The organism is Priestia sp. Y58 (assembly GCF_029522095.1).
Lineage (GTDB): Bacteria > Bacillota > Bacilli > Bacillales > Bacillaceae_H > Priestia > Priestia megaterium_E.
Genome location: NZ_JAKWFL010000002.1, coordinates 457057 through 512303 on the forward strand (window position 1 = coordinate 457057; position 55247 = coordinate 512303).

At 39.0% G+C, this 55247-nt stretch carries 68 protein-coding genes and 3 pseudogenes (2 of these 71 only partly in view); 21 read left to right on the forward strand and 50 right to left on the reverse strand.

Features of this window, described 5'->3' with window-relative positions; all coding sequences use genetic code 11:
* From MMB68_RS08220 to MMB68_RS08230, 3 genes are all read right to left on the reverse strand, one after another.
* Nucleotides 1-101 carry the 5' portion of an NAD(P)H-dependent oxidoreductase gene (locus MMB68_RS08220; RefSeq protein ID WP_264407969.1) on the reverse strand. It extends 463 nt beyond the left edge of the window, so the window shows 101 of its 564 coding nt (coding positions 1-101); its start codon is at nt 99-101; its stop codon lies beyond the left edge, outside the window.
* A 234-nt stretch (nt 102-335) separates the two neighbouring features.
* Complete coding sequence (gene lepB, locus MMB68_RS08225) at nt 336-896, reverse strand: signal peptidase I (protein WP_025751067.1); 561 nt, start codon at nt 894-896, stop codon at nt 336-338.
* An 83-nt stretch (nt 897-979) separates the two neighbouring features.
* Nucleotides 980-1336, reverse strand: a complete 357-nt coding sequence (locus MMB68_RS08230; RefSeq protein WP_221784166.1) for a nuclear transport factor 2 family protein — start codon at nt 1334-1336, stop codon at nt 980-982.
* A gap of 274 nt (nt 1337-1610) precedes the next feature.
* Here MMB68_RS08230 and MMB68_RS08235 point away from each other — a divergent pair, with 274 nt between their 5' ends.
* On the forward strand, nt 1611-2267 hold the full coding sequence (locus tag MMB68_RS08235; RefSeq protein WP_013057906.1) for a DUF975 family protein: 657 nt from the start codon (nt 1611-1613) through the stop codon (nt 2265-2267).
* 113 nt (nt 2268-2380) lie between these two features.
* Nucleotides 2381-2794 carry a DUF1259 domain-containing protein gene (locus MMB68_RS08240; RefSeq protein WP_060745329.1) on the forward strand — a complete coding sequence of 138 codons (414 nt, stop codon included), beginning with the start codon at nt 2381-2383 and terminating at the stop codon, nt 2792-2794.
* A gap of 107 nt (nt 2795-2901) precedes the next feature.
* On the opposite strand, the gene MMB68_RS08245 is transcribed toward MMB68_RS08240, so the two are convergent.
* From MMB68_RS08245 to MMB68_RS08255, 3 genes are all read right to left on the reverse strand, one after another.
* Nucleotides 2902-4800, reverse strand: coding sequence for an endonuclease MutS2 (locus MMB68_RS08245; RefSeq protein WP_277548530.1), 1899 nt, complete (start codon nt 4798-4800; stop codon nt 2902-2904).
* Nucleotides 4801-5253: 453 nt separating this feature from the next.
* Nucleotides 5254-5583, reverse strand: a complete 330-nt coding sequence (locus MMB68_RS08250) for an AzlD domain-containing protein (protein ID WP_057235064.1) — start codon at nt 5581-5583, stop codon at nt 5254-5256.
* Complete coding sequence (locus tag MMB68_RS08255; protein ID WP_277548531.1) at nt 5580-6305, reverse strand: AzlC family ABC transporter permease; 726 nt, start codon at nt 6303-6305, stop codon at nt 5580-5582. Before MMB68_RS08255 ends, MMB68_RS08250 begins: the two co-directional genes overlap by 4 nt.
* 95 nt (nt 6306-6400) lie before the next feature.
* Between MMB68_RS08255 and MMB68_RS08260 the strand changes: the two genes are divergently transcribed.
* The gene (locus MMB68_RS08260; RefSeq protein ID WP_264407973.1) at nt 6401-6952 is read left to right on the forward strand and encodes a helix-turn-helix domain-containing protein; all 552 of its coding nucleotides are present in this window, start codon (nt 6401-6403) and stop codon (nt 6950-6952) included.
* A 34-nt stretch (nt 6953-6986) separates the two neighbouring features.
* Here the strand turns inward: MMB68_RS08260 and MMB68_RS08265 are convergent, their stop codons facing one another.
* Both MMB68_RS08265 and MMB68_RS08270 read right to left on the reverse strand, forming a co-directional pair.
* Entirely contained in the window at nt 6987-7670 is a 684-nt protein-coding gene (locus MMB68_RS08265) for a TerC family protein (RefSeq protein WP_014459272.1), read from the reverse strand.
* A gap of 272 nt (nt 7671-7942) precedes the next feature.
* Complete coding sequence (locus tag MMB68_RS08270; RefSeq protein ID WP_221784156.1) at nt 7943-8926, reverse strand: LacI family DNA-binding transcriptional regulator; 984 nt, start codon at nt 8924-8926, stop codon at nt 7943-7945.
* A 160-nt stretch (nt 8927-9086) separates the two neighbouring features.
* Here MMB68_RS08270 and MMB68_RS08275 point away from each other — a divergent pair, with 160 nt between their 5' ends.
* Both MMB68_RS08275 and MMB68_RS08280 read left to right on the forward strand, forming a co-directional pair.
* On the forward strand, nt 9087-9566 hold the full coding sequence (locus MMB68_RS08275) for an RrF2 family transcriptional regulator (RefSeq protein WP_277548532.1): 480 nt from the start codon (nt 9087-9089) through the stop codon (nt 9564-9566).
* Between the two features lie 18 nt (nt 9567-9584).
* Complete coding sequence (locus tag MMB68_RS08280; protein WP_116738827.1) at nt 9585-9968, forward strand: nuclear transport factor 2 family protein; 384 nt, start codon at nt 9585-9587, stop codon at nt 9966-9968.
* Nucleotides 9969-10004: 36 nt separating this feature from the next.
* On the opposite strand, the gene MMB68_RS08285 is transcribed toward MMB68_RS08280, so the two are convergent.
* Nucleotides 10005-10829 carry an SPL family radical SAM protein gene (locus MMB68_RS08285; protein WP_264407976.1) on the reverse strand — a complete coding sequence of 275 codons (825 nt, stop codon included), beginning with the start codon at nt 10827-10829 and terminating at the stop codon, nt 10005-10007.
* Nucleotides 10830-11271: 442 nt separating this feature from the next.
* On the opposite strand from MMB68_RS08285, the gene MMB68_RS08290 reads away from it, so the two are divergent.
* A complete protein-coding gene (locus MMB68_RS08290) occupies nt 11272-11400 on the forward strand; it encodes a hypothetical protein (protein WP_255219776.1) in 129 nt (42 codons plus the stop codon).
* A 144-nt stretch (nt 11401-11544) separates the two neighbouring features.
* Nucleotides 11545-12069: a hypothetical protein gene (locus MMB68_RS08295; protein WP_257041321.1), complete on the forward strand. Its 525-nt coding sequence runs from the start codon at nt 11545-11547 to the stop codon at nt 12067-12069.
* Between the two features lie 141 nt (nt 12070-12210).
* Here the strand turns inward: MMB68_RS08295 and MMB68_RS08300 are convergent, their stop codons facing one another.
* Both MMB68_RS08300 and MMB68_RS08305 read right to left on the reverse strand, forming a co-directional pair.
* A complete protein-coding gene (locus tag MMB68_RS08300) occupies nt 12211-12651 on the reverse strand; it encodes a cell wall hydrolase (RefSeq protein WP_013057931.1) in 441 nt (146 codons plus the stop codon).
* Nucleotides 12652-12783: 132 nt separating this feature from the next.
* A complete protein-coding gene (locus MMB68_RS08305) occupies nt 12784-13302 on the reverse strand; it encodes a dihydrofolate reductase family protein (protein WP_221784149.1) in 519 nt (172 codons plus the stop codon).
* A 90-nt stretch (nt 13303-13392) separates the two neighbouring features.
* Between MMB68_RS08305 and MMB68_RS08310 the strand changes: the two genes are divergently transcribed.
* Nucleotides 13393-14328, forward strand: coding sequence for a helix-turn-helix transcriptional regulator (locus MMB68_RS08310; RefSeq protein ID WP_221784147.1), 936 nt, complete (start codon nt 13393-13395; stop codon nt 14326-14328).
* A gap of 247 nt (nt 14329-14575) precedes the next feature.
* On the opposite strand, the gene MMB68_RS08315 is transcribed toward MMB68_RS08310, so the two are convergent.
* Together MMB68_RS08315 and MMB68_RS08320 are read right to left on the reverse strand one after the other, a co-directional pair.
* Nucleotides 14576-17725, reverse strand: a complete 3150-nt coding sequence (locus MMB68_RS08315) for a bifunctional cytochrome P450/NADPH--P450 reductase (RefSeq protein ID WP_277548533.1) — start codon at nt 17723-17725, stop codon at nt 14576-14578.
* Between the two features lie 26 nt (nt 17726-17751).
* Nucleotides 17752-18330, reverse strand: coding sequence for a TetR/AcrR family transcriptional regulator (locus MMB68_RS08320; protein ID WP_277548534.1), 579 nt, complete (start codon nt 18328-18330; stop codon nt 17752-17754).
* Between the two features lie 303 nt (nt 18331-18633).
* Between MMB68_RS08320 and MMB68_RS08325 the strand changes: the two genes are divergently transcribed.
* The gene (locus MMB68_RS08325; RefSeq protein ID WP_277548535.1) at nt 18634-19002 is read left to right on the forward strand and encodes a nuclear transport factor 2 family protein; all 369 of its coding nucleotides are present in this window, start codon (nt 18634-18636) and stop codon (nt 19000-19002) included.
* A gap of 60 nt (nt 19003-19062) precedes the next feature.
* Here MMB68_RS08325 and cotJC read toward each other — a convergent pair.
* From cotJC to MMB68_RS08340, 3 genes and pseudogenes are all read right to left on the reverse strand, one after another.
* Nucleotides 19063-19626, reverse strand: a pseudogene (cotJC, locus tag MMB68_RS08330) (spore coat protein CotJC).
* Between the two features lie 27 nt (nt 19627-19653).
* Entirely contained in the window at nt 19654-19914 is a 261-nt protein-coding gene (locus tag MMB68_RS08335; RefSeq protein ID WP_277548536.1) for a spore coat protein CotJB, read from the reverse strand.
* Nucleotides 19911-20137: pseudogene (locus MMB68_RS08340) on the reverse strand (spore coat associated protein CotJA). The gene MMB68_RS08335 and the pseudogene MMB68_RS08340 overlap by 4 nt, the downstream one beginning before the upstream one ends.
* A 219-nt stretch (nt 20138-20356) precedes the next feature.
* Here MMB68_RS08340 and MMB68_RS08345 point away from each other — a divergent pair.
* On the forward strand, nt 20357-20719 hold the full coding sequence (locus MMB68_RS08345; protein ID WP_277548537.1) for a transporter: 363 nt from the start codon (nt 20357-20359) through the stop codon (nt 20717-20719).
* A gap of 337 nt (nt 20720-21056) precedes the next feature.
* Here the strand turns inward: MMB68_RS08345 and MMB68_RS08350 are convergent, their stop codons facing one another.
* Together MMB68_RS08350 and MMB68_RS08355 are read right to left on the reverse strand one after the other, a co-directional pair.
* Entirely contained in the window at nt 21057-21686 is a 630-nt protein-coding gene (locus tag MMB68_RS08350; RefSeq protein WP_277548538.1) for a LysE family translocator, read from the reverse strand.
* 27 nt (nt 21687-21713) lie between these two features.
* Nucleotides 21714-22547, reverse strand: coding sequence for an AraC family transcriptional regulator (locus MMB68_RS08355; RefSeq protein WP_277548539.1), 834 nt, complete (start codon nt 22545-22547; stop codon nt 21714-21716).
* A 222-nt stretch (nt 22548-22769) separates the two neighbouring features.
* On the opposite strand from MMB68_RS08355, the gene MMB68_RS08360 reads away from it, so the two are divergent.
* From MMB68_RS08360 to MMB68_RS08385, 6 genes are all read left to right on the forward strand, one after another.
* Nucleotides 22770-23591 (forward strand): sensor histidine kinase, encoded by an 822-nt coding sequence (locus MMB68_RS08360; RefSeq protein WP_277447567.1) that lies wholly within the window; start codon nt 22770-22772, stop codon nt 23589-23591.
* On the forward strand, nt 23592-24233 hold the full coding sequence (locus MMB68_RS08365) for a response regulator (protein WP_277447566.1): 642 nt from the start codon (nt 23592-23594) through the stop codon (nt 24231-24233).
* 137 nt (nt 24234-24370) lie between these two features.
* Nucleotides 24371-25753, forward strand: a complete 1383-nt coding sequence (locus tag MMB68_RS08370) for a PepSY-associated TM helix domain-containing protein (RefSeq protein ID WP_277548540.1) — start codon at nt 24371-24373, stop codon at nt 25751-25753.
* A 29-nt stretch (nt 25754-25782) separates the two neighbouring features.
* The gene (locus tag MMB68_RS08375; protein ID WP_277548541.1) at nt 25783-26247 is read left to right on the forward strand and encodes a FixH family protein; all 465 of its coding nucleotides are present in this window, start codon (nt 25783-25785) and stop codon (nt 26245-26247) included.
* A 140-nt stretch (nt 26248-26387) separates the two neighbouring features.
* On the forward strand, nt 26388-26810 hold the full coding sequence (locus MMB68_RS08380) for a NucA/NucB deoxyribonuclease domain-containing protein (RefSeq protein WP_013057949.1): 423 nt from the start codon (nt 26388-26390) through the stop codon (nt 26808-26810).
* A gap of 140 nt (nt 26811-26950) precedes the next feature.
* Nucleotides 26951-27304: a DUF1516 family protein gene (locus tag MMB68_RS08385; RefSeq protein ID WP_223272376.1), complete on the forward strand. Its 354-nt coding sequence runs from the start codon at nt 26951-26953 to the stop codon at nt 27302-27304.
* Between the two features lie 40 nt (nt 27305-27344).
* Here the strand turns inward: MMB68_RS08385 and MMB68_RS08390 are convergent, their stop codons facing one another.
* The 3 genes from MMB68_RS08390 to MMB68_RS08400 form a co-directional block, all read right to left on the reverse strand.
* Nucleotides 27345-27938 (reverse strand): hypothetical protein, encoded by a 594-nt coding sequence (locus MMB68_RS08390; RefSeq protein ID WP_013057951.1) that lies wholly within the window; start codon nt 27936-27938, stop codon nt 27345-27347.
* 153 nt (nt 27939-28091) lie between these two features.
* Nucleotides 28092-28748 (reverse strand): TetR/AcrR family transcriptional regulator, encoded by a 657-nt coding sequence (locus MMB68_RS08395; RefSeq protein ID WP_269871160.1) that lies wholly within the window; start codon nt 28746-28748, stop codon nt 28092-28094.
* Between the two features lie 23 nt (nt 28749-28771).
* The gene (locus MMB68_RS08400) at nt 28772-30049 is read right to left on the reverse strand and encodes a glycosyltransferase (RefSeq protein ID WP_269871161.1); all 1278 of its coding nucleotides are present in this window, start codon (nt 30047-30049) and stop codon (nt 28772-28774) included.
* A gap of 298 nt (nt 30050-30347) precedes the next feature.
* Between MMB68_RS08400 and MMB68_RS08405 the strand changes: the two genes are divergently transcribed.
* Nucleotides 30348-30893 carry a GNAT family N-acetyltransferase gene (locus MMB68_RS08405; RefSeq protein ID WP_269871162.1) on the forward strand — a complete coding sequence of 182 codons (546 nt, stop codon included), beginning with the start codon at nt 30348-30350 and terminating at the stop codon, nt 30891-30893.
* 287 nt (nt 30894-31180) lie between these two features.
* Here the strand turns inward: MMB68_RS08405 and MMB68_RS08410 are convergent, their stop codons facing one another.
* The 4 genes from MMB68_RS08410 to MMB68_RS08425 all read right to left on the reverse strand — a co-directional run bounded on the left by MMB68_RS08410 (nt 31181) and on the right by MMB68_RS08425 (nt 34979).
* Entirely contained in the window at nt 31181-31537 is a 357-nt protein-coding gene (locus MMB68_RS08410) for a hypothetical protein (protein ID WP_269871163.1), read from the reverse strand.
* Nucleotides 31538-31811: 274 nt separating this feature from the next.
* Nucleotides 31812-33485, reverse strand: coding sequence for an IS200/IS605 family accessory protein TnpB-related protein (locus tag MMB68_RS08415; RefSeq protein ID WP_269871164.1), 1674 nt, complete (start codon nt 33483-33485; stop codon nt 31812-31814).
* A gap of 381 nt (nt 33486-33866) precedes the next feature.
* Entirely contained in the window at nt 33867-34226 is a 360-nt protein-coding gene (locus tag MMB68_RS08420) for a hypothetical protein (protein ID WP_277447564.1), read from the reverse strand.
* Between the two features lie 168 nt (nt 34227-34394).
* Nucleotides 34395-34979: a GNAT family N-acetyltransferase gene (locus MMB68_RS08425; RefSeq protein WP_277548544.1), complete on the reverse strand. Its 585-nt coding sequence runs from the start codon at nt 34977-34979 to the stop codon at nt 34395-34397.
* 116 nt (nt 34980-35095) lie between these two features.
* On the opposite strand from MMB68_RS08425, the gene MMB68_RS08430 reads away from it, so the two are divergent.
* Nucleotides 35096-35413: a hypothetical protein gene (locus MMB68_RS08430; protein WP_277548545.1), complete on the forward strand. Its 318-nt coding sequence runs from the start codon at nt 35096-35098 to the stop codon at nt 35411-35413.
* Between the two features lie 66 nt (nt 35414-35479).
* Here MMB68_RS08430 and MMB68_RS08435 read toward each other — a convergent pair whose 3' ends face one another.
* From MMB68_RS08435 to MMB68_RS08475, 9 genes are all read right to left on the reverse strand, one after another.
* Nucleotides 35480-35869, reverse strand: coding sequence for a VOC family protein (locus MMB68_RS08435; protein WP_277447561.1), 390 nt, complete (start codon nt 35867-35869; stop codon nt 35480-35482).
* A gap of 5 nt (nt 35870-35874) precedes the next feature.
* The gene (locus tag MMB68_RS08440; RefSeq protein WP_277447560.1) at nt 35875-36435 is read right to left on the reverse strand and encodes a shikimate kinase; all 561 of its coding nucleotides are present in this window, start codon (nt 36433-36435) and stop codon (nt 35875-35877) included.
* A gap of 11 nt (nt 36436-36446) precedes the next feature.
* A complete protein-coding gene (locus tag MMB68_RS08445) occupies nt 36447-36902 on the reverse strand; it encodes a hypothetical protein (RefSeq protein WP_277447559.1) in 456 nt (151 codons plus the stop codon).
* Nucleotides 36903-37129: 227 nt separating this feature from the next.
* Entirely contained in the window at nt 37130-37825 is a 696-nt protein-coding gene (locus MMB68_RS08450) for an ABC transporter ATP-binding protein (protein WP_277447558.1), read from the reverse strand.
* A complete protein-coding gene (locus MMB68_RS08455; protein WP_277447557.1) occupies nt 37825-38910 on the reverse strand; it encodes an ABC transporter permease in 1086 nt (361 codons plus the stop codon). The genes MMB68_RS08450 and MMB68_RS08455 overlap by 1 nt, the downstream gene beginning before the upstream one ends.
* Nucleotides 38911-38982: 72 nt before the next feature.
* Nucleotides 38983-40365 carry a sensor histidine kinase gene (locus MMB68_RS08460; protein ID WP_277447556.1) on the reverse strand — a complete coding sequence of 461 codons (1383 nt, stop codon included), beginning with the start codon at nt 40363-40365 and terminating at the stop codon, nt 38983-38985.
* A complete protein-coding gene (locus MMB68_RS08465) occupies nt 40362-41036 on the reverse strand; it encodes a response regulator transcription factor (RefSeq protein ID WP_028414515.1) in 675 nt (224 codons plus the stop codon). The genes MMB68_RS08460 and MMB68_RS08465 overlap by 4 nt, the downstream gene beginning before the upstream one ends.
* Nucleotides 41037-41199: 163 nt before the next feature.
* Nucleotides 41200-42081 carry a PhzF family phenazine biosynthesis protein gene (locus MMB68_RS08470; RefSeq protein ID WP_277447555.1) on the reverse strand — a complete coding sequence of 294 codons (882 nt, stop codon included), beginning with the start codon at nt 42079-42081 and terminating at the stop codon, nt 41200-41202.
* Nucleotides 42082-42108: 27 nt separating this feature from the next.
* On the reverse strand, nt 42109-42438 hold the full coding sequence (locus tag MMB68_RS08475; protein WP_277447554.1) for a YunG family protein: 330 nt from the start codon (nt 42436-42438) through the stop codon (nt 42109-42111).
* Nucleotides 42439-42628: 190 nt separating this feature from the next.
* Between MMB68_RS08475 and MMB68_RS08480 the strand changes: the two genes are divergently transcribed.
* Nucleotides 42629-43402: a DUF2628 domain-containing protein gene (locus MMB68_RS08480; protein WP_269871176.1), complete on the forward strand. Its 774-nt coding sequence runs from the start codon at nt 42629-42631 to the stop codon at nt 43400-43402.
* A gap of 58 nt (nt 43403-43460) precedes the next feature.
* On the opposite strand, the gene MMB68_RS08485 is transcribed toward MMB68_RS08480, so the two are convergent.
* From MMB68_RS08485 to MMB68_RS08500, 4 genes are all read right to left on the reverse strand, one after another.
* Nucleotides 43461-44597, reverse strand: a complete 1137-nt coding sequence (locus MMB68_RS08485) for a GAF domain-containing sensor histidine kinase (protein WP_221784096.1) — start codon at nt 44595-44597, stop codon at nt 43461-43463.
* 80 nt (nt 44598-44677) lie between these two features.
* Nucleotides 44678-45250, reverse strand: coding sequence for a GNAT family N-acetyltransferase (locus MMB68_RS08490; protein ID WP_221784094.1), 573 nt, complete (start codon nt 45248-45250; stop codon nt 44678-44680).
* 77 nt (nt 45251-45327) lie between these two features.
* Nucleotides 45328-46536 (reverse strand): NAD(P)/FAD-dependent oxidoreductase, encoded by a 1209-nt coding sequence (locus MMB68_RS08495; protein ID WP_221784092.1) that lies wholly within the window; start codon nt 46534-46536, stop codon nt 45328-45330.
* 475 nt (nt 46537-47011) lie between these two features.
* Complete coding sequence (locus MMB68_RS08500; RefSeq protein ID WP_221784090.1) at nt 47012-47332, reverse strand: hypothetical protein; 321 nt, start codon at nt 47330-47332, stop codon at nt 47012-47014.
* 518 nt (nt 47333-47850) lie between these two features.
* On the opposite strand from MMB68_RS08500, the gene MMB68_RS08505 reads away from it, so the two are divergent.
* Complete coding sequence (locus tag MMB68_RS08505) at nt 47851-47997, forward strand: YjcZ family sporulation protein (protein ID WP_013057978.1); 147 nt, start codon at nt 47851-47853, stop codon at nt 47995-47997.
* A 314-nt stretch (nt 47998-48311) separates the two neighbouring features.
* Here the strand turns inward: MMB68_RS08505 and MMB68_RS08510 are convergent, their stop codons facing one another.
* The 3 genes from MMB68_RS08510 to MMB68_RS08520 form a co-directional block, all read right to left on the reverse strand.
* Nucleotides 48312-48758 (reverse strand): GNAT family N-acetyltransferase, encoded by a 447-nt coding sequence (locus tag MMB68_RS08510; protein ID WP_221784089.1) that lies wholly within the window; start codon nt 48756-48758, stop codon nt 48312-48314.
* A 20-nt stretch (nt 48759-48778) separates the two neighbouring features.
* Nucleotides 48779-49162: a MerR family transcriptional regulator gene (locus MMB68_RS08515; RefSeq protein WP_025751010.1), complete on the reverse strand. Its 384-nt coding sequence runs from the start codon at nt 49160-49162 to the stop codon at nt 48779-48781.
* A 369-nt stretch (nt 49163-49531) separates the two neighbouring features.
* Complete coding sequence (locus MMB68_RS08520) at nt 49532-50467, reverse strand: aldo/keto reductase (protein WP_028414523.1); 936 nt, start codon at nt 50465-50467, stop codon at nt 49532-49534.
* A gap of 269 nt (nt 50468-50736) precedes the next feature.
* On the opposite strand from MMB68_RS08520, the gene MMB68_RS08525 reads away from it, so the two are divergent.
* Nucleotides 50737-50952 carry a hypothetical protein gene (locus tag MMB68_RS08525; protein WP_014459209.1) on the forward strand — a complete coding sequence of 72 codons (216 nt, stop codon included), beginning with the start codon at nt 50737-50739 and terminating at the stop codon, nt 50950-50952.
* 34 nt (nt 50953-50986) lie between these two features.
* Here MMB68_RS08525 and MMB68_RS08530 read toward each other — a convergent pair.
* From MMB68_RS08530 to MMB68_RS08570, 9 genes and pseudogenes are all read right to left on the reverse strand, one after another.
* A pseudogene (locus MMB68_RS08530) lies at nt 50987-51463 on the reverse strand (EamA family transporter); the annotation flags it as partial.
* 49 nt (nt 51464-51512) lie between these two features.
* On the reverse strand, nt 51513-51929 hold the full coding sequence (gene gvpU, locus MMB68_RS08535; protein WP_013057987.1) for a gas vesicle accessory protein GvpU: 417 nt from the start codon (nt 51927-51929) through the stop codon (nt 51513-51515).
* 23 nt (nt 51930-51952) lie between these two features.
* Nucleotides 51953-52831 carry a GvpT/GvpP family gas vesicle accessory protein gene (gene gvpT, locus MMB68_RS08540; protein WP_277447553.1) on the reverse strand — a complete coding sequence of 293 codons (879 nt, stop codon included), beginning with the start codon at nt 52829-52831 and terminating at the stop codon, nt 51953-51955.
* Between the two features lie 36 nt (nt 52832-52867).
* Nucleotides 52868-53170 carry a gas vesicle protein gene (locus MMB68_RS08545; protein WP_028414528.1) on the reverse strand — a complete coding sequence of 101 codons (303 nt, stop codon included), beginning with the start codon at nt 53168-53170 and terminating at the stop codon, nt 52868-52870.
* 21 nt (nt 53171-53191) lie between these two features.
* Nucleotides 53192-53476, reverse strand: a complete 285-nt coding sequence (locus MMB68_RS08550) for a gas vesicle protein K (protein ID WP_013057990.1) — start codon at nt 53474-53476, stop codon at nt 53192-53194.
* On the reverse strand, nt 53430-53717 hold the full coding sequence (locus MMB68_RS08555) for a gas vesicle protein (RefSeq protein ID WP_013057991.1): 288 nt from the start codon (nt 53715-53717) through the stop codon (nt 53430-53432). The genes MMB68_RS08550 and MMB68_RS08555 overlap by 47 nt, the downstream gene beginning before the upstream one ends.
* A gap of 17 nt (nt 53718-53734) precedes the next feature.
* The gene (locus tag MMB68_RS08560; protein ID WP_277447550.1) at nt 53735-54544 is read right to left on the reverse strand and encodes a GvpL/GvpF family gas vesicle protein; all 810 of its coding nucleotides are present in this window, start codon (nt 54542-54544) and stop codon (nt 53735-53737) included.
* The gene (locus MMB68_RS08565) at nt 54545-54811 is read right to left on the reverse strand and encodes a gas vesicle protein GvpG (protein ID WP_013084016.1); all 267 of its coding nucleotides are present in this window, start codon (nt 54809-54811) and stop codon (nt 54545-54547) included. It lies immediately after the preceding gene.
* A 1-nt stretch (nt 54812) separates the two neighbouring features.
* Nucleotides 54813-55247 carry the 3' portion of a GvpL/GvpF family gas vesicle protein gene (locus tag MMB68_RS08570; RefSeq protein ID WP_277447549.1) on the reverse strand. 333 nt of this gene lie beyond the right edge of the window, so 435 of the gene's 768 nt are visible here — the last part of the coding sequence; the start codon falls outside the window, past its right edge — the gene reads right to left on this strand; its stop codon occupies nt 54813-54815.

Here is a 55247-nt window from a genome sequence, read left to right on the forward strand (position 1 = left end):
TTAGTGAGTAAATGCTGCATTTCGTTAAAAATCGTCTGATTTAACTCTCCTTTTGACTTTTTATAATACTCGTGTCCATTAATCATTAATACGTTTTTCATGCTGACCTGCTCCTTTCCCAAATCCTTGCTTCTTTATCTTCATATATCTGTATACCCATAAAAATCACTTACCTATCAGTACTACCTCTTACTTTGAAGTAACATAAGGTCTAATTTACTAATTCTTTAGAAGATGTTTAACTTGCATAAAGCAAATCGTTTTTTAAAAATCAGTCCTTTTAATCCAATAAAAAAGGCCGGCGAATTAAATTTCGCCAGCCTTTTTCCCTTTTTTTATTTCGGTTCGCCTACTTCATTTAACGGATAGTAGCGAAACTGCACTTTTCCGATAACTGATTTTTGTGGAATGAAGCCAAAAGCTCGTCCATCATGACTTACAGGACGGTTGTCCCCCATTACAAACAGTGAATTTTTCGGTACCTTCACTTTGCCATCAGTTGCAGGCAGCGTTTGAAGCGTAAAATCTTCCGTGAATTTTTCATTAGGTGCAAGAGATTTTTTAGATTCTTTTAAATACGGCTCTTTATAAGCTTTGCCGTTAATATATAGAACGTCGTTTTTCATTTCTACCGTATCTCCTGGCAGTCCGATTACACGTTTAATATAATTTTCATCTGCATCCGGTGCATGAAATACAATCATATCAAAGCGATCAACATCACTGATTTTATTTAAAATAACGCGGTTTGAATCTTCAAACGTTGGATACATCGATTCACCGTGAACCGTAGTTGGTGCAAATAAAAAATGGCGAACTCCCACTACAATAACCAATGCAATAACAATGGACTTAATCCATGAAAACACTTCTTTTTTTACGTTATTTTTGCTCATCTCAAAACATCCCTTACGTCAAAATATACTTTCATCATAGCATCAAATAGAGGGAAAGTATAATAATAACCGAATAATCTTATTTATTGATCACCATTTGTCACTGTGCCTTGATGGAAAAACAAACGCCACTTTTCTTCTCTTTTTCGCCAAATAGAACTGCGAAGCGTCTTTTTTTCTGCCGTATGGTTCACAAGATGATAGGTAGTTAATACGCAGTCAGGAGACAATACGTCTATATGAAAATGAGAGATTTCGAATACATCTGGCGAAAGTACATGATTGGTATTGTAATCTTTTCGTTTCCATACCGTGCCCGAGCTGCCAAACTCCACGTAATCATCTGCTAGAATGTTTGAAAGCTCTTTAGCAGAGGTTCGTATGTCTGATTTTAAGTGCATGCATTCTAGCTCATAAAATGTTTGGATAGCATTCTCCATTTTTTATTCATCTCCTCTTACGCCTATTATAAAGAAATAACGCGTTATTTTCACTACAACCTCCATAATGAATACTGTCAGAAATGAATAAAACACTTTGTATCTATTTATTGTTTTCTATCTGTCTAGTAAAAATTTTCTGCAGGAGCTTTGCTTTTCATCTCAGAACCTATTGACTATTATTTTCATTTCATACAAAATTAACAATTGTGCATGGTTTACATGTTAATACAAGCAAAAAGATACTATTTTGCAATATTAAAGGAGGAACAACATGAACATCGGTACGATTAAAAGAGAAGCTAAAGCTTCTTTAAAAAATCGCTGGGGACTTGCGATTCTACTGACGGTGGTGACGTACGGAGTATATACGCTTCTGCCTATTCCATTTGAAATTGTGGCAAGCGGCGGCTATGACAATTGGATGAAAGATGAATCTGATTCGGCATCATGGATTTCAACTGCCTTTGCCATTGTCTTTTCGCCTCTTCTCATGGCGAACTACTGGGCATTTTTAGGTTTGGCGCGAGGTGAATCTGTCCAATTGGGACACTTGTTTAAAACATTCCAAGACTTCGGTCTCTATGTAAAGTCATTAGGAATATATGTACTCATGACTCTTTATGTGATGCTGTGGTCACTACTTTTACTAATTCCTGGAATTATCAAAGCACTGGCATATTCACAAACGTACTATATTTGTAAAGACAATCCTACTTACTCGATGAATCAAGCGATTACAGAAAGCCGCAGGTTGATGAATGGTTATAAAGGACAGTACTTCCTGCTGCTGCTAAGCTTCCTTGGCTGGTTTTTATTAAGTATTATTACACTAGGAATCGGCTTTTTATGGTCTATTCCATACCTTTCTGCTTCACTTGCTCGTTTTTATGAAAATTTGTTAAACGAACGCTCATCGCATGCTGAATAATAAAAAATCCTCTTCATCGTGAAGGGGGTTTTTTTATAAGAACACGGTTTGCATAAGTGAAGCTCTTATGTCATAAAGCTTACTAAGAGTATAGAAGAAAGGCAGGAGCTTATATGTATACTACAAGTGAAATTTGTCAGCAGTTTGGCCAGATTTTAAACGCTAAAAGCAAAGTTAGTCCAACAGGATGCTCAGTGTCGCTTAAAAGAAGCTTTCAAGCTCATGTTCAAGGGCGGAAAAGCAGCTCTGTCGTTCCTGTTGGTGTATCATTTGAGGCGATAGACGCACAGGGAAACGCGTTAAACTTGGCTGAGATTGCTATTTTACAAGAAGAAATCCCTCGTTTTACAGAAGCTGCTGCGCGGCAAGGTCTTATCGTAAGCGCTTTGCATAACCATTGGCTTTTTACAGAACCGGTCCTTATGTATCTTCATATTCAATCTGTAGAGCCTCCTTTACATTTTGCGAAAAAAATGGCTTTTTGTTTTACAACGCTCAAGAGTCTTCCCGTTCCCACAAATGAATAATTTATTGAATGCATCTCTCAAATACACTAGGGCGGTAAAAGATGTTTTTTGAAAAGCTACATAAAAACAAAAGCCCAGCACTTTCCTACAAGTGTTGGGCTTTTGTTTTACCTATTTTTCCGTATATCTTTTTCAATTTTCCGCAATGCTTTTTTTGATCCTCGCTGCAGATCATGCTGCTCTTTTCGATCTTTATAGCTAATAAATAATGAATCGAGATCATAGCCTTCGGGATATAATTCAGCAGCTTTGATTTCAAGAGCTACTCGCTTAACGTTTACTTCAATTAACTCATTCTGATAGAGTACGACTATATTGTTTGTGTTGTCTTTAGACTTATACACAATCGCATGATTTTCATAATCTAACAGCTTGACTCGATCTCCCATTTGGTATTCAACACGGTCTTTTTTCTTTTCCTTCAAAATAGTTGGTTTTTTTATTTTATTTTCTCTGACAACTTCTGTATCATAGGATTTGCTTTCCATATAGAACTTTGCTTTTTGTAAAATCTCTTCTTCTACCTTCATTTTCTTTGAAATCCAAAGCGCATTGCTTTCACCAGATGTGCCAATTAACAGTTGATACAGCGGTTCTAATGTTTTACTGTTGAACTGCATCGCGGCATTCATAAAGTCAGGATGAATTTCTGAGAAACGCTTAATTTCTCCGTAATGCGTAGTCGCGACCGTTATGCAGCCCATATGATAAAACTTCTCTAAAATTGCAATCGCAAGTGCAGCTCCTTCATTCGGTTCGGTGCCGCTGCCAATTTCATCGAATAGAAGCAGCGTATTGTTCGTTGCTTTTTGCAAAATAGCCGATATATTTTTCATGTGTGAGGAAAAGGTGCTCAGCGCATTTTCAATACTTTGGTTGTCGCCGATATCGACAAAAATATGCTCAAACAATGCAATTTCTGTTCCTTCATCAGCTGTAATATGAAATCCTAACATTGTAGCGAGCGTTAGTAGCCCAATCGTTTTTAAGACAACGGTTTTTCCTCCTGCGTTAGGTCCCGTAATAATTAAGCTTCGATAATTCTTGCCAATTTCGAAGTGAAGCGGAACAATTTTACCAGTTAACAGCGGGTGATATGCGCCTTTTAAATGAATATATCCATAATCATTAATTTTAGGTTCAACTCCATCTGCCTTTTTACTGTATTTTGCTTTGGCAAACACCATGTCGTATTGGCTAATTAGCTCTAAATTAATATGAATATCAGCTAGCTTCTCTAACACTAAACCTGTTAAAGACGCTAAAATTTGATATTCTTCTACCTCTTCTTCTGCTTTCAAAATCGCTAGTTCCGCATTCAGCTTTGTAATAGACGCCGGCTCTATGAACACTGTTGACCCTTTAGAAGATGTTTCAACAATCGTTCCTCCAACATGATTTTTATAGGATGCCTTGATCGGAATCGTATAGCGGTCTCCTTTTTTACTGATGAAGAAGTCTTGAATATACTCTTTGTTTTTACCGTTTCGTAAAAATTTCGCAAGCTGTTCTGAAATCTTAGCTTCCGTTCCTTCTATATGTCTTCTGATACGCTTAAGCTCTTTGCTTGCCGCAGCGTCTACTTTTCCGGCTTTGATCGCAAAATTAATTTCCTCTTCTATACCTGTCAGTTCTTTCATCGAATGGGCATAGGAACTTAAGAGCGAAGCAAAAAATTCTTTATCCACCATATATTGTTTTACTTTTCTACAGCCTTTTAAAAAATCGGATACGCGCATTAGCTCTTCGGGCTCTAAAATCATGCCTTTTTCAAGCTTTTCGATGACTCTTCCTATACCTGAGACACCTGATAGCGGAAGTGATTTCTCAGCATCTAGAAGTCTTCGTGCTTCCGTTGTTTCTTTAAGTCGGTTTTTTACTGTTTTAAGAGATGTGCTCGGCTGAAGTTTATCCATTAATTGTTTTCCCAGCTCACTTACGCAGTGAGATTTTACGATTTCTTTTAATTCCTGATACTGCAATTTTTCAAATGTCATCGTATTCATGGTTTTTCTCCTCACTATGATTTGTCATCACATATGAAGATACCTATTTATTAGAAGGCAATGAAAAAGGTAAATAAAAAAAAGCTGTGGTGATCCCACAGCTTTTTGCGTTCATAAGGTGTCTAAACACATATCACAAAAGAAAGCTCTGTAAAAACAAACGCCTCTTTCGGGACAAATGCCGAACCCTTTATAAAGCATTGTAGGTATCTTCATAGGCAGTGAAATAAATCCATAAGCAAATAAAGGGTACCTTCACTCTCCAAAAAATACCCGTCGTGCTTATTTAATTTATTTCATTCAATTGTTCCTATTTAGATACTACTCCGCTCATAAAAGCACCTCATCTATATTTTAGTTTTCATTGGCTTCTAATTTACACTCTTATCATACTATATGAAAAAGCGTGCGTAAAGGAGACAGTAAAAAAGCTCAAGAGCATAACTTGAGCTTTCATGACCAAAGAAAAAAACGAAGCAGCGCCATCATTCCAACTCCGCTAATAACGGTGATGGATAAGCTTTTGGTTTTCAGGGCAATCAGTAAGGTTGGAATGACTACGATAATGACGGGCCAGTTAATCTTTACACTGTCATTTGCTTGAATGATAAAATTTTCTACAACAAGTGCGGTTAAAATACAAATAGGAATATAGGATAGCCATTTTAATACGGGTTCTGGCAGCGCGATGTTACGTACAACTAAAAACGGAACAATGCGCGGAACTACGGTAACAAGGGCACACCCTAAAATAACGATGAGTGTTGGGTAGTGGATGCTCATTTATCCGTCACCACCCCAATTGTCGCTACAATAATTGTTGAAATCAATACAGCCACATGTGAAGGTACGAAAAAAGACAGCACAATCATAAGAATCGCCATATAAAGAATCAAACGTAAGTAATGATTAAGCTTTGAAGGTAACACGCTTTCGATTTGTAAAACAAGCAGAGCTAAAAACATAGCTGTTAAGGCAAAATCAAACCCAAAGGCTTCTGGATTTGATAGCAAATGGCCAAAAATAGCTCCTGTCGTACAGGCGATAATCCAGCTGACGTAAGCCGTTATATTTAATCCGTTCATCCAGCGGTCATTAATTGGCTCACCTTTTGCGATTTTACTTGAAGACACCCCAAATGATTCGTCCGTTAGAAGGGCTCCAATTCCGACGTTTTTTAATAACGAATATTTTGTAAATTTAGGCGCGATCGTAGCGCTCAAAAGAAAGTGTCGTAAGTTTATAATAAATGTTGTGAGAATAATAGCTGAAATCGAACTGTTTGCAACCATCAGTGCACAAATAATAAACTGTGCTGCCCCGGCATACACGAGCGCTGATAATAAAGTAACTTCCATAACGGAAAGATGCGAGGATACTCCAACAATTCCAGCCGCAAGCCCTATACTTATGTAACCGAGTAGCGTAGGGATACAATCCTTAGCCCCTTGTCTGAACGTTAAGTCCACCTTTTCTCTTTGCTGTACTGCTTTTTCTGCAATCACCGTACCCCCTCCTTTTCTGCTATATTATACATCTATACGTTATATTAAACAACGGTATGTTATACTATCTTTATAATCATTAAAGGAGTACAACAATGGACGCGATTCAAGATATTATTGCTAAAAATCTTGTTAAATTACGAAAAAATCGAAATATGACGCTTGATCAAGTTTCCGAATTAACCGGTGTTAGTAAAGCAATGCTTGCACAAATTGAAAAAGGTAAATCCAGTCCCACGGTTACCACGCTTTGGAAAATCGCCAACGGCCTTCAAGTCTCTTTTTCTGTATTTATGAAAGAAGACACCCCGGATGTGCAGAAAGTAAGCATAAAACAGTTAGATCCCATCACGGACAACAAAGGTGATTACTTGGTCTATTCTTTTTTTCCTTATCATCCGGAAAAAAAGTTTGAAATTTACATCGTCACATTAAAGCCTGGATGCGTGCACGAAGCCAAAACTCATTTAGGAGATGAATACTTACTTATTAAAGAAGGCGAATTAACGGTTCGTTTTGAAAATGAAGAACATGAATTAGTCTCAGGAGACGCTCTGCATTTTTCAGGAAACACCTCTCACAGCTATATCAATTCTTCTGAAGAAGAAGCAAGCTTTTTTTTGCTTATGCACTACCCCGAATCATAAAAAAAGAGCGTACGGATCATCCGTACGCTCTTTTTTATGCTGCGTGGGCTTGTTCTTTTTTCATTTTTTTGTTTTTCATGTACCCAATTCCTACAACTGCAACGGTTAAGATGATTTGAACAGCGAGATGTAAAGCTGTGCTTGGAACAAATCCGCCGATAATTTTATCTTCAACAATCATTTTTCCAGCAGACCATGCGAGCATCGCCGCTCCAGCGTAAATGATAATCGGAAATTTTTCCATTGCTTTCATAATAAAGCTGCTTCCCCAAATAATAATCGGAATTGAAATTAATACACCAATCATAATCGGGACAAATTCGTGAGCTACACCTGCTAGAGCTAATACGTTATCTAATGACATGACCGCATCTGCGATAATGATCGTTTTAACCGCGCTCCATACCGTTGCTCCACCTTGAGGATTGTCGCCGTGATCGTGATTGTCCGCTAATAATTTATATGCAATCCACACTAGCATCAAACCGCCGACCGCTCCGATTAATGGTATTTTCAATAAAGGGACAATAATAGCCGCAAATAATAATCGAAGACCAATCGCGCCGCCTGTTCCAATTAAAATCGCTCTTTTTTGTAAATCTTTTGGTACATTACGAGCCGCCATTGCAATCACAATCGCGTTATCCCCGCTTAAAATTAAATCAAGAAAAATAATTTGCAGCAAACCTTGCACTGATACGCCAATTAGTTCCTCCATAGTTACCTCCACCTTCTCTTTTTATGTAACGTTTCTCCTCTAAATGTCCGAGCCTTTTCCTCCTTTTTTATAATTGAATACAAAAAAGACCCTTACCAAATAAGCGGTAAAGGTCTTGCTAACAACATAATGTCGCCAACAAAGCCGAGAGATAATCTCTGTAATGACGACTTTGCTGTTAAAGCTACTCCCCTTTAGGAGATACGTTCAATTATTTGTTTGTATTTACACCACTTATACTATAGCATCTCCTACATTATGTCAATCGTTTTTTATGTAAAACGATTGTCAACGCTTTCTCTTTCAATCAATTCATAGTTAGAAAGTGTAAGCTTTTCGACTTCCTCTCCGTTGACTAGCTTAATGATTCGCTGTGCCCCCATTTGTCCCGCTTCTTTATAGTAATATTTTACGGTTGTTAAGCTGGGATGAATCACACCTGTAATTTCGTAGCCTCCAAAGCCGGTAATGGATACATCTTCTGGAACGCGCAGTCCGTTTAAATAAGCTGCCTTTAATGTGCCAAGCGCAATGTTATCGGTCGCACATACAATAATAGACGGATTAAATTCTTTCATCACAGCCGTAGCGGCCCCGATTGCATCGCTCATGTTAAAGCTTGTTTGATAACAGCGGATCTCGCAGTCTCTGTCTTTAAGACCTTCCTTTACGCCTTCTTTTCGCTTTACACCTACAGCTATGTCTTTTTCGGTTACGCCTAAAAAAGCAATTTTTTTATGTCCTTTTTCTCCTATGTACCTTCCAATGTCGCATGCAGCCTCGTAGTCTTGGTGAATTAAACTGTGGACTTCTTCATGCTGCTGTCCAATTAGCAAAACGGGAATTGAAATTGCGCGGAACGCTTCTAAATGAGCTTTAGTGATTTGAACGGCAAGCAGGATAATACCAGCTACCTTCTGCTTAGCCAGCGTATAAATATTTTCGATTTCTCTTTCTAAATCTTGATTAGAATTCGAAATAATCATTTGATAGTGGTGGTCTCTAAGTTCTTGGTCAATACCATCTAATGTGCGGGAAGTCGCAAAAGAACCCATGCGCGGAACAATTACACCGATGATATTTGTTTTTTTTGCTTTTAAGCTTTGAGCAAAAGCATTTGGGCTATAGTTTGTTTCTTTAATAATTCCTTCAATTTTTCGTTTCGTCGCATCGCTCACAGACCCTCCGTTAAGGTAGCGGGATACAGTGCTTTTTGCTACTCCTGCGAGCCGAGCGATATCTGCAATAGTTGTCATTCTCTCATCTCCGTATTTTGTTGCTGCTTCTTTCACAGTATACACGAATATCACGTGCATATTAAGTAACTGCTTTACTTTTTGATTCCTAAGCGGTATGATAACCTAAAAGTGGACAATCATTATCCACTTTGTACACATATAGAAGGAGATGATGTTTTTGCATATGAAAACAGGCGTTGAGCAATCGGTGTATGCTATTTTGCTGCTGACGTTTTTACCTGAAAAAGCGGTGCTGCCAGGAGATGTCATCAGCACTCAGCTTGGGGGTTCGTCTACGTATTTTCAAAAGCTTCTTCGCAAGCTGGTTAGCGCTGATTTACTTGCTTCCGTTCCTGGTAGCAAAGGTGGATTTCGCTTAAAGAAAACGCCGGAAGACATTCGTATTTATGACGTATACGTAGCCATTGAAGGTAAACAGTCTCTTTACTCATCAAGCGGTATTTTTCACGACATGCTTAACTTAAAAGACAAAGATATTTGCTTATTATCCGATTTAATGAAAGAAGCCGAATCTTCGTGGCAGTCTATCTTAAAACGGCAAACCATTGCTACGCTCACAAATGAAATTAACAAAAAATGTCCAAAAGAAAACCTGGACATGTTAAAAGCAACAGTAGAAGAAAAAATGGTGCTGTAGCACCCAAGGGAGATTATCATGGAAAACTTAAATAGATATTTTGATTTATTCGATCAATCACGTACAAGCGAACAAGCATTTGAAGAATTGGTGAGCCTTTTTTCAGACGATATCGTATTTGTCTTAAACGGCCACGAAAAGCAAGGCATTGAAAACTGGAAGCTGTTTGTGAAAATGGTGTTTAAAGAAAATGCTGATATTAAGCATATGTTCGAAGGCTGGAAAGCAGTTGAAGGTACTGATACGTTTGAAACGCCTTGGGCAGTATGCGGAAAACGTGCATCTGGCAGCGTCTTTACTCAAACGGGAAAAGATATTGCTAAGCTAGATGACAGCGGAAAAATCAGCTACTTAGAAAACGTACCTGATGATACGAACATGTTTGATACGTATAAGAACTAATATGTAAAAAGAAGGGCTCTTCTAGCCCTTCTTTTTTTACGGGGCAAATCCCTCTTGAGAAAGATAAATCATCGAAGAAGGATAAAATTTTTCAAAATAACGAATGGCTTTGACATGAATGTCTTTGTCATACCAGTCTAGGAAACCGTACTTCTCAAATAATTCCGGCATTCCTAGCCTTTTAGACGTTTTCCCTAAGGAACCGTCTCCTAAGTACAAGGTATCAATGCAAATTCGGTCCATCATTCCTTCTATTTTTTCAGGAAATTCAGGCGTAAAAGGAAGCATTGGAGCAATGGTTACTTGCGTTGAAATTCCGCTTTCTTTTACTTTTTTTAACGCGTTCATACGAAGTTTCATCCCCGGAGCATAAGGAGAAAAAATTTGTTTTACATCTTCTCGGTCCGTTTCAACAGTCATCGATACGCGAAGACCACATACGTTTTGAAGCTCTAAAAGCAAATCAATATCCCTCGTCACAAGCGGCGACCTGGTTTGAATCAATAAAAAATCAGGCGGATGATTGATCATCGTTTCTAAAAGGGCGCGCGTGATGCCTGCTTTACGCTCAGCAGGCTGATAGGGATCTGTCGCTGAAGACATAAAGATGCGCACCGGCTGCTCTTTTTTTCGCAGTTTTTGTATTTCTTTTTGATAGACTTCAGCTGCGTTGACCTTCAGCTCTAGCCATGTCCCCCACTCCATCTCTTTAAAGCGCTGAATTGGGAGCTCTCGCACGTAGCAAAATTTGCAGGAAAATGCACATCCGGCATACGGATTCAAGCTATGAGTATAACCAGATGCCAAAAAGCCGGTGGCTTTTGTTAAAATACTTCTCGAAACCACGTCTCTTTTGTTCATCTTTCTCACCTCGTTGTCCAATATATCAAGTTCACAAATGAAAAAACTACTTTCCACATGGAAAGTAGCCCTTTATGTTTTTCAATTCATCAACTTTGATTTTCTTTCTTTTCACTTGTCGTTTCAAGTAAAGAGGTTAAATATGAATTTAACTCAAATTGGTCCTTCTCAATAAAATCAGATAATACCGGCTGCTCTTCTTTTCTCATCTTTCTCCACTCCTTTTGTTTTATATATATGTGTTTTCATTCATCAATGGATAAAAGTAATGTACTTAACTCTACCCGTATTAAAACAAAAATAATCATGGTATTTTATACTATTTTTAATTTATGCACGTTTTATTTGTATATTTTTTACAATATGACGCACATTAATAGCAAGATTAGTAAACGTATAAACTTGATTAACAGCTCACTTTATATAAGGAGGAATAACAAACATGAATCATGAACAAAAATCCACGCTGTCTCCTGTTTCACAAGAGCAGCAAAGCCCCGATACTCAGCTAACGGAAAAAGAAGAGCGTATGCCGGAGTATACGCATACTTCGCTTAATCCAGACTCATAGAACGAAAAAAGAAATGCCTCGGCATTTCTTTTTTTATACTTTTACGATTTTCTTCGTTGATTAGGACATTGGAACAAATAGAGGTAAATACAATGAATACGACGAATGAGTACCATTATCTATTAATGACAAAGGAGAACGTGCATGAATAAAAAAGTAGTGGGGTTCGTTTATGCTCTTTTAACGGTGATCATTTTAAGCGCCTGCAGTACCGAAGAAGTTACGACAAATCACTCAGACCCGCAAGTTTCTGTTTCTACTACAGTTAAACCGCTGACGAAAAAAGAATTTAGTGAAGTTGGAACATCAGGGTTAACAAGCCCTTCAAAAAAAGATTTTCACAAAGTACATATGATCCTTACTTTACGCGGCACGGATTACCTGTCGAATATTCAAGTTAAGCTGCCTAACTATAAAGAAGCTTTTAATAACATCAAAGATGATCAGCAAATAAGATATTGGTTTGGCAGCGGTGCAGATGAAGAGCAAGAAAATAAAAACATCTATACAAGGGAATTTGTCCTTTATACGAAAGGCTTAAACGATAAGCAAATTAAAGAAATTTTAGCAGCAGCTAAGGTAAAGACGTCCTGGGTGGTAAAGGATACAAAAACGAAGAATCAAGAGGAATTTGCTGCTGGTAAAAACATAAAATTTGAAGCAAAATGATGAATGCACCAATTACCAAAAGCCCCCTTTATTAAAAGAGGGCTTTCTCTTATTATATGAAGAACGACTACCTTGTCTCCTGCAGCTAAAGATTCGGATGTGAGGCCCAACCTTCAGAATGCAGCATATTTCCCAGGCTATCTACCCGTTATAAACGCTAGCGCATGTTCCGGGTTTTGGCTCATAGTAACAATGATTTTTGTATTGACCAGAAGCAGGTTGATCGTACCAGGTTGGAGGGCATGGAGCGGATGGGTTAAAGTACCACAGGGCATATTTCCCCGGATGTTCTCTCCAATAATCCAAATTCTTTTTGGCTAACCTTTTTTCAACACTTCTTGCTCTTTGATAAAATACATTTCCTTTTTGAACAGCTTCAAACGAATAGTTGCCACCCTGCACCTGATAAATAACTTGCGGAACGGATCTTAAATTCTTGAAATCTAAACAGTTTGCTTTAAGACGATTGACAATGACATTTCCAACATACAGCATTCCTTGTTTTCCTTCGCCTTCAGCTTCTGCTCTCATCATCCTTGCCATTAAAGCAACGTCTGAATCTCGATAATTTACTCTTGGCATTTTCTCACCCCAAAAATATACTATGAAAAAAAGCCTGTCTTGATGTCACTGTCCCTAAAATAACAATAGCTGTATGTTAAATACACGATGAGCACACTGACACTACAGAAAGAGTTTTTATTACGAATAAGCTTATTCTTTTTTATAATAAAGCTGAGCAATTTGCCCGTACTGCTTCATATGAGTTAGCTTCAAGTTCATTTCGGGAATTCCTGGCTTAAACAATGGAATACCAGTTCCAAGCAAAACGGGAATAACCGATATAATAAATTCATCCACCCTCTTTGCTTTTAAGAAATCAGCCAGAATATCAGCCCCTCCCACCAGCCATATTTTTTTCGTATCTTGACTGAGGTTGTGGAGAAATGACGCCACGCTTTCGTTTATAAACTCTGCATACTGATCTTTTCCTTGAGCTGAGCGGCTAAACACGTAGCACTTTTTATCGAGATACGGAAACTCAGGTGTGAGCTTCAGCACGTGATCGTACGTAGCCTTTCCCATAACGACCCCATCACACGTTTGATAAAACGCTTCGTAGCCATTGTCTCCCTCTCCTTCTACGCTTTCCAGCCAGTCAATCTCTCCGTTTTCTCTTGCGATATACCCGTCTAAGCTTGCGGCAATATATACGGCGATTTTTTTCTTCATTCCCTTTTCTCCTTTCAACTTTACTGTTTCTGTATGATATCATCTTAATACGACACTTTTTGTCATATTAAAAGAAAAAGGTGAAAATAAATGGCTAAGTCTAGACGGCTTGTTGATATGCTCATGTTTATTAATACAAAAAGAACGTTTACGGCAAAAGAACTAGCGGAGGAATTTGGTCTTTCCGTGCGGACCGTCCAGCGCTATTTACTGGACTTAAGTGAATTAGGACTGCCTCTTTACAGTGAAAAAGGACGGAGCGGCGGTTACAGAGTGTTAAAAAATCGTATCCTCCCTCCTATTTTGTTTACAGAAGAAGAAGCTATTTCTATCTTTTTTGCTTATCAAGCTCTGAACTATTATCATGACCTTCCGTTTGATGCAGAAATTCATGCAGCTCTTCAAAAATTTTATGTGTACCTGTCTGAGGAAACAAAGAAAAAAGTAGATAAAATGAGTGCTCATATTGCGTTTTGGAATCCTAAAAGAAACCTAGATACTCCTTATTTAAAAGAGCTGTTAGAAGCAAGCCTTGCAGGAAAATATATTGAATTTCTTTATGATTCAAAGGCGGGTCAAACAAGAAAACAAGTCAAACCCCTTGGAATTTATGCTCATAACGGTTTATGGTACTGCCCTGCCTATTCTTACGATAAGCAAAAAGTATTATTGTTTCGAGCGGATCGTATTCACTCGTTAAAGGTTTTAGAAAAAGACGAAAATATGTCTCTTACGTTAAAGGAATGGCTTGAAACAGAACCGGTAAACTCACAGCCGATTTCGTTAAAAGTAACCTTGACGCACGAAGGCGTACGTCAGTGTAAGGGAGTTCCATGGCTTGAAAATCATGTGAAGGTGGCGCGTGATGGGAATGGCTATATCGATACAATAACTGATGGAAATGAATTAAACTACATGGCTTCTTTTTTCTATACCTTAGGTGCTCAGGCCCTTATTGAAGAACCTCAGGAGCTAATTGAAAAAATTTGCTGTCACGCAGAAGAAACGCTAAGGCGCTATAAATGAGGTGGGGACAAAAGACGAATAAATGGGAGAAATGAATTTCGTATGGCTTGCATGTGACACCGCGGTTGATTTTCGTTCAAGACTTCGCTTTTCCCGCAGGAGTCTTCGCCTTGCCCTCCGATCAACCGCTACAAACCACTAAATAGATGAAATCTACGTTCACCCTATCAATAAAAAATCCGAACGATTCATCGTTCGGATCTTCCTTCAACCAACTAAACTACTTTTATCCTAGCCTCTTTTTAATTTACCCAGCCCACACGTCTTTTGCGTATCGGCCCTTTTCTTCTAGCTGCTGCAGCCATAAGCGAGCGTCTGCTTCACTTACTTCATAAACGTCAGCATAGCTTTTCATAAGCGTTGCTTCAACGTCAGGTGCCATTTGGCTTCCGTCTCCGCAAATATAGAAGTGCGCTCCTTGATCAAGGAGTTCAATCAATTTCTTCCCGTCTTGTTCCATCACGTGCTGAACGTATGTTTTCGGCTGATTTGGTACGCGAGAAAAAGCGGTATGAAGCGTAATGATGCCTTCATTTTGTGCATTTTCAAGCTCTTCTTGATACAGATAATCTTCATGAGGTGAACGGCATCCAAAGTATAAATGCGCTTCTCCAAGCGACTGTCCTTGTTCTTTTAACTGCTTGCGAGCCTGCACAAAACCTCTAAACGGCGCGACGCCTGTTCCCGGTCCGACCATGATAAGCGGCGTTTCAGAGTCTTTAGGCAGCGTAAATCCTGACTGCGGTGTGGAAACAAAGCACGTAATCGTATCTCCTTCTTGCAGATTGGCAAGATAGTTCGATGCAATTCCTTTATACTCTCCATATCCGCTCCATGCTTCTCCTGAAACAACGCTGACCGTGATGCTTGCTTGTTTTTCATCGACACGAGGTGATGAAGAAATTGAGTAATAGCGCGGGCGTATGCTTGGAAGAAGGGCAATAAATTCGCTGAATTCCATTTCACACGCCGGGTATTTTTCAAGCAGTTCAAGCATTGTTAAACGTTTTGCCAGCACTTGTTCTTTGTACGCTTGCTTTTCAAGCAAGGCTTCAAGCTCTACTTTATGCGGCGGGCAGACCGTTTTAGCAGCCATTGCGCGAAGCTGCGTGCGCGTAACAGGATCTTGAAGCTCCACGTATTGCAGAAGCTCTTCTACTGATACTGTTTTACCGAGTGGCAAATGAGCTAATTTTTCTTCTTCTGCTTCCAGACGGATTTGCTGTGATGCATCTAGGCCAAACCTTGCTGTTACACGGTTTACTATTCCTTCATAGTTGCGAGGAATAACACCTAAATGATCTCCTTCTTGATAAGAAGCTTCTTTTGGAAGTGCAATTTCAAGGTGTCGCGTGCTTCGTTCACTGCCTAGCTGTTGAAGTTCTTTGCTTGCTACGACGTTCGCTGAAAACGCACCGTGCATTTTCGCAAGCGGCATGTCCGCGGCGCTGTCGACAAATTGAAGTGAAAGAGTAGATTTATTATCTTCACTGTTTTCAATGTCGAGGTTAAAGTAGGCTGCTACATCACTCCACATATGTTCACGCCATTCTTCATATGTGCCTTCAAAGTCGTCGCTTGCATCTGCTTCACCGCGGTCAGCGATGTTTTCTGCTCCTTTAGCGGCAAGCGTTTCATCGATAAAAGCAGGCACTTTTTGATACGTAGTAGCCCAGTTTTTATCGCCGCATCCAAATACGGAGTAGCGAACGCCTTTTACGTCATCAGCAGACGCTTGGTCTAACCAGTCGACAAATTGCTTTGCGTTGTCAGGCGGATGTCCGTTATAAGAAGCCGTTACAATTAAAACAGCTCCTTCGCGCGGAAGATTTCCAGCGTGCGAATCAAGGGTAGCGACCTGTGGTGCAAATCCTTTGCTCATCGCAATATCTGCTAAATCACGCGCCGTTCCTTCAGCTGTTCCCATGTTCGAACCGTATAGCACAAGCAGCGGCGTATTATGAGCATTTTCTACCTTTTTGCGTACTTTTTTAGCAGACTGTTCAGTGCTAGGTGAAGGAATTCCCCCAAGCGGAATTTTTTTCGATTTTGCTTTTACCACAAAGCATTCAGGCTTTAACGTTAAGGTTTCTTTAATATCCAGCTCGTAGTTTGTATGGTCTTCAAAATCAAAGTGTTTTAGCATCATACCAAGTACCAGCGTTGCTTCATGAAGAGCGAACTGCTGACCGATACACGCACGCTGACCGTTTCCAAACGGTTTAAACGCATGCTGCGGAATCGCACTTGGATTTTCAAAACGCTCTGGGCGGAACTCTTCTACATCTTCTCCCCAAATTGTTTTATCACGGTGAAGCTGAGGAATCAGAACCATTAGTTCGTCGCCTTTTTCTAACGGATATTCTCCTCCAAGCACCGTATCTTCTTTTGCATATAGGGAAAACGCAGGAGCCGTTGGCCATAAGCGCAGCGCTTCGTTTAAGACCATGCCCACATATTTAAGCTGTTTGACTTGTTTGTAGCTTGGAACAGGATCTACAAGAACTCGTGTTGCTTCTTCTGCTGCTTTTTGTAATACATGTGGATTTTTCACTAAGAAATACAGCGCAAATGATAAAAGACCGCTTGTTGTTTCGTGTCCCGCAATTAAGAACGTAATAATTTGATAGCGAATGTTCTCGTCATCAAGCGGTTCGCCTGTTTCTGGATCTTTTCCATTTAGCATATGCGTTAACAAATCATCGCTTTGTTCACCGCTTGCTTTGCGATCTGCAATAATTTTATCTACTAGGTCGTTCATCACTTTGATATCTTCTTGAAACTGGCGCTTATTTTCATCGTAAGCTGGATCATCTGGATTTGCTCGCTGCAGCTTGTTCATCGCTTCATCTAGCGCACGAACCATACTTGTAATAAACGGATGCGGCTGATCTCGGTAAAAGCTGTTAAAGCGATAGTTAAAGCCGCAAAGACCGATTGTATCAAGCGTTAAACGCGTCATATCTTCCGGTACTTCAATATGCTCATCTGTATTTAGACGCTCCCACTTTTGAATAAGCTGTACGGCGATATCTACCATCATCGCATGATAGCCTTTCATTGCCTGCTGACTGAAGCTTGGAAGTAAGATATTATGCGCTTTTTTCCAATTTTTTTCGTGCGTCCAGCTTGTAAATAACCCATCTCCTGCAAAATCACGTACAAATTTAAGCGCTTGACTCAAGTTTTTATCAAAGCGTGATTCATCGCATGCTTCTTTAATTAGACGCTGACTTGATAAGTAACGCGTTACACGGCCAGGCGCTTCGAATTTAAAGATTTCTCCTAGTTCATCCGCAATTTTCATCAAAGTTTGAATCGGTTTATCTGTGTTTAATAACGGTAAGTTTTTAAGCTCTCCAAACGTTTTTGGCTGAGGCATTTCTTTAATTGTCATGTTATCCCTCTTTCACTTGTTAAGTTTCATGATTGTCTGCTAAGTGCTGCCCACAGACTCTCTTCTACACCTGTAAGAAGTTCATCAGTTAAAGATAAGTAGTCATTTTCAATCATTTCATATACTTCCATGAAACTTCCAAATAAAATAGCAATTAGCGCATTTTCAGGAAGATTCCTAATCACACCTTGCTTTTGTCCTTCTTTAAAAAACGTACAGACAAATTCTACTAGGTTTCGGTAGGCCGAATGGCTCTCTTCCGTTAAAAAAGCTCCTTGGCTGTGAGTTTTGATAAATCCGAGAGCGCGAGGATGGTTTTTAGTGAATGTCACCATACCTTCAAAGATATGATGAAACCCATCTCGGTATCCGTCCCTTTCGTTTGCCAGTCCGCTTTCAATGCACTGTAAAAACTCGTTGACATGCTGTTGAAATAATTCATTTACAAGGCTTTCTTTATTTTTAAAGTAGCGATAAATTGTTCCTGCTCCTACTTTGGCATTCTCTGCAATCATTGGCATCGTTGTTGCATCAAATCCTCTTTCTGCAAACAGCAGAAGTGAAGCAGAAAAAATCGCTTTTTGTTTTGTTGGAGTAGATTCCACTTTATCACCTCTTTCCAAAAACGGAATGAACGTTCATTCCGCTACAATTACAAGTATAAAAAACTGCTTCTTAATAGTAAAAAGATAACTAGACAAGTGGAAAGAAAAGGTTCTTTCACTCTAATTTTATACCATTTAAAGGTAAATAATGGAGTCTTTCAGAATATTTTATGCTTACAGAAAATTAGTCCACTTATACCCTCTATTAACATAATTTAACACAATCTATTAAGGGCAGAAGTTTAAAGGAAAAGCAACGTGGAAATAGAAAAGAGTTACACAAGGCGTAAAGGAGGATTAAAAATGAACCAAGCAAGAGTTATAGAATACGAGGAAATGCTTCGTTCAGCCATGCTTTCTAATAACGTAGAGTTATTAGAAGAATTACTTTCAGATGAGCTTATTTTTGTGAATCACCTTGGGCAATGGTTGTCAAAAGAGCAAGATATCAATGCTCATCGTTCAAAAAGTCTTGATATAGCGGGCATCGAAGTGTTGGAACAAGAAATTAAACTGTTTCAAGAACTTGCCGTTACCGTTACAAAAGTAGCGTTAAACGGGTCGCTTGCAACCAGTGAATCTATTGGAGGCGAATACTGCTATACGCGAGTTTGGAAAGATGTTGAAGGGAAATTAAAGGTTGTTTCTTGTCACTGCAGTTCTAGCGCATAATCATCGCTGCCATAATAAAAAACATCCCTCCTGTACTAAGAGGGATGTTCCTTTTGCTCGTTAAAAGATTTTCTTTCTGCCTCTGTCATCTTTTAAAATCTCAACCGCCTCACGGAACCGCTGTGAGTGAACAATCTCTCTTTCTCGTAAAAATCGTAAGCTGTCGTTTAAATCAGGATCATCTGATATATCAATTAACCATTGATATGTAGCTCTTGCTTTTTCTTCTGCCGCTATGTCTTCATAAAGATCTGCAATCGGATCTCCTTTTGCCTGTATATAAGTAGCTGTAAACGGAACCCCAGCAGCATTATTGTAATAAAGCGCGCTATCGTGGTTTACATAGTGCTCTGTTAATCCAGCTTCCTTTAGCTACTCTGGCGTTGCATCTTTTGTTAGCTTATAAATCATCGTCGCAATCATTTCAAGATGAGCAAACTCCTCTGTACCGATATCGTTTAGCAATCCAACAACTTTATCTGGAATCGTGTAGCGCTGATTCAAATAACGCAACGCTGCTGCAAGCTCTCCGTCCGCTCCTCCGTACTGTTCCATTAAATATTTGGCTAGCGTTGGATTACACGTACTTACTTTCACTGGATACTGCAATTTCTTTTCATACACCTACATATAGTTCCCGCCTTTATCTGCTTATATTTGCCATGGCCAAGGGCTTGTTCCCCAGCTCCACTTTCCGTCTGTATAGCTGTTTCCATACTGCTGAAGCGGCCCGTACTTTGTCTCGAAGGTTCTTTTTAACTGCATAGCCTGCTGCGTGTATTCGTTAAACTGCTGCATAGCCTGCTGGTCATTTGGATGAGTATCTAAATACAGCGTTAATTCTACTAGTGCAAAATCAACGGCCTGTATTTCTTCTAAATCCCGGTAGTACTCTGGAGATAGTTTTTTCATTCTTCATCCCTCTTCTTATCTTTGTATGGATTTTCATAGTAGTCCCAAAAAGGCGGCCACAGCGTTCTTTTTTTAGCGCTTTTTCCGGTGGAAATTGCTGAAGATTCGGCGGCTGAAATCCCATGTATAAGTGAGGCGGCGTAGAATAATATTTCACTCCTATCGGCCGGCAAGAATCATAGATACTATGGAAAGGTTGATAAGTCTTAACCGGTGTAAACATCTTTTTTGGATTGTTATCCACGAAAAGTCCTCCTCTAAAAACACGCTCTGCTTTATCCTATTCAGCTTTTAGAGAGTTCATAAAGGAATTTACTTCCGACTTAGGAACGAACCTTTTCGTCATCAAAAAGGTTTATATAAAAACATGATAGTTGCCCAATCCCTTTAGGCAGCTTTCTCATATCTTATAAAATAGTGATAAAAAAAGAGGTGTTAAAAAATGGACATTAATTACATGGATTTTTATTCTTACTCAACAAGATTCCCTGGCCCTCAACTCCCTCCAAGCCCTCCTAGACCACCGGGCGGTTTACCTACACCTAGCCCGCAGCAAGCTCCGACTTCTCCTCCTCCGGCATTTATTCCGGCTCAACAAACGGCAACTCCATTTGCTGTTGACCCAGGAGCCATTTCTCTATGTCTATTCCGCAATACGTTCATATGGCTTAGAAACGGCTCTAGCTTCTGGTATTTTCCTATTTTTGTAGGACCGCGATCGGTTGCAGGATTTAGATGGAACGGACGTTTTTGGACCATTTTCGGTGTAGATACACGACAAATTGTTTCGTTTACGTGTTTTTAAACGTTAAGAAAAGATATTGAGACATAGCTAAATCAATACAATTTAAAGACGATAAAATTGAATACATGAACTAGTATCGGTGGCTTGTTACACCGCTGTTGATTTCCGTGCACGGCTTCGCTTTCCGCGGGGTCTCACCTGTTCCGCTTTTCCCGCAGGAGTCTTCGCCTTGCCCTCCAATCAACAGCTAAAAGTAAATGGATAAATATACGAAGGCTATGTTTACCATACTAATAAAAAAATCCGAATGAGTTTGATTCTCCATCAAGAATCAAACTCATTCGGATCTTCTAACTAACATATTTTTATCCCAGCTTTTTTTGCTTACTAACCACTATTACACTATTGTTCTTATTCCAAAACCGATCAGCAGCAAGCCACTGCATCTCTGAAAAGCTTTTTGAAACACCGGTTTTTTAAACCATTTTTTCACGTAATCTATTACATACACCAAGATTAAAAACCACCCTACTGCTATAAGCGTCAGAAGAAAACCAAGTATCAGCAGCTGTTGATTTATGTGTGCATCCAAGTTAATAAACTGTGGCATAAACGTAATATAAACTAGTACCGTTTTAGGATTAAGAAAATTACTAAGAGCCCCTTGCATATATGATTCTTTATAGCAGCGATTAGATGAAGACTTTACAGTTTTTGTTTCTTCTGAAACGGCCTCCAATGAGAGCGTATTTTTTGTCAGAAATATTCTGATGCCTAAGTAAAATAAGTACGCTGCCCCTATGTATTTAATGGCATTAAATACATACACCGACTGCGCAATAGCAACAGACAAGCCAAGCACAGCAATTAACGTCCAAAACGTGAGGCCTGTAGCCATGCCGAGTATGGTAAAACGTCCTGCTTTTGCTCCGTGATGAAGCGTATTTTTCATGATAAGAATTGTATCAGCACCAGGTATCATCGACATAACCAGCGCCATCAGCATGTAAGCAGCTAAATGATCCACAGCTCTTCTCTCCCTTTTAAGCTATTACTAGCATCCTGTTTTCTTTTCACTTTCAAAGATTTTCATGTATTGTTTTGGTGTTAATCCAACCTGGCTTTTAAAAAATTTAGTCAAATGACTTTGATCACTGAATCCCGTTAAAAAAGATACGTCAATCGGTTTTTTTCCTTGCTCTAGCAGCTTTTTAGCCTTATTGATTCGAATCGTTTCCAAGTAGCTGTATGGAGAAATTCCTTTTTGCTTTGTAAAAGAGCGCAGCAGCCGGTATTTGCTCCATCCAATTAGCTGACTTAACTCATCCAGCGTGATCTTGTTTGTATAGTTGTCTTCCAAATAGCTGCAGATTGTTTTGATTTCATCAGATGTGTCAGCAGCTGACGAAAGAAAAGAAAGATTTGAATGATCCTGCATGAGTTCTTCTAGCAAATATAAAAATAACTCTTCTTTCTTAAACTCCCGTTCACCATTTAAAATTTGCAAATGAAGCTCTTTTAAACTAGAGACAGCATCACTTATTCGTACCACACTGCTGTTAAAACGCGGAAGACTTTCACTTCCGTTAATGTCAAAAACAGCTTTTTTCATCGCGTTTGGCGTCACATTAATACAGCGATAATCAAGTGTTTTGCCGTCTATTTGTTCACAGCTATGGACATCATACGGATTAAACAGCAGCAAATCGCCTGGATTAATGATGTATTCTTTGCCTTGGCAAATTAAATGACGCTGACCTTCTTCAATAAATCCAATCACATAATACTCGTGAAAATGAGCAGGAAACTTTTGCATAATCCCTTTAAAACGATAAGCTTCAATATGTAAATCGGCGTCAACGTGCGCCGTGCGAATTTCTTTTACCATCAATGACCCCTCCTTGTCACATACTAAGCTTTTTAACCATACCATTCACTCAAAAATTTTTCTTGTATGATATTGCAGATGAGACTTTTTTCCATTACTTTTATCCGTTCAGCTACCGGTGGTACTAATCACTCTTAAGAGTGATTTCTCTTCTTTCCTCTAGTAATTTTCCGCTCAAATGATAAAATATAGACACATTTTATGGACGAAAGAAGGGATACCGTGAAATATAGACAAATTAAATGGCTGATTTTGCTTCTTCCAACTCTGACCATCGCGCTTTGGGAGTATGTTCGTCATGCCTTTTTGCTCCCTTACATCTCAATGGATATGGGAAATGTGCTTTCTCCACTCCTTGTCTTTTTTGTAACGCTCGTGTTTGTCCGCTATTTATTTTCTATTTTAGAAAAAATGCAAGAGGAACTAAGACAAGAAAAAGAAAAAAAAGCAGCACTTATTGAACGTGAAAAATTAGCTCGTGAACTGCATGATGGCATTGCGCAGTCGCTGTTTCTCCTATCTGTTAAAATGAACAAGTTCGGAAGAAAAAATAGATTAGAACAGGATTCTGACTTTATCCGGATGAAACAAACCCTTCAGCATGTCCATGACGATACGCGCCAAGCGATTACGAATTTAAAACACTCTCCGTCTGACTCTTCCGAAAGCTGGACCGAAAGCATTCATCAATACGTCGATGATTTAACACATACTCATTTACTAGATGTAAACCTAGATTGGAGACTGTCAGAAACAACGCTGTCCAGAAAAGAAAAAAACGAGCTGTTTGCTTGTGTAAAGGAAGCGGCTATGAACGTCATTAAACATGCAAAAACGAATAAAATCTGGATTACAGCCACTGAAACGGCCGGGGGATGGATTTGTGAAATTACAGATTTCGGTACAGGTTTTACGTCCGACTCTCTCAAGTCCGGTCTTGGTTTGCAAATTATGAAAGATCGTGCCAAGGACATGAACTGGAACTTTTCCATTGAGCGAAAACAGAACCAAACCATTGTTAGCATTAAAAAGGAGGTTACGTAAATGCAGCCGTTTCGTATTTTGATTGTAGATGATCATGCTCATGCGAGAGAAGGCATTCGCGATATTTTAGAAGAATATGAAGATTTTATTATTGTTGGCGAAGGAACCAACGGGCAAGAAGCCATTGAACTGACTGAAAAGTTAATGCCCGATATCGTACTAATGGACATTGGAATGCCTGTTATGGACGGTTTAGAAGCAACTAAACAAATTAAGCTTCAGTTTCCGTACGTTAAAATTGTGGTCATCACGGTTTCAGACGATATTACGGATTTATTTGATGCGCTGAAAAAAGGCGCACAGGGTTATTTGCTTAAAAACCTGCGGTCTGAAGTGTGGTACGACTATTTGCGTGCGTTCGCTTTAGACGAAGTTCCTATGTCAAAAGAAATTGCGTTTCAAATTTTAAAAGAGTTTCCGCAGGAAACATCGATTACAAAGCCAGACATTCCCCTTTCTGCACGGGAGCTTGAAGTGCTTCAGTTAGTGGCTAAAGGACTGTCAAACCGCGATATCTCGGCGCAGTTATTTATTTCTGAACACACGGTAAAAAGTCATTTGAAAAATATTTTAAGCAAGCTTCATTTAGAAAACCGCGTGCAGCTGACAAGCTATGCGTTTCAAAATGGCTTAATGAACTAACAGCTTTCACGAGCTGTTTTTTTATTAGCACCTTTCTCTCATAAGCCCCAACAATCACTCTAAGGAGTGATGGCTAATTCTCCCTTTCCTTCTATAATAAAAGCACGTTAGTTAGTAAAAAGGAGGAAAAGAGAAAAATGATGCAGGAAAAGAGAGAAGAATCAGCGAGTACAACTAAACAAAGCACGGGGCGTTCTCAAGGCCTGTACAAAACCATATGGCGCTGGCATTTTTATGCGGGTTTAGTGTTTACTCCGTTTCTTCTTATATTAGCTGTTACTGGGGGCGTGTATTTATTCAAGCCTCAAATTGAAGAAAGACTGTATCACGACTTGTATCAGGTGCAAGCTCAATCACAGTCCGTATCTCCTTCAGCACAAGTACAAGCTGTAAAAGAAAAGTATCCTGGTGCTACCGTGTTGACTTATCAACCAAGCGATCACTCTACTCGTTCTTCAGAAGTAGGAATTTCATTAAAAGACGATACATATACGATTTTTGTTAACCCTCACAATGGTCACATTATAGGAAAACTGGATGATTCGAGTCGCTTCATGAATCAAATTGAAGAGTTTCACGGAGAGCTGATGGCAGGAACAGCGGGTGATCGTATTGTAGAACTTGCGGCCTGCTGGGCAATTGTCTTAATTGTAACAGGCGCTTTTTTATGGTGGCCGCGCAAAAAAGACAAAATAAAAGGCGTGTGGATTCCTCGTTTTTCAAAAGGTAAAAATACACTGATACGTGATCTTCATGCGGTACCGGCCTTTTGGATTTCAGCTGGTATGCTTTTTCTCGTACTAACGGGCCTTCCGTGGTCAGGACTGTGGGGCAATGCCTTTCAGCAAATCGCCACAAACGCAGGCGTTGGGTACCCTCCGTCTATTTGGGTAGGCAGTGCCCCTACTTCAACCGTGCAAACAAAAGATGTAGCGGACGTGCCTTGGGGAGCCGAAACGTTAGAAGTTCCAAGCTCCACACCTTTGCAATATACAAAAGTATCGCTTGATGACATTGTAAATATTGGAAAAGAACAGCATATGCACGACGGCTATACCATTTCTATTCCTCAGGAACCTCAAGGCGTCTATACGCTTTCTGTTTTTTCACCAAGAGCTCAGGATGAGGCAACCGTTCACCTTGATCAATACACCGGCGCTGTGTTAGCCGATTATCGGTACGACAACTATGGATTTATGGGAAAATTGATTGCACTTGGTATTACGCTTCATAAAGGTACACAGTTTGGGTTTATAAATCAGCTTATGGGCCTCATTGTTTGTATCGGAATTGCTTGTATTGCTATCAGCGGAGCCTTACTATGGTGGAAACGAAAACCAGCTAAAAACATGGGGGCTCCTAAAGTTCCTGAAGGAAATGCAATGCGCATCGTGACGTGTATAATCGTGGTGTTTGGTCTAGTCTTTCCTTTAGTTGGACTATCCTTGATTGTCGTGTGGCTTTTAGATTTCTTTGTCATCAAACGAATTCCAGCATTGAAGCGGTTTTTAAACGCATGATTTATGAAACGATGTGAGGTGCAGTAACAATGAACAAATGGAAAATACCCGGATTGGTCATACTCAGTACGATTTTACTTTCCGCGTGCTCTGTAAACAGTAACGCAGACAAGCTCTACAAGCAGCCAAAGCCTCTGTCTGCGCATGTGATGATTCCTGAAAATATAGAGCCACAGAGCACACAGGTGTTAGAAGTGCACGTAATGCAAGAAAATAAAACGGTGGATGATGCCAAAATCGTTCAGTTTAAAGTGTGGAAAAAAGATGCTCCCGGTAAAGTCGAAACAGCAAAGGCACATTATGACGGCAGTATGTATAAAGCAAAAGCAACCTTTAATGAGGATGGTATTTACTATATTAAAACGGATATTAACGCGCGCGGTGAGCACATCCTTCCTACTCAGCAAGTCGCAGTAGGCAAATTATCGAAAGAAGAGTTACGTTCACTGCAGCCAGCTGAAAACGCAACCCACCATCACCACTCTCATCATTAGGCATAAGCTCACGTTCAGCAGCTGTAAGTGAGCTTATGTTTTTCTTATGAATTCTAGCTAGTTCCATTATATGTTTTTACATTTTTTTCTTATTACTTTAAAATAAAAGTGATAAACGTTTTATAAAGGAGTTTTACAGATTGAAAAAAATTGTTTCTGGTATTTTAATTTTAGTATTAGCCGTTATTGTTATGATTGAAGGAAATCCGTTAGAGCAGAACTCTTCAACGAATACCTCCTACGATGAAGTAATTACCTTCCCTGCTGATCGTTACCCTGAAACTGCAGCGCACATTCAACATGCAATTGATAAAGGAAAATCGGCTGTTTGTACAATCGACCGAGACGGAGCTGAGGAAAACCGCCGTGAGTCTTTAAAAGGCATTCCGACTAAAAGCGGCTATGACCGAGATGAGTTTCCGATGGCCTTTTGTGAAGAAGGCGGAAGCGGTGCAGATATTGAATATGTAAAGCCTTCAGACAACCGAGGCGCCGGTTCTTGGATTTCACATCAAGTAGATGAGTTTCCAGACGGTACGAAGGTTTTAATTGAAGTGAAGTAAAAAGAATGGTCGTGATGACCTTTCTTTTTTTATATTAAAAGTCTGCAAAAAATGAAAAATTGCTCTTGCCTAAAGATACTCTTCACTTTTAAAATAAAAACGTGTGTGTTACATATATGCATCATTGTTTTATAGGAGGAATGAGTTTCTTGGACAATCTATGGCAGCAGCTACTCCCTGCCTCATGGCAATTAACTTTATTTATTTTCTTTTTTGTCTATATCTTGCGCTACAAACAAGAGAATAAATTCAGCATGCAGCTTCACGTGCTGCTTAAGTTTCTTTATGCCGTTATTTTGATTTTAAATGCGGTGTTGTTTTTAGTGGAAAGTCAGCGCGATTTTCTTTTTTATGCAACGCTTTTCATGAGTATCCTGACAATTATTTTGATGGAGTTCACGCTTTCTGCAAAAAAACAGAACGAGCTTGATTTTATTTCAGCCGTTTCTTGCTGTGTTCTTCCGATTTTTATTTCTTTACTTGAACTTAGTTAATGAACCAAAGGCCTCTGGTGATTCAGAGGCCTTTTTGATGTTATTGATCTTTGTTGTTACGGTCCATCATATCTTTTGGATCTTCTACAATATCTTCTGGGTCACGGTTGTTATCTTTTTCATCATCTCGATACATCTTGTCATTTTTATCTACGCCAGGCACGTTATTGTTGTTGTTCATATTGTCTAAGCCCGTGTTTACAAACGCTACGTATACTTTGTCGATTTTACTATCTGCTTCTCTCACACGATCCGCAATTTTTTGTTCAAAATCAGTTGAAACTTCATGGTAAGTATCGCCGTTATACGTTACGTTGTTGACCTTGCCCTTATCATTGTTGTCCGCTGCGTCATTTCCAGCTAGATCTACCGTTACATAGGCATTATTATTATCGCGAAGCACATATGCATCATCGACTTCCTTCATATCTTCTACATTTTGCGCTGCTTCAACTGACTTGGTCGGCTGATCTGTGTTATCCATTGGGATATTGTTATCAACCCCGTCGTTTGTAGAAGTGTTGCGTAAGTCATTTTGAGTATTGTCCATTGCGTTATTGTCCTTATTTCCTCCGCACGCAGCTAGGCCTGAAAGGAAAAGAACCGAAGAAGCAATGATAAGCCCTTTTTTCATTTTTTCCATCTCCTTAAATATAGTTTGCAGTCGTATTATGCTTAATTTTTGCAAAACTATTCAAAGCGAGACGGAGAAGTGACACACCATTTTTCTAAACATACCTAACACTGCTGGCAATACTAAGAGGAATTTTTAAGGTTGCAACTGTATTTATTCTCCTAACAGCTTTCGGACGGCTATTGACAGCGTGTTTATATGACGCTCTACGTTTGTCTCCTCTGCAGCTTGTTTCTGTCCATCTACGTTGTAGACCAGCGCTGGATTTTGCGTAATTCCGTTGATTGTCGTAGCCATAAAAGCTAGCAGATCAGCTGTTGGTACAGCCGGAGAGAAATTTTTCACTTCGATTTGTTCGGCGATAAAGTCATGAAGCTTTTTTTGAATATATTTAAGGTTAGATACTTCAACTAGCTGATCTTCAATTTTCATAAAACGCTGAGGGTCTTTTGAATACAACGCTACTAGTTCAAAGTAAATTTCTCCTCCTGCTGTCATTGATTCTTGGATATGCTCTCCAATATACATAATAAAATCATGCAGCATTTCAAAGGGATCTTTATTGGTCTGAAGCAGGGCTTCAATTTTATCTTTTACTTTATGGCTGACACTTTCTTGATTAAGAAGTCCGACAAATACTTCATCAAGGTTTGAAAAATATTTGTATACGCCTCCTTGACTCATTCCAGATTCCAGAACGATATCTCGCATGGCTACATCATGCACCGGTTTGCTCTTGCATACTCTTTTGGCGGCTTCTAAAATCTCTTGCTTCTTTTTTTCAGCGTATCCTTCCCTTACTTTTGGCATTTTTTTCACGCTCTCTTACTTTTTTATTTATTCCTGAATCTCTCGAGTGTATTAATAATTACCTGAGCTGCTTTTTCGGCTCCTTTTTCAGCTCGGATTTGTTTTCCGATTTCTTGTGCTTTGGATTGAATTTCATTAACTTGCGTATAGGAAATAGCTGCGGATAATTTTTCAGCCGTCAATTCTTTTCTCGGAATGGCTTTTGCTCCAGCTCCAAGCTCGTGAATTTTTCTTCCCCAAGCGAATTGGTCATTTCCATAAGGAATAATAACACTTGGAACGCCAGCTCGAAGGCCTTCGGCTGTTGTTCCTGCTCCTCCGTGATGAACAACGGCAGACATTTTAGGAAACAGCCACTCATGAGGAATATCTTTTACAAAGAAAATGTCTTCTGCTATCCCCTCCGTGTGATTCATTCCACTTCCTCCTGTATTGATGATACCTCGTTTCCCGGAGAGTTTTAAAGCTTTAATCACTAAAGCAGTCGTTTCGTCTGCGTTTTTTTTATCACCAACACTTCCAAATCCAATATAAACTGGCGGTTCTCCAGCCTTTAAAAATCTTTCCAGCCTCTCTTCCGGCTCATAGCTATGGTCACTGTCCATAAACCAATTTCCGTAGGAATGAACGTGTTGAGGCCAATCTTTAGATACGGAAAATACGGCGGGACTTGATGAAACAATGGTTGGGTTAGCTGCTGTACGCTGCTTTGGGTACGGACATGAAAAATCGTTAGGTCCTTCTCCATGCTGCTGAACCCAATATTTTTTTAAAGGACCACTTACTACCTTCCAAAATCCCCATTCAAAAATACGGTGCGTCAGCTTGTTATATGTTTTTCCAAACCGTGGTCGATCATAAAAGATCAACGCTGGATAATCTTTTGTTGGTGTCATTGGAAAAGGGCTCGCTAGAATGCTTGGTATATTCATCTCTTTAGCAGCAAAATAACCAATTGCTGCGCCTGGATGATATACAATTGCATCGGCTCCTTTACATGCTTTATGCAAATCTTCTTGTATATTAACCATCATACCCATCATCTTTTCATTTTTTAAGCTTGAAAAGAATTTGAGAGGATTGTCTGCATTAATCGCATCGTCTGCTGCTCCGCTCTCTATAATTTTAGAAACATCACCTCGAAGCATGGCATATTCGAATCCATACGACTCTATGAAATTTTGATAAGCTTCTGAAGCCGCAATTCGTACACGGTATCCTTTCTTTTTCAACTCTAATCCTAAAGCCATAAAAGGCTGGGTATCTCCTCGAGTTCCTGTTGTTAACATCGTAATAAGCATGATTTCAGCCCCCTTATATTAAAACGACAATGTTGTCGTTTTAATATAATGTACCTTTCTTGAATTAATTCGTCAATAAAAAACGACAATAATGTCGTTTTTATTGCTATCCTTTATTTTCCTAAGGCTCTTTTCGTAAAGATTGTTGCTTTTAATTATAACAAGGAAAAATTTACTTTTTATAGTAGTGTATAAAGAGAGGTTCATTCAGCAAACGGACAGTAATGTTGAATAAGATAGGGTTTACTTATCCTTGAATAAAATTTTTTCAAAACATCATAAAAGGAAGTGTGTAATATTGGGCAGTGAAAGTAAACTCACTATTTCTCCATTAAATAATGACTTAATAGAGGATATCAATATGACAAATGATTATTTTAAGCTATATGGTAGAGTTGTCCCCAGTTTACAATCAGGAAAGTGGTCTTATAAAGAAGTTCTTTTTGATGAAGCTAGAGAAACACGTTTTCCAGATGACAAACTTGATTGGAGCCGATATATAAACCGAGAGGATAAATCTTTGTTTTTAGCTTATATGAATACTACTTGCATAGGACAGATTAGAATAAGTAAGGATTGGAATCGCTTCTGTTATATTGAAAACATTGCTACTAAAAAAGATTATAGAGGCAGCGGCGTCGGAAAGTTGCTCTTAAATAAAGCAGAAGAGTGGGCAAAACAAAGAAAACTTATAGGAATGTCCTTGGAAGCACAAGATGATAATCTTGGTGCATGCAGATTTTATGTGAAACAAGGATTCATACTAGGTGGAGTTGACACACTAAAGCAGTCATATAATCCTACTATTGAAACCACTTTATACTGGTATAAGTTATTCAAGTAATAGAGGCTTTAGCGGAATAAGTAATAAAGTCGTGTCAATATAGGAATTTTAAAAGGTCAAGCTCGTCTTTAGTGAAGTCCGAAGACCTAGCATAGATGTTTTTAATCATTGAGCAACCGCCTCCTGAAAGAGTATCTTATCACCTCTTATCAGGAAATAATCTATGCGAAAAGAGCTTTCCCTACAGATAAGCCCGCTCTTTATAAAGAATGAAAAAAAGATGCTTCGCGTGTTAAACGAAGCATCTTTTTCTATTGCAGCTATGAATGTCTACCTACTTTTTTAAGTTAAACTGATCGTGAGGCAGCTAATTTCTCAATCGGGGCTTGTTCAATGTCTGCTGCTGATATATTCAGCAATTTTTCTAAAACAGCCGTTATGCCCTTATTTGTTTCATTACTTTTTTTGCAGTCATTAATATGCTGGTTTAATTGTTTTTTATAAGCCTCGGTATGAATGAGCCACTGACTTAAAAGCGCTTTTGTCGCCTTTCTTTCATCTTCGCTTTTAGCTCCAAATAAGCTCTCCATATCAGGTTCTTGAATAATTAGCTTACTAAAATCTTCGCTTACTGCAAGCCAAAAATAGTGCTTTTCGTATTCGTAATACCTGTGTTCTTTTATTGAACTACCCCCACTTAGCAAGCTTGAAGTGGGGGATTCCTAAAATCTCCAAAGACTTAGGAACCCTTCCTGTTCAACGCGGGCGGTTAGCCATACAAATTACAGAAGTGTCCGTTCAGGACAACCACGCATACAGCTCTTTCTATGTAAGCAAGTGCTTGTAGCGGGTACACCAACCTTCATTTGTATGGAATCGTTTGAACATCCTTGTAATGCACCCAAATCCTAGAAAATCGCTATCTGCTCCGGTAGCGTTAGTAAGTATTTGGTACAAGAAGTTCAAGGTATATATTACTTATGCAAAAGCTTTCTTTAAATGTTTACTTTCTTTTTCTGTTAATTCTTTATGTGTAAGATTGATGTTACCAGATGGTTTATTTACATCGAACAGTTGATAGAACATTTCCGTTCGCACATGTAACTTTTTATTTAGTGCCCACCACTGTTTCCAGTAGGGTAATGGATGACGTACAATATGATGACGAAGCACCTGTGGTGCTTTTTCTTTGTAGCCAAGACCTTTTCGCCCAATTGTATAACTGGCTGCTTGATGAATAGAGATACCAAATTTACGCATATATTTAAGTTTTCCCGTAATCGATGTGTACGCTGGATTCACTACCAGTACAGCTACCCCCATCTTTTGAGCACGACTTTTAATGGCTTGCGCCATTTTACGATAAGCAAACACACTTTTTAAACGGTTTGCCTTTTTGTTTCCATAGGCATCTCCAGTCTTAGAGAGTGTCGTGTCAATGTCTTCCATTATAATTAGCTTGTTCTTTTGAATAGCCACATCTACCAAAGCTATTGCTTTTGCTTCTAAAATTTTAGTTGATTGACCGTTTGTTTTTTTATTTAGCGTAAACGAGAATGTCCCACTTTCTAAAAAGTTGCCGTCCTTTGAAACATCTGTCCACGCAAAGTGGTCCGCGTTGCAATCTACACCAATGACGCCATCAGACGTGGAGAAGTTCACTAGTACTTCTTCTTCGACATCAAGTAAACATTTAATAATATAATAGTCGCCGTGATTTTCAACAGACCAAGAAATAGGCTTACCGTTCGCTTTTTTGTCCTTGCACTTCCGTTGACGAAGAACGGTTTGATTAACCTGTTCTTGCCCATAAGGGAAAACGACATTTGAAAACGTCACAACTTTTCCCGAAAGAGAAGTCATACGTAAGTCGTGTGTATCCGGCTGATAGGTAAAGACAAAATTGCCAGCTGCGGCATCTTTACGTCCCGAAATCAATACTTGTTTGTTTCGTGCAGCTAAAAAGAGTTCTTTCCAAGACTGATGATCTTGTACAAACTCTTTTTTCGTAAATTGGTGCTTAAACAACTTTTTCGAGCCAAAGACCACGCTAGAAATATGAGTGGCCAACTTCTCTTTTTTTTCTTCTAGACGAAAAAGGCGGTGTTCTAAACGCCCAATCTTTGCTTTTAGTTGTTTAATTTTGCGATCCAGATATTGATGCTCAAATAAGTAGGTATTCATCCAAATGAGAGAACAACTCTTACATTCTAGTGAAATAAGTCCACTAGAATGTAAAGCGTAGTTTGTATTTTTAGGAAACCGTAGGTTTCCTTCGACACAACTATCTTTTATCTTACGAAGAGTGGTCAAAAAGGAACGTTCTTTTTTTAGTTTGTTCTTTATCTTTTTAATCTTTTCGTCTGTTTGCTTGATATACAGCTTATTTAGTTCGGTTTGAGCTTTTAGGAGAGCTTGAGATTCGCGTACAATGCTGTTTGCGATGTAATCATTGACGCCAAACTTTCTCTTCACGACTAAGTGAATACTTTCCTTATGTAGTTCGCGTCCCCACCGTTTTTGACGAATGAGTGTTTGAAACGCAAAACGCTTGGCGCAATTAAATACCTTGCTTAACGTTACCATTTCATCTACTGTAAGGACGTTTATATCCTCTTTCCAAATACGCTTTGAAAAATACGCTTTCTTCATTTGTCTCCCCTCCCGAACTTACGTTCTATTATTTAGTTAATAGTTTATAACAAGATAGGGAAACATTTCAAACTCAAAGTCAAAAAATATTAAACAAGACCGCTTCATCCCCCACCTACTCGCTGGGCTACGCCTATTCCGCTCCTTGAGGTGGGGGTCTTCTCGGCTAAAATGATAAATTTGATAGAATTGTATGAAAGTAAAAACACACACAATATTTACATATGTGTCAGGTGAAAAATATCAAAAGGTGGAAGTACTATGAAAGCTCAACTAATGAAAATGTTTGAAGATCTATCTGCTTTTCGCATAAAAAAATCGCAAAACACTTTAAAAGCGAAAGGAAGTTTGACCTCTTTCTTTTAAGCTGCACATACGCCTTTAATGCGTAGCTACAGCAAGAAGTGTAAGCATCATATAGAGGTTAAAGACAGCCAATAAAACAAGCACAGTATAAACTAATTTTTTACCTGTTTTTCCTAAAAAGTAGACGTTTACTAAACTAAAATACACGCTTGCTGCGCATAAAACGAACGCAAGAAATTCCTCGCAGTCATTGGGCTTCATTTGAAAAGCTGGATTATAGTAAATTTGAAGATCGTTACTAACAGCGAACGGAACAGTCCACCACCTGATTAAAACCCCTATAAACATAAATATTCCAATTACATTTAGTGTAAACTGCAGCGTTCTCTCCTTTTTCACGCTTCTTTTTGTAGATTCTTTAAAGTTTGCCCGCATGCATTTCCCCCCTGATGTTTTTAACACAGTAACTGATTTGAGCAGACCTATATAGACGTTCCTTCTTTTAATTTTATACACGCTAGGTCTTACAGATGACATGATTGACATAGGAAAAGCTTCTTCCATTCATAAAGGAAGAAGCCTTAAATAATGAGACTATATTGATCAATGCTTTAGTTCACCTCTGTATTTTTTTCTATTACAGCTCTTACTACGATGACTTTCCCATTCCCTTCGCAGAATGCCCATTTTAATGCTGTCAAAATAGTTACCGTTTACGATACGTGCTTCTTCTTTTATGCCTATTTTTACAGCTGTTTTCATCATTCTGATATTGCCTGACCATGTGGACATACCAAGCCTGTGTAACGGTGTAGACTCAAATAAAAAATCAATCCACATGCGGTAAGCTTCCGTTCCATATCCTCCGCTCCAATAGTCTGAGTCGTAAATAACAATTCCGGTTTCCAGCCAGTTTGTATGCTTGTCCACCCAGTAACAGCTTACGGTGCCCACTGCTTTTTCATCAATGATGACCGCGAGGAGTCGAGGAACACCTGGAAAAAGTTCATACTCTTTGTCCCATGAGTTCATATATTCTTCTCTTGTCAGTCTTCCTTCTGATATATACGGAGCATTCCACTTTTTTGCTTCTTGGTTTTTTTCTTCGTATTTCCAGTAATAAAGTTCATTAACATCTTCCTGTGTCGCTTCTCTTAGCAACGTTTTTTCTCCTATTAGTTTTATCATGAGAGGCATCACTCCTTGATTTATAAAACAGCTCATTACGTTCTGTAGAAATAAAACGAATATGAATACACGTGTGTACAAGCACACCTTTGCATAACGAATAAAATATAGTAGTTATGATGAAAGGACTGAATCCTATAAAAAAATATTATTGCTACTACAATTCAGCAGATGGAAAATATTATGTAGAAAGCGATTATTCTTCTAAAAAGCGTTCTCGCAAGAAAAAACCATGCTGTGTAACCATTAATTATTATACAAATATTGCATATGAAGGCGGACAAATTGCTATAAACGGCGGGCAAAATGCGTCTCAAGGTGGACAAATTGCCAAAAACGACGGGCAAAATGCCAATCAAGAAGGACAAATAGCAGGAAAGTACGGGCGAAATAAACTGGTTGAATTTAATTTCACTAATGACAATGACGTGTAACTCATCCTGTTTTACATGTAAAACACCGAGAAAAATATATGTGCTCCCGGTGTTTTTCTGTTTCCTCTATTTATTATTCGCGTTTTCCATAACTGCAAAGTAGTTATCTTCACTGTCTGAAAAATTAAAGACTCGTCCTGAAGGCATAGATACGATTTCTCCCACTGTTACGCCTTTAGCTGTTAAATCTCTGTATAATTCATCCACATTCTCTGTAAAAAACATCAGTGAAGGAGTCCCGACATTTAATTCTGGCTGCATTTTTGCTATTAGCTGTTTGTTATGAAGGATAATGGTTGTTTCAGCATTCGCTGCCGGTGCTAGCTCAATCCACTTCATACCTTGTTCATTCTCTTGTTGGGAAATTACTTGAAATCCCATTTTATCTGTCCAAAACTTTACTGCTTGATCTTGATCGTTTACATACACCATAATTTGACCGACTTTTGTAATCATTGCTTTCACTCCTTTGATATAGATGAAATAATTTCTTTTGCTACTGTATCTGCCGACTTTTCCCTTGTGTAGATCGTTTGCTTTGCTAACTTTTGATTTGACGGATGCGTTACAAAATGTTTGTTAAGCTCAAAAACATCTTTATCATCTGTTATTTGATGCAGCCTTTGATGTAATATCTGTATGGACTCTTCTTTATCAACACTCGGAAGCAGTAAAAATAGAGACTGGTAAGGTTTTAACGTCTTTTCTACTTGTTGAAACAGCTTTATGTCTTCATACACCGAGTGACCGGCGCCAAAATCAATGACCGCATGCTTGTGCTCTTCTAGTATTCTTTTAACAGCATAGGCTTCAAACGGTTTCCAATAGGCGTACATGCCTTGAAATCCTTGTTTTTCTCGAATTTGTTGCTGTGTTTCTTTGCTGAATCCTATTTCCCGGTAGTAGGAAAATCGCACTTCATCCATTGAGCACTGAGGAATATTTAGTTTGGTTGCCACTTTTTCACCGACCGTCGTTTTTCCAGCGCACATAGGTCCAATGAGAATAATAGGGGTTTGCATATGCTCTCTCCTTATTTCACTTTCAATACAAACGCGTACGATGCATCTCCATTAGATACATTTTGTTGACTTTCATCCATCCACCACACTGAATATGAGTAGTAGTACGTGCCTGATTCAGAAGGTGCTTTCAGCTTATTTTTCTTCAGTGGTATTTCCACTTCATGGCTGTTTTGTATTTGTGCCATATGCTTTTCGTTGGGCTGCCGCTTATACTTGATAACAAGCGATAGCGATTCATTTGCTTTTACTTTAATCGGCTGTTCTGTTTTTAACAATTCTAAAGGGCCTGCTTTATCCACACACGTGCTTTCCCAGCAGTAAGTGCCAACTTTTGTTTCATAAAGATGGTTGCTTGCTTCGAGATACGCTTTTGGCGGGGATTCTTCAAGAAATCCACTGCTTGAACATCCTGTAAAGCTTGCCATGATAAGTCCACCTGCAGCTGTCTTCCATTTCTTCATCATTTCATCACCCTTTTACTATTTCTTCATTGTTCTGTTATCTCCTGTTTCTTACTTTCTAAATAGCATTGCTTTATTTTCAATACACGCTTTTTGATAAAATGGAATATGAATACCTAACTGATTTACTAATAAAGGAGTGAACGTATGGAGGCGCCAAACCGAGACGACAAATATGCACATGATGAAGAATGCAAAAAAGTGCTGCTCTTGTCAAGAGCAGCACTTTTTTAGACTTGCACGCTATTTGATTCTACTAATTTCCCATCTTCCATCCACACAACGCGATCGCATAAATCCAGCATTCTTTGATCATGCGTAACCATTACAGCTGATTTGCCCCTCAGCTTCACTTCATCTGCGAGCATTTGCACAACTGCTCTTCCTCGTTCTGAATCCAAGCTTGCCGTCGGTTCATCTGCAAAGATAATTTCAGGGTTATTCATCCACGCTCTTGCAATCGCTACCCGCTGGCGCTCTCCGCCGGATAGACTTTCAGGATAGTGATGTTTTCGATGGGCAAGCCCGAGCTTTTCAAGCAACTCATCCGCTCTTTGTTTTGCTTCTTTGTTTCGGTTTCCTTCTAGTTCCGTGACAAGAAGCAGCTGATCGCGAACCGTTAAATACGGGATTAAATTAGCTGATTGAAAGATAAAGCCAATTTTTTTAAGACGAATGCTGTTCATTTGCGCTGAAGACATGTTATTAATCTCGTCTCCGTCAATAATCACGCGTCCACTAGACGGTGAAAGCAGCGCGCCAGCAATGGATAAAAAGGTACTTTTCCCAGAACCAGAAGGACCGACAATCGCCACAAGCTCTCCGGCTTTTACACGCAGCGATAGATCATTTAACACGTCTACAGCGTTTTCTCCGTCTCCAAACGACTTGCTAACACTCTCTAAAACTAATTTTTCTTCACTCATTAAACAGCCCTCCCAATCGCTTCAACCGCATCTACTTTTGCTACGCGATACAGCGATAATAATGAACTCAGTACAGAAACAGCTACAAACAGCGCTGAACACCCTGCGATTAGCGATACGTCTAAGTGAAACGGCATCGAATCCGGCAATACGGCTGCTACTCCGTATGTCAGTCCAATACTAATAGCAAGACTGCATAAAGTTAACACAACTACTTGAGATAAAATCGTTCGCGCTAAATAGCTTGTTTTTGCTCCTATCGCTTTTAACACGCCAAACTGATTCATTTTTTGAAGCGTCATCACGTAGAAGAAAACGGCTAGCACAAAAGCGCCAATGATAAACAAAAATGCGACCATCATTAAAAGCGAGCCTTGTTCTTCTTGATAACCTGGAATTCCTTTTAACGCTTCATCTTTACTAATCACATCAATGTCAGAATCCTTTTTTTGAAGAGCATGTGCTTTTTTATCGTTCATGTTTAACACCACTGCATTAAACGCACCTGTGTTTTCAATTGTTTTCCACTCTTTAAGATTAATATGAATAACAGGCGCGTGACTAAACGACTGATTTTTTGTAAAACCAACAATTCTAAAGCTTTTTCCTGAAGCCGTATCTTTTATCGTATCACCTAGCTTTACTCCTTCTTCTTTTAGCGAAGAGTCCGCCACGGCTTCATGTTTCGCATCGTCCGTAATCATCTTCCCTTCTGTTACGTTCGGAGCTAAAAAGCCGCTTGTGCTTATGGCAAAAAACGAGGCGTCTATTTTTTTCGCTTTTCCATCATTTATAACGGCTGTCATCATCACACCAAGCGGCTCAGCTTTTTTCTTTCCGCTTAGTTGTTGAATATCTTCTGTTTTATTTATGGATAAAACAGAGCGCGTCAGGCGCTGATCCGCTTCTTTTTGAAGCACAACGTAATTTCCTTTCATTTCTTGAACAGCTGAAGCATTGTCAGAGGAAAGCCCCTTTGCTAAGCCCGATACAAAAAGTACAAGCCATACAATTAACACCATAATCACGCCAATGAGTAAGTAGCGCAGCTTCGCATGTTTTAATTCACGTAAAGCCAAAAACATCTTTCTTTCATCTCCTTTTTTCATTCTATTTAAAGTATAAAAACAGAAAATGAATGGAAGATGAACGGCTCATTACATTTTCGGAAGATAGACGTGAAAAGTGCTGCCTTTTCCTTTTTCGCTTTCAACGTGAATGGAACCTCCGTGCATTTCGACAATTTGTTTTACAATCGCTAAACCAAGACCGCTGCTTCCTTCCGTCCGACTTCTTGCTTTATCTTCTTTGTAAAAACGATTGAAAATATGCGGGAGGCTTTCTTTTGACATGCCGATTCCCGTATCTTGAAATTCTACGTGGCAATACGTGTCTTCCATACGAACGCGAAGAGACAGCGTCCCTCCTTCTTCTGTGAACTTTACGCTGTTTGTAATAAGGTTTGTCCACACTTGATGAAGCAGTTTTTGATCGCCTGAAATCATCGTGGAAGGAAGATCCATTTCAATGGCTAATTCTTTTTCACGCCAGCTCCACTCCGTCATAAACAGCACTTGCTTGATTTGAGCTGCAACGTCAAACGTCCTTTTGTCGATATGCTCACTTTCTTTATCAAGTGAAGCAAGCGTAAGCAGCTGTTTGCTGAGGGACGACATGCGCCGGCTTTCTTCTTCAATAATAGACAGATACTCATTTCTTTGTTCATCAGAAAGATGGGCGGAACGGAGCGTTTTTGAAAATCCTTGAATGGACGCCAGCGGAGACTGAATTTCATGTGACACGTTCGATACAAATTCCTGGCGCATCTCTTCAAGCTGCTCTAAACTTTTAGCCATTTCGGAAAAATGTGAAGCAAGCGCGCCGATTTCGTCTCGGCGCTTTACGTACAGCTCAACGTTGTATTTTCCTTTCGCCACTTGCTTTGTTGCTTCCGTTAGCTTGACGATTGGTTTTACTAAATAACGCGTGCTAATAAGTACAAACAAAATACTTAATACAATCATCAGCAGTAAAATGACCGAGAAAAAAATGCGCATTTCCCCGAACTGCAGCTGAATATCAGGGCGAATAAACAGCGCTTGCTGCTTGTTACCCTCTCCTTTTAACGGCACGCCGATGGTATTAGCTAACACATTATCAAAAAACCCCGTCACAAACACCTGTGAAGGAAAGTTTGCAATTCCGTGATACATTTTGCCTTCTAACACTTGTTTGACAGCACTCTTTTCTAAGCGCTGGTTTCTAAACTCTCGTCCGTAAAACGTCTCATGTCCAGTGCTGTCCACTACATATATTTGATAGCCAAGTTTACTAATATGCTGTAAATAAGACTGTTGATCTACGCCTCTATTGCTTTCGTAAAAGCTCGCAATGTCTTTTGCCATACGCGTAAGCTTTTGATCGTTATAAGGTTTTAAGCTGTACTGATAATAAACGTTCGCCACAATAAACGCGAGGAGACTGCTAAATACCATCACAGCAATCGTTGTCAGGACAATCCGCAAATAGAGCGTCTTCATTTTGCCGTCACCTCAAGCTTATAGCCGACGCCTCGAACCGTCGTAATGACAAAATCATCGGTATGTTCAAACCGCTCGCGCAGCCTTTTTACGTGTACATCGATTGTACGGTTATCTCCGTTAAAATCCGCTCCCCATATCAGATGAATTAATTCTTCTCTTGTGAAAATTCTTCCTGGATAGCTCGCGAGCTGAGCTAATAATTCAAATTCTTTCATTGGAAGAATGAACAGTCGTCCGCTGCAGTGCACTTCATAGCTTTTTCGGTCAATAGAGGTGCTGTTCAGCACAATCATCTTTTCATTTACCACTTCGTACCGGCGAAGCAGGGCTTTGATTCGGAAAATCAATTCTTTTGGTTCAAACGGCTTTGTCACATAGTCATCCGTTCCTGCTAAAAAGCCTTTTTCTTTGTCTTCAAGCTGATCTTTTGCTGTTAATAAAATAATGGGAAAATCATAGTAGCTGCGTATTTCTTCGCAAACTTCATATCCGTCTTTATGAGGCATCATAATATCGACAACGGCTAAATGAATGTGCTGCTTAGCAAGCAGACCCGAAGCTTCTTCCCCGTCTTTTGCTTCATGCACCATATAGCCTTCAAGCTGCAAATAGTGACGAACTAATTGCCGCATATGCTCATCGTCATCCGCCAGTAAAATGTGAATCATTTTTTCTACCACTCCTTTTATGAACCATTTAAAATGGCGGCCTTTTGGCCGCCATCATTTATTCTTTCACTTTCTATCTGTTTACTAGTGTAACCAAACGCCGTAGTCCTATTGCGTTTTTATTAGGGTAGAGACTTATTGTGAACAGCAGATGAACAGCTTGTTACAAAATCCATTCACCGCGCGCAATCATCTCTACTTTTCCGCCTACTTTAATGTGAAAAGTTTCTCCGTCATAACTAGCTTTTACATACAGCAGTGAAGGTCTTCCTATTTCGTATCCTTGTTCTACACATATGTCAATGGTTTGCTGATTAAAATAACCGTATTTAACTAAATATGCTGCCAAACAGCCGTTGGCGCTGCCGGTTGCTGCATCTTCTGGAACGCCGTAATAGTCCGCAAAATCTCGCACATTTACGTGATGATCTTCGTGATAGGTTTCCGGTGAAAAGACCATAATTGCTTTTGCTTCAGTGTTTTCTATCAGCTTGAAATATTTTTCTTTGTCTACGTTTATCTCTTTAGCTGCTTCTAATGATGTTAACGGGACAAGGATGACCGGCAGACCGGTGGATACTTCTTGAACGGGAAATCGCATATCGATATAAGCTTCATCAAGGTTTAACACGTCCGCCACCTGCTTTTTATCTAACACTTTCCCAAACGTCGGCTGACCTTGTGTCATCCACAGCACATCTTTTGGTTCATCATATGTAACAGGCGTAGGACCTGCTTTATAATGAAGAGTAAGCTCCTCTGTATCTTTTTCTTCTAGTTCTTCCCGGATAACATAAGCGGTACCAAGCGTCGGATGGCCTGCAAATGGCACTTCTTCAGTAGGCGTAAAAATCCGTACGTCATATTCTCCTTTTTGTGGAGAAGCCGACGTAATAAACGTCGTTTCAGAGAAATTAATTTCTTTAGCCATTTGCTGCATCTCTTTGTCTAAAAGGCTTCCGGCGTCTTTAAAAACTGCGAGCTGATTTCCCGTATATTTTCTCTGTGCAAATACATCAACAATGGAATACTGAATACTTTTCATTAATGTGTTCCTTTCTAAAGGGAATTTTTATGTATGAAGGGTCATTACGTTTTTCTTTAAAGCCTCATATTGCTCTTTATTCGTATCCATAAACGCTTCTTTCCGACTGGACAAAATGTCTGCATAATGGAGAGGCTCACGAAATTGTTCTTGTGTAAAATCATAGCGCTGTGCGTTGAGCTGATTATAGAAATGCCAGCCTTCTTTACACGGAGTTTTTAAAATATCTCCTCCTTTGATATCTTGAACGACAAGAGCTGTCACTCCGCACTGTCCTTTGGCAGGATTGTCAGCCGTCCACTTTGTGCTTGAATGAATTGACCACGATTGGTGCAGGGCTTTCTTTAAATGATTCATGCTCAAGCAGCTCCTTTTTCTTTAAATCTACCATATTATTCTTTTTTATGAAACTTCTTGTTGAAAAACCCATAGTACAAATATTCTTACTTTAAAAATAATTTAAGGAAGAATAGAAAAATACTAGAAATAATGTATAATAATAGAGTCATTTTAGATGACAGATTATAACCAATGAAAGGTGTTTTAAATGGAAGAACAAGCAGTAAATAAACTCGTTTCTTTTGAAGAAGAGCATAAAGTAGTTCGAACGAATACGTCTTATTATGATTTAAAATGGGGAAAAACAGCCAATCCAGCTAAAAGCAACACGTGGAACTGGGCAGCCTTTTTTCTGACAAGCGCTTGGTTTGCATACCGAAAAATGTATAAGCACTTTTTTATTTTAACGCTTATTGAGGTAATTTGGTTTTCCCTTTTGTGCTTTGTAGACATACCAGAGTGGTCCGATGCAATTGTATTCGGCGGTGCTTCACTTATTACGGGGCTATGTGCCAACCGCTGGTATTATAAGCACGTTAAAAACGTGTTAGCTCGAGCCGAAGCTCAGCCGGAGCAGCGGAAAGAAGCTTATTTGCAAATTAAAGGCGGCACTCACATCGGAATTGCTATTGGTTTAAGCATCTTAGCGCTTGTGATTAGTTTTGGAGTCGGAGCAGGATTATCATTTTTACCAACAAAAACGAATATTAAAGATGTAGTTCGCTACGGCGACGAAGCATCCACGCTTGAAACGTATACTGACCATCCAAAATGGAGCTACATCAAGCAAGAAGGCCGTCATCACGTTGTACAATTTACCGGCTACGATTATACAGAAAAAGAGCATGTGCGCATTGTATTTAACGTTTATTTGGATAAACAAATTTACGAATGGGACAAAATTTACATCAACGGCAAAAAGCTAAATAAAAAAGATGCGGAAGACTATGAATACTGGATTGAAGACAGTTCAGCATATTAAAAAGGTCAGCAAAAAAAGAAAGGATGAGTGCTTACTCTCCTTTCTTTTTTGTTTTATCTTAAAGCGTCAAAGGCAGCTTCACCGTCACTACTGTCCCGTTCTCATCACTTTCAATCGCAAGCGTACCATTATGTTCGTTGATGATCGTTTTACAAATAGAAAGCCCTAACCCCATGCCTGTTCCATCTTTTGTTGAGAAAAATGGATTTCCTACTTTATTAATAATGGATAGCGGAATCCCAGAACCGGTATCTTGAATGTCAATAAGAGCCCAATCTTCCCATTCTTTGATAATAAGATTTACTTCCCCGCGTTTCTTTTTCTCCATTGCTTCAATGGCGTTTTTCAAAAGATTCATAAACACTTGTCTCATTTGAGCAGGATCGATTGATACAAGCGGAATGGCTCCTTCTATTCTTACGTTCATTTCGACATTATACAGCGCAGCTTCACTTTTCAAGAAAGCAACGGTGTCATGAATAACTTCTACAATCGATACGATTTCTTTTTTGGGCGCTGTTGGCTGCGTAACAAGCAAGAAGTTATTAATGAGTTCATTCATACGGTCCAGTTCATCAAGAACAATTTTTTGAAAAGGCTCTGCCTGTTCATTTTCATTAAATAAAAATTGAATAAAACCGCGCACCGACTGCATCGGATTTCGAATCTCATGCGCTAACCCTGCTGCTAGCTGCCCTACCAGCGCCAGTTTATCAAGCTGCAGAATTTTCTCTTCAATTTTCGGCAAAACAGCCGCCTGATTTTTATAAATAATATGAGACAAAATACCAGCCAGCCGGTTTAACCCTTGAATTTCACTTTCGCTAAACTGATAAGGATCCGGATCGACCGCGCATAAAGTACCAAACATTCTCCCGTCTTCCAGCACAATCGGTGTTCCTAAATAAGAACCCACCCGGGCACCATCAATGATGGCTAAATTAGACGTTCTAACATCGCGTTTTGTATTGGGAATAACAAGGGGTTCATCACACGTGACTAAGTTGCATACCGCAAGCTCTAACGGCAGCGTCAGTCCATCCTCTACAAGGCTTCCCCCTTCTTTATTAAAGGCTTTCATAACTGAAAATTGTTCGTCGAAAATCCCTACAAACAGCGTCCTGCTTCCGACTACTTCGCTAGCCATCTGCAATACATCCCAAACGGCTTTTTCATTGATGTTCCTCTCTTCCATTACCTTAGTCACCTACTATTTAAATATAGACTGTTCTATTCTCTTATTCTCATTATAAATTTTAAATGTAAAAACGTATATCAAAATTTTAAGAACTCGTTTATTTCTTCTATTTCATCATTAGGGTTAAGGATAGCCAAGACTTGATGGTCTTCCCATATGCCGTTAATATTTACATTTTTTCTAGCAATTCCTTCCCTATGAAACCCTGCTTTTTCAAGTACGCGCTGAGAAGGCAAATTACGTGGCATGACGCCGGCTTCAATGCGGTGAAGATGCAGCTCTTCAAACGCATAGCCAACGAGCGCTTTTACGGCTTCTGTTGCGTACCCTTTTCCATTATGATGCTGATCTAGAAAATAGCCGATAAACGCGCTTTGTAAAGATCCGCGCAGCACTTGAAAAAGACTAATGGTGCCAATCAGCTTATTATTCTCTTTTTGAAAAAGTCCAAAATAGTATTCTTCATCGTTTTTTCTATTCTCTTCGTGACGCTGAATTTTTTCTACTTGGCTTTCCAACGTATAAAAAGAATGCTCTCGAATCATAGAAAACTGTTCAAAAAAGCCGCGATTGTCCTTTTGCAACCGAAGGCTGTCGTGCGCATCGCTGACAGCTAACGGGCGTAAATAAATAGCGTGACCCTCTATCATACTATGCCTCTCCTCTACTTCAAGAAATATATGTAAAAAAAGAAGGCTTTTTTAAAAACCTTCCATTTTCTCACATATTAAACTTTCCTTGTTTGAATGTAAAGTTCTAAATCACTGCTTTTCTGCGTTGTGATATGTTCTGCTATGATTTTAGCTAGCACCATATTATACACCGTTCCGTTATCTCCATATCCGCTTAGAAAGTAACAGTTAGGCATTTCGTCATATATTCCGATAAGGGGAAGGCCGTCATGAGTGCCTCCGTAATAAGCACTTATGTAATAATCAGCTTCGACTTGAAGATGAGGAAAAAGCTTATTGAACTCTTTTAAAAGTTTGTCTCTTTTATGAACGAGTTTAGCATCACGTTCTTGCGGTACAATCGTACTTTCATCAAGACCGCCTATAATGACTCGATTATCGGAAGTTGTTCTCATGTAAATATACGGTCGAGCGGTTTCCCAAATTAAATTTCGATTTTTCCATCCTGTAAACTCCTTTACAGGAGTCGTAACGATAGCATAGGAACTTGTGAGTACAGCTTTTTTCTCTCTCTTAAATTCTTGATTTTCATAGCCTCCTGCCATAATGACATGTTTAGCTTTGATTTGTGATTTATTTTTAGTGAAAAATACAGCTTCATCTTTTTCTAACTTTTGACCGACAATTTCTGTTTCTTCAAACATCCGAACCCCATGCTGTTTTCCATACTCCAACAGACCGAGTGTAAAGCTGTAAGGGTTCAGCTCTGCATCATTTTTAATAAGCATTGCCATTCGTTTTTTAAATCCATAGTCTTTTTCAATTTGTTCTTCTGATAAGATTTCAGCTTCAAATCCATGCTTTTGCATATAAAAGTAGTCTTTATTTATCTTCGTGATATCTTCTTCATAACTTGCATAATACAAGCTGTCTCTTCTTATAAATTCTGCATTAATCGGAAGCTTTTTAGCTGCTTCCTCAATATCTGTAATAGCCTGTTCGCACAGTTTATAATGACGGACTGTTTTTTCTTCTCCAAACGTGTTGACTAATTCGTAAAACAATTTATCTCCTAAATATTGAATAAGAGAGGTATTTACAATTGTACTCCCATGCCCTGCTTTACGTTTATCAACAACCACAACATCAAGTCCCTGCTCACATAAATAGTAAGCACATTGTGCACCTGAACTTCCCCCTCCAATAATAAGAACATCGCACTCAATATCTTCCTCTAGAGATGGGTATACAGGCGGCTTTACTACAGTTGTCTGCCAATAAGGGTTTCCAGATAATAAATCCATGCAACCGCCTCCTTTCTTCTCTCTATTATGCCCAATATAAGCTAATTTTTGCATGCAGCAGGATGAAAGTATGTTGGTTAAGCTTTTTGAGGATAGTAAGCAGGTTATTAACGTAGAGGTCAGGTGATTAAAGAAGCCATTCATTAAACTAATCTTCTATACAATAGAATTAATCATGACTCTTAATACCATGAGCATATAAAGTGCACGACTAAGGTATTGGTAAACATCATGTCGTGATCTTCTGCTTTAGACACAGCCCCCCAGTAAGTGCGTAAATATATAACTTCTTTACTACATAAAAATTCCACGCAAAAACCACCTGAAAAATCACCAGGTGGTTTTTTATATTAAGTGGGGTACACGCTCTGATTAACTGTGGATGGATATAAAGCCTTACGTTCCAAAACAGACTTCTTTATAGAAAAGAATGATGTGAAAAATATTTCTTCTGAGATTTTTCTTTTACTTGCGTTTAACAGCCGCAGCCAAATCCATAACCGCCGTAGCCGCCATAGCCGCCATACGGGTAACCACCGTAACCGTAGCCGCCGTAGCCGCCATAGCCATATGGTGATAACAGTGAGCCTGCTACTAGCCCTCCTGCTAATCCTCCTAAAAAGGGACCTCCAAAGCCAAAGCCGAATGGTCTGCCAAAGCCAAAACCAAACGGGCGTCCGAAACCAAACGGTCTGCCAAAGCCAAATGGTCTGCCAATAAACCTTTCATCTGCGTGTTGAAGTTGATGATGATCTTGAGCGTACATAGTAGGTAAAAAATGCATTTCTGAATTCATAAGAGAAACCTCCGTTTTTTTGTTTTTTTGCTTTCACCCAAGAATATGCATTTACCTAGTCGCTGTCTTGGGCAAATATCTTGGTTATGCTGAAAATAAGGGAAAAGAATTACGAAAAAACACAAATTACTAGGTTTATATGAAAATGAGCTTGATTTTTCTTTAGTACCTAATACATACAAAAAGGAGCGGATCCTGACTTAGAATGCTATACGGAAAGTACTAACGTGTTTATTTCATAGTAAAAAATAAGAAGCCGAAGAAAAAATTCTTCGGCTTCTACTTCATTATGTACGCAGGCTAAGGAGGAAGTTGTATTAGCCTGCGTCGTTATAACATGGGGGCTCATATATGAGATCTTGGGATGATTCATCCTATGTAGAAAGCGAAAAAAAGTACCGTGTCCATCTTATTTTCTTATCTTTTTTTGTTTTCATTCAAATCATTGGATATTTTTGGAGCACTTTTGCATTTCAGGCATATGTTAAAAATGTACTCAGAACTTGGAGGTGAAATATATGGGCTTCTATGGTGGCTGTGGTTATGGCGGTTACGGTTACGGCGGCGGCTGCGGATTTGGCAGTGGCTTTGCTTTAATCATCGTATTATTCATTTTATTAATCATCATCGGCTGTGCTTGCTGGGGAGGATTTGGCGGTTGCTAATCATTAGAAATAATGATGAATAGCTTCATTTCCACTAATTTTTTTACCAAAAGCTAGCTTTCCACTTTATTATGAAAAAGCAGTGTCCACATAATGGGCACTGTTTTTAAATGTGCTTATGAACCAGGTAATAATAAGACTAACCATTATAAAAAAATAGATTTTTTTAATCTGCCGTTTCTTGTCTGCTTCTTTCCATCACCTTATTTTTCTTGTTCTTACTTCCTTTTCTTCTACATATTAATAGATAAAAAGATTAATTAAAAAGAGAGTCACTCTGCAACTCTCTTCCTGCTCTATGTAGATGCTAAACATTAAACAAACGTTTTTTTCAAGACAACGCGCTGATCATTTACAGTATAGCCGTTTCTTTCATAAAAAGCCTGTGCAGCTCCTCCAGTCGCCGTCAAGAGATACAAGCTGTTGATATCGTGTCTTTGAAGTTCGTTCTCAAACCGGCTTAGGATAGCTGAACCGTACCCTTTTCCCTGCGCGCTTGCGCTGACGCAAAGATCGGCGACGTAAAAGGTCATACCGCTGTATGATTTTTTCGCGTGCCCTGCAATCATTCCAATCAACTCTCCTTGGTCATAAAATAAATAGCCCATAAATTTAGGTGTGTTCAGTAAATCAGTCAGCCTTTCTCTAGCTGATTTCTCTGTCCACGGTTCATTCCAAGGTTTTTTTGTAAATACATTCATATACAAGTTAATGCACTGCTGCATATTCTCTTCAGTGAGAGGTGCTACTTTTTCGATCATTTTTACGCTTCCTTTTTTATTTAGTTTGAAGGCTTGTTAACAATTCGCTCGTACATTTCCGGCAGGTGCTTAATTTTATAATCAATCGTCTCAAGCTTGTGATGGATTTCTTCGATTTCTTTTTGTACCGCTTTTTTATGATCCATCAACATTTGCAGACTTTTATCAAGCACGGCATTTTCAAGCGTACAGTTTTCAATAAGCGTCCGAATGTCCTTGATTTGCATACCTGTGCTTTTTAAACAGCAAATTAAATCGATCCATTCAATATCTTGTTCTTTAAAAATACGATTCCCTGACGCTGTACGATCTAAAAATGGAAAAAGCCCTTCTTTATCATAATAGCGAATGGTATAAATTGTCACGTTCAATTTCTTTGCAACTTGTGAAATGGTATACGTCATACTGCTTCCTCCTACACCTTAAACTTCTCACAAAAACATGATGAGTTTGTCTTGACCTCTAGTTATCTCGAGGGTTTATTCTTTTATAGTCTTCTTCATTGAGCTCTTTATGCTGCAGATTTTTTGTACAAGCAGCAAGCAACATATATTTAAACCTGAAAGGATGAATACGATGAATACTGCTCACATGATTCTTACCATTGTAATTGGCGGTTTTATTGCCTTTTTGTTAGGTTTTGGCGTCACAAAAATAATTGAGCTGCTGCTAAATCTTTTTCTAGCTTAACCAGTAGTTCTTAACGTAAAACGCAGGTAACTCCGTTCCATGTTCGAACGGAGTTACCTGTTTTATTTTAGAGACTAAAGCGCTTAAGGCACCATGTTGCCAGCGGCTTTATAAATATCGTACCATTCTTGGCGTGTTAACTTGATTTCTGAACCTTTGCTTGCATCTTTCATACGCTGAATATTTGTCGTACCAAGTACTACTTGAATATTTGCAGGATGCGTTGTAATCCACGCAACGGCAATCGCTGTATTCGTCACGCTATATTTACTTGCGATGCGATCAATTACTTCGTTTAGCTTTCCAAATTTCTCTTTATCACCTAGGAAAGGACCTTCAAAAAATCCGTTTTGGAACGGCGACCACGCTTGAAGCGTGATATCGTTTAAACGGCAATATTCAAGCACGCTGCTGTCGCGGTTAACAGCTTGATCAATTCCCATGTTTAACGAAATACCAGAATCAATGATTGGCGTATGTGCGATGCTGAACTGCACTTGGTTTACGACAAGCTTTTGGTTAATATATTTTTCAAGCAGCTGAATTTGCGCTGGGTTGTGATTCGATACACCAAAGTGACGTACCTTTCCGCTGTTTTGCAGTTCGTTAAATGCTTCTGCTACTTCTTCAGGGTCCATTAGTGGATCTGGACGATGCAGTAATAAAAGATCTAAGTAATCTGTTTTTAAACGCTCTAAGCTGCCGTTAACAGAGTCTATAATATGCTTCTTTGAAAAGTCATAGTAATTTTCCGCTGCGTTAATGCCGCATTTGCTTTGAATCACCATTTTTTCACGAAGACTTGGGTTCATTTGTATAGCGTTTGCAAAATATTCTTCGCATTGTCCTACATAATCAGGACCGTAAATATCAGCATGATCAAAAAAGTTAATTTCTTCTTCCATCGCTGTGCGGATTAGCTTCTCTGCTTCTTGTAAAGAAAGCTCTGTTAAACGCATGTTTCCCATAATTAAATTTGATACGTGTAAGTCAGTATTAGCAATTGTATGATACTTCATGTAAAGCCCCTCCTTGAAATGATACTACTACAAGATAAACCATAGAGTTAACTCTAGGTCAAGCAGAAAGAATAAAAATTTTTGCAAGGAGCAGCGGTAAAACACCCTATCTTTTTTGGTAAAAAGATGAAATACTAGGTTGTGGTGTGATAAAAGTCACTGCCGCTTTGCATTTGATTTAGTAGTATATGTTACGTTCTTTTCTTCCTTTTTATCAAAGCTTATTTCATAGCAATACATTAATTTATCAGGCAAAGGAGTTTATCACCATGGAGAAAACGAAAACAAAACAATTCGAAATACATTATTCCGTTCTAAAAGATGAAGCCAAAATCAAAGGAACTTTTGTAGTAGAAGCTGCTAAAAACCGAGACGACGCATCAAGACTTGCTAAATTAAATGTCTCTACAAAAGAAAGAGTGTTTATTCAATATGTAAAGATTTTAAAAGTCAAACGAGTGTCCACAGATTCGGTGGCAAAGTGACATTGGTTTGCTTCTTCTTTTAGCAAGCCCCTATTTATGCTGAAAGTGTCGTCTCAGAAGATGCTTGTTTCGTTCGTGTAAGTAATAGAACTAATCCAATAATACAAGCTGTGCCAGTCCATTGATAAAAACCAAAAGGCTCTTTCAGCCAAACAACGGTTGTAATAACAGCGGCTAAAGGCTCTAAACTTCCAAGCAAATTCGTTTCTTTAGGTAAAAGACTTTGCAGGCTTTCTACATAAAACCAAAAAGCAAGCATCGTGCCGAAAATAATGACAAATAAAAGATAGACATAGACTATTGGTGATAAGCTTGACACCTCTAGCTTCTACGGAGAATGAATAAAGCTTATGACGCTTCCCCCGATTACCATTGCCCAGCCAACGATAACAAGCGAACTGTACTTTTTAATCAGCGGCACGGCATACAGCGTATAAAATACTTCTACACCTGACAACACTCCTCAAACAGCGGCAGATACAGAAACGGAGCCGTTTGTTAGTAAAAAGAAGCTGCACATCTCATCACTAAAAAACGGCGGGCAATCACCCCGCCGTTTGTTATGAACTCTTTTTACTCGTTGATTTTGCATCAGAAATTTTCCCTAAGAAAAACCCGTCTACTTCTGCTATTTTTCCTCTCCAAAAGATCTTGCCTTTTGAAGGAGTGGATTTACTGTCTCCACAGTAGATCTTTGTATTTTTCAAATGAATAAAATGGGCTTCTGCTTCTCCGTTTGATTCGCTCGCTTCGCTTGCTAAAGAGAATTGTTCGCTTAGTGCCTGAGCCACTTCGCTGCCTTCTTCAAACGTTTCGCTTAAGTAATCAAAGTATTCTTTTGCTGAAATCATGGTACCGGAAATCACAGCGCCGTTTACATTTAATGAAATATCAAGTGAAAAGCCGTGTTTATTAGAAGCTTTCACAAAGTATTCAAGCGTATTGTCTTTAGTTGAAAAAGAAGGGCCTGTACTCATGTATTTCTTTCCTCCTTTACGCCTTAGGCTGTTGTGTCGTCTTCACTAGAAAGAGATGTTGCGTCATCATCTTCTTCATCCGTGTTTTTCTTTGCTTTTGTATTTTTTGATTTTTTAGCTGTTGACTTTTTTGGCTTCGCTTCCTTTTTTTCTTCTTCGCTTTCATCTTCTTCGTCTTCTTCTGTTTTTACTTTTTTATTTTTTTTGTTTGAACGAGAATCTTCCTCTTCTTCCTCGCTGTCTTCGTCACTTTCACTTTCTTCTTCCTCTTCTTGCTCATCTTCTTTTTTATTCTTTTTACGAGGCTTAGATGTTTCTTCTTCGTTTTCATCGTCCTGCTCGTTTTCTTCGTTCTCGTCATTCTCTTCTTCGTCAGAATCTGTATCTTCCGCTTCTTCGTCTTGATTTTTATTGAGGCTAAGCTCAACAAGCATGTTCATTTTTTCTTCAAGCTGTGATAAACGGTCTTGAAGAGTTTGATTTTCTTCTTTTAACTCGTCGTACTCTTGAACGTTATCGTCTTCTGTTTCGCTACTAGAAGAATTTACGTTTTCTTCATCATCTTTTGATTTATCTTTATCTTTTTTAAACAAGCTTCCCGCAGATGTTTTCAGGCTGGCCACGCTGCTTTTTGATTTTTCTTTTACCTTTGTTCCTAAATCGGATGCTTTGCTTTTTAATTCGTCTGTATCAATGCGGTCAAGAAGACTTTTTCGATTTTCAGGAGTCGATACATATCCAATCGTTGCACCGATGATGCCTCCTGCTACCGCTCGTTTGATTGGCCCGCTGCTTGTTGTTTTGCTTGCTTTTGAATCGGTCTTTTCTTTTGAACCGTTTTCCTTGTTTTTGTTTTCCTTGTTTTCTACCTGTTCGTTATTTAATTTAGTTTCAGTTGCCATTGTAAATCCCTCCATTTTTTAAGTAGCGTACAGTTTTTAACGTTCTGTTTCTATTTTTTCTTCAAGCGTTTTTAACCGCTCATGCAGCATTTTATTTTCTTCTTCGAGCGCTTTACTATTGGCTCCTTTTGAACTGAGATACGGATCATTTTCCCACCAGTCCATGCCGATTTCTTTTGCTTTATCAACCGAAGCCACAATCAAGCGGATCTTTATCGTTAATAGCTCGACATCTGCAATTCCTACGGTGATGTCCCCCGCTATAACGACTCCTTTATCCAAAATCTTTTCGAGCACATCTACAATCGTACTTGACTGCATATTATGTTCGACTGCCATACTGTTCCTCCTACTGACCGCTTAAAGCAGGCTGCCTAGCGGTCCAAGATCAATATTTAAATCTTCTGCGTCCAGACCGAACACCTCTTTCAACTCGTCCATTTTTTCTTCTAAGTTCATTAGTGCAATTCCTAAGTTTTCAATTTGTTCATCCGTCAACGTTCCACCCTCCACCCGCCTCATGGCATGACGTTCAACGATTTGCCTCAATAGCTCAATAACTGTCATCACAAGCTGCGCTAAGCCTTGTTCAGCTTGATCAGGATCCAAGTGGATTCGTCCATTTGCTTGGCTGACCGGTTGCATCCATTAATTCCTCCTTTTGTTTATCAAATTGTTCAGAAGTGATGGGTTTGCGATTTCCTTCTTTTGCTTGTACAAGCGTTTCAACCGAAGAAATAAGCACCCGCAAATCCAAATACACTAAATCGACGCCGGCTATGGAAATGATTAAGTCTCCTTTAATAGCGACTCCTTTATCTAAAATGACATCTAAAATATCAATAAGAGCAATATCTTTATTCTCCATGGATTGTTTAAGAGACATAATGTTAATTCCTCACTTTACGCAAAGCTCGAGAAATGATAGGGCGGCCATGGTCCCGTCACTTCAAATTTCCAGCCTTTATTTTCAAGCTTTTGCTGAAGCTCTTCTATTTCGTTTACGAACTTAGTGATCTGCAGAGATGGGAGAAGAAACACGCTGTTCCATGCCATCTGTTCAGCTGCGCCCGTTACATCCTTGCTCCAATTCTTTTTAACAGAGTCATAAAGCGATAATTCTTTAAGCTTGTCATGTATCTCTTCACATACGTTATTTTTGTGAAGTTCTAATTCTTTTTCAATCAGCTGATCTATTTTTTTCTTTTCAAAAAACTGTCTTCCTGGTGATAAGTGACTAATTTCTTCTTTTTTCGCTTTCACGCTTTCATTCGTTTCGCTGATTCCTTTTTTAAGCTCCGTATCATCACAGTAAATCTTCACGTTCCACTCTTCATTTCCTTGAAGCAGCGTCAGTGAATTCTCTAGCTTTTCTTTGTTAAGCTCAATAGCTGCCTGCAGACTTTCTTCACTTTTATAAATGGTGCAAAATTTTAATGGAATGATCGTAAATTCTTCGTACAAAGCGGCTACCGTTTCGTGATGGTGAAACGCTTTTTCCTGCAGCCAGCTCATGTCCTGCTCCATTTTTTCTTTAATCACTTCTTCTGAATAGCTGTCAGCATCCAGCTTAGAAACGACAGCCGTCACCTGATCAATCGTTATTGGGTACAGTGAATGTTCTCCGTCAAACCCTTTATAAGATGGAAACGGCTCTATGGCTGCTGCTTCTTTTGTTGGAATTAAACCGTATAAATACAGTAATTCTCCCATCTAGGATTCCTCATTTCTTTTTTTTGTTAGCTCTTCCCATTGTTCAATTTCTCTGCGCTTCGCGATTTCGTACCTCATTAACAATTCATCTTCTTTTTCTTGAAACGCTTCTTCCGGAATTTCACCAAGCTCAAACATCATTTGAAGCTGAATGAGTTTTTGCTGAATCGTCGGAAGGTCATATAGCTGTTTATCAGCTTCTTCCTGTACTTTTTCGCCGATTTTCACTACAAGATTAATAGGTGCGGTTACTAATTTGTGAAGCACGTTATTTCTCTTCTACTTTTAGGCGAATGTTTACAAAATTATAAGCAGGCCAAGGACCGCTGTAATGAAAATCGGCTTTGTCTTTCCAGTTTTCATGCGCTTCATTCACTTTTTCATCAAACTTCGCTTCATCTTCTCGGTTAATTAAGAAAGACGCGTTTAAAAGCATCGTTTCGCCCGTTGGCTCATTTGCTTTTGCCGCTTCCGCTGCTTCTTCAAGCGGAGAAAACACATCTGCCTTAACTTCTTTTTGCAGGGAAGTAAACATCTTTTGAGCCATTCCCCCAAGTTGAATGCGCTCATAATAACCCGCTGCTTCTGATTTTCCTTTTACGGATGCTGATACTTTTTCAAGTTCAGGATTTTCGTTTACTTTTTTCTCAAGCCATTCTTTTTTCCCAATTACTTTTAAACCGACTTCAATTTTTCCTTTGAT

Bases quoted from the DNA above. Each gene is read 5' to 3' on its own strand.
- lepB (WP_025751067.1), bottom strand. From the start codon at position 896: ATGAGCAAAAATAACGTAAAAAAAGAAGTGTTTTCATGGATTAAGTCC.
- MMB68_RS08230 (WP_221784166.1), bottom strand. From the start codon at position 1,336: ATGGAGAATGCTATCCAAACATTTTATGAGCTAGAATGCATGCACTTA.
- MMB68_RS08235 (WP_013057906.1), top strand. From the start codon at position 1,611: ATGAACATCGGTACGATTAAAAGAGAAGCTAAAGCTTCTTTAAAAAAT.
- MMB68_RS08240 (WP_060745329.1), top strand. From the start codon at position 2,381: ATGTATACTACAAGTGAAATTTGTCAGCAGTTTGGCCAGATTTTAAAC.
- MMB68_RS08245 (WP_277548530.1), bottom strand. From the start codon at position 4,800: ATGAATACGATGACATTTGAAAAATTGCAGTATCAGGAATTAAAAGAA.
- MMB68_RS08250 (WP_057235064.1), bottom strand. From the start codon at position 5,583: ATGAGCATCCACTACCCAACACTCATCGTTATTTTAGGGTGTGCCCTT.
- MMB68_RS08260 (WP_264407973.1), top strand. From the start codon at position 6,401: ATGGACGCGATTCAAGATATTATTGCTAAAAATCTTGTTAAATTACGA.
- MMB68_RS08265 (WP_014459272.1), bottom strand. From the start codon at position 7,670: ATGGAGGAACTAATTGGCGTATCAGTGCAAGGTTTGCTGCAAATTATT.
- MMB68_RS08270 (WP_221784156.1), bottom strand. From the start codon at position 8,926: ATGACAACTATTGCAGATATCGCTCGGCTCGCAGGAGTAGCAAAAAGC.
- MMB68_RS08280 (WP_116738827.1), top strand. From the start codon at position 9,585: ATGGAAAACTTAAATAGATATTTTGATTTATTCGATCAATCACGTACA.
- MMB68_RS08285 (WP_264407976.1), bottom strand. From the start codon at position 10,829: ATGAACAAAAGAGACGTGGTTTCGAGAAGTATTTTAACAAAAGCCACC.
- MMB68_RS08290 (WP_255219776.1), top strand. From the start codon at position 11,272: ATGAATCATGAACAAAAATCCACGCTGTCTCCTGTTTCACAAGAGCAG.
- MMB68_RS08295 (WP_257041321.1), top strand. From the start codon at position 11,545: ATGAATAAAAAAGTAGTGGGGTTCGTTTATGCTCTTTTAACGGTGATC.
- MMB68_RS08300 (WP_013057931.1), bottom strand. From the start codon at position 12,651: ATGCCAAGAGTAAATTATCGAGATTCAGACGTTGCTTTAATGGCAAGG.
- MMB68_RS08305 (WP_221784149.1), bottom strand. From the start codon at position 13,302: ATGAAGAAAAAAATCGCCGTATATATTGCCGCAAGCTTAGACGGGTAT.
- MMB68_RS08310 (WP_221784147.1), top strand. From the start codon at position 13,393: ATGGCTAAGTCTAGACGGCTTGTTGATATGCTCATGTTTATTAATACA.
- MMB68_RS08315 (WP_277548533.1), bottom strand. From the start codon at position 17,725: ATGACAATTAAAGAAATGCCTCAGCCAAAAACGTTTGGAGAGCTTAAA.
- MMB68_RS08325 (WP_277548535.1), top strand. From the start codon at position 18,634: ATGAACCAAGCAAGAGTTATAGAATACGAGGAAATGCTTCGTTCAGCC.
- MMB68_RS08335 (WP_277548536.1), bottom strand. From the start codon at position 19,914: ATGAAAAAACTATCTCCAGAGTACTACCGGGATTTAGAAGAAATACAG.
- MMB68_RS08345 (WP_277548537.1), top strand. From the start codon at position 20,357: ATGGACATTAATTACATGGATTTTTATTCTTACTCAACAAGATTCCCT.
- MMB68_RS08355 (WP_277548539.1), bottom strand. From the start codon at position 22,547: ATGGTAAAAGAAATTCGCACGGCGCACGTTGACGCCGATTTACATATT.
- MMB68_RS08365 (WP_277447566.1), top strand. From the start codon at position 23,592: ATGCAGCCGTTTCGTATTTTGATTGTAGATGATCATGCTCATGCGAGA.
- MMB68_RS08370 (WP_277548540.1), top strand. From the start codon at position 24,371: ATGATGCAGGAAAAGAGAGAAGAATCAGCGAGTACAACTAAACAAAGC.
- MMB68_RS08375 (WP_277548541.1), top strand. From the start codon at position 25,783: ATGAACAAATGGAAAATACCCGGATTGGTCATACTCAGTACGATTTTA.
- MMB68_RS08385 (WP_223272376.1), top strand. From the start codon at position 26,951: ATGAGTTTCTTGGACAATCTATGGCAGCAGCTACTCCCTGCCTCATGG.
- MMB68_RS08390 (WP_013057951.1), bottom strand. From the start codon at position 27,938: ATGAAAAAAGGGCTTATCATTGCTTCTTCGGTTCTTTTCCTTTCAGGC.
- MMB68_RS08395 (WP_269871160.1), bottom strand. From the start codon at position 28,748: ATGCCAAAAGTAAGGGAAGGATACGCTGAAAAAAAGAAGCAAGAGATT.
- MMB68_RS08400 (WP_269871161.1), bottom strand. From the start codon at position 30,049: ATGCTTATTACGATGTTAACAACAGGAACTCGAGGAGATACCCAGCCT.
- MMB68_RS08415 (WP_269871164.1), bottom strand. From the start codon at position 33,485: ATGAAGAAAGCGTATTTTTCAAAGCGTATTTGGAAAGAGGATATAAAC.
- MMB68_RS08420 (WP_277447564.1), bottom strand. From the start codon at position 34,226: ATGCGGGCAAACTTTAAAGAATCTACAAAAAGAAGCGTGAAAAAGGAG.
- MMB68_RS08425 (WP_277548544.1), bottom strand. From the start codon at position 34,979: ATGATAAAACTAATAGGAGAAAAAACGTTGCTAAGAGAAGCGACACAG.
- MMB68_RS08430 (WP_277548545.1), top strand. From the start codon at position 35,096: ATGATGAAAGGACTGAATCCTATAAAAAAATATTATTGCTACTACAAT.
- MMB68_RS08435 (WP_277447561.1), bottom strand. From the start codon at position 35,869: ATGATTACAAAAGTCGGTCAAATTATGGTGTATGTAAACGATCAAGAT.
- MMB68_RS08440 (WP_277447560.1), bottom strand. From the start codon at position 36,435: ATGCAAACCCCTATTATTCTCATTGGACCTATGTGCGCTGGAAAAACG.
- MMB68_RS08445 (WP_277447559.1), bottom strand. From the start codon at position 36,902: ATGATGAAGAAATGGAAGACAGCTGCAGGTGGACTTATCATGGCAAGC.
- MMB68_RS08450 (WP_277447558.1), bottom strand. From the start codon at position 37,825: ATGAGTGAAGAAAAATTAGTTTTAGAGAGTGTTAGCAAGTCGTTTGGA.
- MMB68_RS08455 (WP_277447557.1), bottom strand. From the start codon at position 38,910: ATGTTTTTGGCTTTACGTGAATTAAAACATGCGAAGCTGCGCTACTTA.
- MMB68_RS08460 (WP_277447556.1), bottom strand. From the start codon at position 40,365: ATGAAGACGCTCTATTTGCGGATTGTCCTGACAACGATTGCTGTGATG.
- MMB68_RS08465 (WP_028414515.1), bottom strand. From the start codon at position 41,036: ATGATTCACATTTTACTGGCGGATGACGATGAGCATATGCGGCAATTA.
- MMB68_RS08470 (WP_277447555.1), bottom strand. From the start codon at position 42,081: ATGAAAAGTATTCAGTATTCCATTGTTGATGTATTTGCACAGAGAAAA.
- MMB68_RS08475 (WP_277447554.1), bottom strand. From the start codon at position 42,438: ATGAATCATTTAAAGAAAGCCCTGCACCAATCGTGGTCAATTCATTCA.
- MMB68_RS08480 (WP_269871176.1), top strand. From the start codon at position 42,629: ATGGAAGAACAAGCAGTAAATAAACTCGTTTCTTTTGAAGAAGAGCAT.
- MMB68_RS08485 (WP_221784096.1), bottom strand. From the start codon at position 44,597: ATGGAAGAGAGGAACATCAATGAAAAAGCCGTTTGGGATGTATTGCAG.
- MMB68_RS08490 (WP_221784094.1), bottom strand. From the start codon at position 45,250: ATGATAGAGGGTCACGCTATTTATTTACGCCCGTTAGCTGTCAGCGAT.
- MMB68_RS08495 (WP_221784092.1), bottom strand. From the start codon at position 46,536: ATGGATTTATTATCTGGAAACCCTTATTGGCAGACAACTGTAGTAAAG.
- MMB68_RS08500 (WP_221784090.1), bottom strand. From the start codon at position 47,332: ATGAATTCAGAAATGCATTTTTTACCTACTATGTACGCTCAAGATCAT.
- MMB68_RS08505 (WP_013057978.1), top strand. From the start codon at position 47,851: ATGGGCTTCTATGGTGGCTGTGGTTATGGCGGTTACGGTTACGGCGGC.
- MMB68_RS08510 (WP_221784089.1), bottom strand. From the start codon at position 48,758: ATGATCGAAAAAGTAGCACCTCTCACTGAAGAGAATATGCAGCAGTGC.
- MMB68_RS08515 (WP_025751010.1), bottom strand. From the start codon at position 49,162: ATGACGTATACCATTTCACAAGTTGCAAAGAAATTGAACGTGACAATT.
- MMB68_RS08520 (WP_028414523.1), bottom strand. From the start codon at position 50,467: ATGAAGTATCATACAATTGCTAATACTGACTTACACGTATCAAATTTA.
- MMB68_RS08525 (WP_014459209.1), top strand. From the start codon at position 50,737: ATGGAGAAAACGAAAACAAAACAATTCGAAATACATTATTCCGTTCTA.
- gvpU (WP_013057987.1), bottom strand. From the start codon at position 51,929: ATGAGTACAGGCCCTTCTTTTTCAACTAAAGACAATACGCTTGAATAC.
- gvpT (WP_277447553.1), bottom strand. From the start codon at position 52,831: ATGGCAACTGAAACTAAATTAAATAACGAACAGGTAGAAAACAAGGAA.
- MMB68_RS08545 (WP_028414528.1), bottom strand. From the start codon at position 53,170: ATGGCAGTCGAACATAATATGCAGTCAAGTACGATTGTAGATGTGCTC.
- MMB68_RS08550 (WP_013057990.1), bottom strand. From the start codon at position 53,476: ATGCAACCGGTCAGCCAAGCAAATGGACGAATCCACTTGGATCCTGAT.
- MMB68_RS08555 (WP_013057991.1), bottom strand. From the start codon at position 53,717: ATGTCTCTTAAACAATCCATGGAGAATAAAGATATTGCTCTTATTGAT.
- MMB68_RS08560 (WP_277447550.1), bottom strand. From the start codon at position 54,544: ATGGGAGAATTACTGTATTTATACGGTTTAATTCCAACAAAAGAAGCA.